This is a genomic window from Rathayibacter sp. Leaf296, from assembly GCF_001423045.1.
Taxonomy (GTDB): Bacteria; Actinomycetota; Actinomycetes; order Actinomycetales; family Microbacteriaceae; genus Rathayibacter; species Rathayibacter caricis.
This window is the reverse complement of sequence record NZ_LMNR01000001.1, coordinates 2,128,360-2,183,887: the sequence shown is the minus strand read 5'-3', so window position 1 is coordinate 2,183,887 and position 55,528 is coordinate 2,128,360. Positions and strand designations below refer to the sequence as shown.

The following is a 55,528-nucleotide window of genomic DNA, read 5'->3' as shown; positions in this document are numbered from 1 at the left end:
CCGGTGACGTGGATCTGGGCGTCGCGTTCGAAATGAACGTCATCCGCGCCGGACCGATCGAGGTCCTCGAAAAGACGCTGTACGGAGCGGTCGACACGTGCGGGCGAAAGCTCGGGGAGCGTGCCTTCGAGCAGGTAGCGCAGCAGACTGGCGCCGACATGGCGGTCGAGTTGGGTGTGCTCGAATCGGTTGCGGAAGCTCCGAAGGCACCTGTAGCAGGATTCTTCGCACTCAGCCGGGCACTCGACTAGTCGCTCAAGTGCGAGCTCGAAGATCTTCCGTCCCAGCTGGCTCACCTGCTGAGTGAAGCCAGCGCCGCCGGACAGGGTGTCGTAGAGGTAGATTTCGGCTTCACGTCCGTGCCCGCCCCATTGGGTGAGTGCCGGCCGGAACTCCGCTTGCAGTTCGCTGGCCTCGATCTGGAGGTGCTTCGCCGCCGCAATGGTGATTGCCTCCGCGGCGGTACGCAGTGCGACTTGAGAGGACAGATATGACGGTCGGAGTGTCACCGGGTCGGAGACCGTCAGTCGGATCAGCAAGACATCCGAGAAGAAGTCCGTGCCGAGCACCAGACCTCGGGAGGCTCGACCGCCTGGACACATCGGATCCTTGTCAGGGAACGGCTTGGCATGCGTTCCCGCGAGCAGTGGTGTTGGCATCGCGGTCGGTTCAATGAGGCCGCACCATGTGCAAAAAGTGTAGCCCTCGTTGTTCGGGCCGGTGTTGGACACCAGAAGCTTCTGGTGATCGAAGTTGAGTTGAATGCGATCGTTCACCTGCTCCCAGAGTTGGGCATTCCCGGGGCCGTCGGCGATGAGTTTGGCGCGGGTCGCGTAGCTCACGGCTGGTGCGTCGTCAGGGCTCGTGCCAGGCGGTTGGCCAATTCGATGCGCGAATCCTGGCGGACGAAGCCAATTCATGCCGGGACCGAAGCGGTCGCCCATGCAGGCAGGGCAGACGTCCGTGCGCCCACGATCCGCCTGCTCCCACGGGGTGTGGATCGCGTAGTGGCAGTCCTGGCACTCGAAGTAGATGCGACGATCGTTCCAGGCCTCTGAGAGCTCCTTGCGCATCGGGGAGTAGAGGGCGCCAGATGTCCACTCGCGCTTATCGACCCAAACGACTTTGCCGGGCGCGTACTGACTCAGGGCGACGGTAAGGCCCTGACTTGGCGCGTACTGGAATGCTGGACGGTATGGGGTAGACCGATCCTCGTCGAATACGTGGAAGCTGACGACGTCGGTCGGGAAGGCGTAGCGCGGGAGCACGCCCTTATAGAGCAGACGATCGAGAAGCTTGTCTCGCGCGCGCTGGGAGCTCAGCTCCTCGCCACTGTCCTCAGCAACATCAGCTTCATCCGCTGAGTCTGCTCCTGCCGCTCCTGTGCCCTCGTCCGAAGTTTTGTCATCGGCTGGGGGAGTCTGGTCGGGTGCCGGCTCGGCGATTGTCGGCGCGGTTCGGATGTCGAGCGCATCATCGATGCCGTGAAGCGTTGTGGTGACCAGGCTGGCCAGTACTTCGTCTCGATGGTCACCGCTGATCTCGCTTGGAAGCCAGTCGTCGACTTCGGCGCGAAGCGTGGCTGCGTTGCTCACGAGCCAACTCTCGAAATCTGTCCGGTTGAGCGTCGCTGAACTCGACAGGAAGTCGCCAACCGAGCCAAGCACTTCGAAGAGGTTGGCGGGCATCGTGGTCGGGTCGATGTGCGGGACTCGGTCTTGATGATATCGCTGCAGCAGAAAGGCGGTGATGTGCCGCTTGGCGATCTCCACGTTGTCGATAGTAAGGACGGGGTCGGCGACTTCTCCGCTCACCATCTCGGCTGGCTCACGGAAGTAGTGGTCGTCGTGCGTGTCGGCGCTACCGAACGCAATCACCGTTGCCACCGCGTTGCCGCGGCGCCCCGCCCGACCGGCACGCTGCTGATAGTTGGCTCGTGATGGAGGCATGTTGCGCAGTGCGACCCCGCTCAGCGACCCGATATCGATGCCGACCTCCATCGTGGTCGTGCAAGACAGGAGGTCGATCGCGACTTCTGGTTGCTCTCCTGGTGCGGGCACCACGATGTTCACGTCCTGGAACAGAAGCTCGTACATCTCTGCCTTCGAGAACACGTCGTCGCTCTGAGAAGAGTTCAGCTGGGCGGTGTGCTCAGCTGCAACGACGCTCATGACCTCGCCAGGTGGCATCGCAAGGGCGCGGCGCGAACTTGCGCGGTAGTAGCCCTTGCGAGCTTGGAAGACTTCGTCCGTCTCTGCATCGAGTGACCTCACCTTGTCGGCGCCGCAGGAGATGCAGGTGATCCGGCCGGGGAAGTGGCGCTGGGTGGAGCGGCACCGCTCGCAGTAGCCCCAGACGGTATCGAGGTCGAGCGCGACCGTGCGGGCGGCGAGCTGATACTTGTCGCCGACCTTTTGACAGAACTTGCTCTGCAGCACGGGCAGCCACTCGGCATCGAAGATGCGCCGAGCCTCACGCGTGCCGAGCCAGGTCGTCAACTTCGTGAACTTACCGCTCACGGCCTGCACCTTGGTGCCCTTCCAATCCGCACTCATCGCGGAGAACCAGATACCGGGGCGAATCCAGAGCGACAGCCACATCCGGACCAGCGCGAGCTTCTCATCCTCGGTCGTCGCGACACCAGGAATGTCGACCAGTTCGGCGAGCACGGAGTTCTTCAGATTGCCCCGCTCGCGGAGGGAGGCAAGGCCGAGCGACGTGAATCCGTAGTAGCGGCTCGTGAGCGCGGGGACCAGGCTTCGCAGAAGCGACTGCGGTGGCGGATCCTTGATGGCGTACAACTGCATGAACTCCGCAGGATCGCTCAGAGCGCCGCGCTCGAGCGACTCCGAGACCTGCGTGAAGGCCTCGAAGTTCTCCGTACCTGTGAGCTCAGGGCGGAGGCGAACCCCCAGCAGCTTCGCCCCCACCATCGCGACCAGGTAGAGATCCTCAAGGCTTATGGTCGGCGCGACAGGGTGCTTCGATAGCTCGCTCCAGCCCTTGAGGATAATCGGCCGCACGGCGTCGCGGAGTGAGTACTCCTGGACATTTGGTGCAAGGCGAGCGGCAACCTGTCGCGAGTCGGAGAAGGCGAGCACCTTGCGGCCTCGGAGCGGAGCGAAGTCGTCGGCTGGCTTCGGCCCGGGAGGCTGCACCTCGATCTGACGACTCACGAGTGCTCGGAAGGGCTCGTCACCCTTGGTTTGATGGTCTTGAACGCTGGTGCGACCAAACAGTGCGTGGTCGCCGCACACGCCACATGGGTTGAACTCTCCGGGTTGCTTCTGCCCGCCCGCAGGGTCGGCATCTGGTTGGTGCCCGTCGTCTTGCTGGAGTCGCACCCAGACCCTGCGCCAGCGATCACCGAGATCGTGCGGGTTGAGGCGACCGGTAACGAGGTCGAGTTCCTTGAGGACGGCGTTGCCGACATCGTCGGACGGCTCTTCAAGAAGCAGATCGATCGGTTCGAGCGCTGCGATAGGCCCCGACGCTGTCTGGAAGGCACTGCCAGGCTCCTGCCACAAGAACGAAGGATTGGCGACGTCGTCCGTGTACGCCCGTGCATACGTAGCGCCGCATTCGCGACAAGTGAATAACGCAAAGACACGCGCACCGCAGTCGCAGGTGCTTCGGGGCTGGCCATACATCGCACCGACGGGCCCCTTCGGGATTCCGCCGCGGTCCACAGAGCAGTCCTCATCGAGGCACACCCAGATGCCAGGAAGGCCCCGGAAGAAGGCGTGCACGCGGCACGGGAGCAGCCCCGCATCGTCAGACTTAAGGCGAGCGGCGCTCGCGAGCGCGATCAAAGTGGAGGCGGCGCGCTCCGCCTGCGTTGGGTCGATTCCCGGGAACGCGTGCGCGCCCAGCGTGTGGACAGGCAGCGCCTGCTTCATCGTCTTGTTGATCAGAAGGCTGAGTGGGGCGTATCCATTCAGTGCGCGGAACAGGAGGGCGCTTGAAGAGGTTTCGGCGTCGTGAGCGACTTCCCGGTACTTCAGCAGCGGAGCCAGCGCCTGCGTTCGCGCCTCGTCCGTCTCCGCGTTGTAGTAGGCGTCCATGGGAACTGAGGCCAGCACTTCAGCATCTTCAAGCGACCCAGGTTCCGCTGAGTTCCGCAGGTCGAGCGTGCCGGTGACCGCGTCAAAGTCGCTCACGTCCTTGCCGGTCAGCTGCGCGGCGAACGCCTGGGCCTTCTCGGCTCCCGAGAAGCTCGCACTGGTGGCGATGACCTGAAGGCGATCGGCGGGGATATCGAGCCTCGCTCGCAGACGTCGCATCAGGAGCGCAACCTCGGCGCCTGCCGCGCCGCGGTAAAGGTGTGCCTCATCGACGATTAGGAGGAACTTCTCCTCCGGGTTGTCCCGTAGCCACTGCCGCGTCGCATCGAAGATGGGACGCTCGAGGGGCCGCATCAGCATGTACTCGAGCATTGAATAGTTGGTAATGAGCACATCGGGCGGCCAGGCCAGCACCTCGTGGCGCGTGAGGAGCTCGGCGTCGCCCGGGAGCATGACCGCGCGCTGGAAGGCACCGGTCTTCGAGTCCACCCAATGTTGTCCACTCGACCCGTACCAAGCCTTCAAGTCCGGCTTCGCCGGCCACTTGCCGCGCGCCTTCAGCTCGCCGACGAGCTGCGCTGCGCGCTTCTGCCTGGGCGAAGCCGGCTTCGCTGCTTCGTCGAGGAGAGCGATGTAGTACTTCTCCAGCGACTTGAGTCTGGTTCTGTCTTTCGCAGCAGTTCGCACACCGGGATACAGGGTTCTACTCGTGTAGCGCGCGAAGCGTGCGGGTCGATCAGCCCACGTTGTGAACTGGCTCGTCACCCGCCCATCGCCGAGAAGCAGTCGAAGGCGGCCAAGCTGGTCGTTTACGAGCGCGTTCATGGGATAGAGCACGAGGGCGCGGACTCCGGGCGCCGCGAACGACTTCGGCCGATTGGCGGCTTCCTTGGCAAGCTTCGCCAGCATCGGGAGCAAGAAGGTCTCTGTCTTGCCGGAGCCGGTACCGGTCGTGACCACGAGACTCCTCCCGGACGCCGCAGCCTCGAGCGCGGACGCCTGGTGTGTGTACGGAGGATCGAAAAGCAGCGGCGCGTGGTTGTGCTCCGTCGACGTCAGTCGAGCTAGTAAATCCAGTACTGCCTTGTCGAGCGTGAGGTCGGCGAACTGCCTGCCCGGGGTGTAGCGGGGGGTGCTCTCAAGGAACGGGGTTTGGAAGGTGTTGCCGTGCTGATCGAGGAGCACCCGCCGCTGACGGATCAATGACGGATGGCCGACGTGATATGTCGCTTCGATGTACTCGCGGAGGGCGTTCCTGATTTCGTCCGCCGTCTGAGCAATCGTGAGTGATCGTCCTGTCATCGTCCCTGCACTTCCTTGATTCTCGTCATCCACAGCGATTTCGAGAGAAGCCCCGTGAGTGAATCCTCAGCATCGAGCGGAACCCGATACGTGAGGAGCGCACCCTTTGATCGGCTCATCGGAATTCCGACAAGCGTGATGTATCGCTCTGCCCATGAGGGTAGCGGAGCGAAGAGGTCGAGCAGTCGACTGCCGTCGGGCAGTCCGGCCGAGCGGATCCTGAAGACCTGTGGTTGGCCTCGATGATGATCGATGGCCGCTTGGAGATGGCGGGCCTCGTCCCACCCCGGCATAACTGAGGAGTCGACCGGGAAGTCGAGAACAGCGCGCGGAATCCCGCCCGCGACATAAAGGACACACCACACCGGTGCGCCATATGCCTGCGGGCGTCGGCCAACGAGCATGCCTTCATCGTGAGAGGTGAGTTCCCGCCAGCGACCGACGTAGTACTGCACCTGTGTCGTTGGATCGATGATCTCAAGCCCCTGTATCTCGCCGGGCATCTGGTGCTGGCCAAGCAGGCGGGCAGTTCGCTCAATGAGCGATGAAGCAGGCTCTTCGCGAGGGACGCGTGCCCATTGCTCGGTGGTCAGACGATGAAGCCCGGCGGCCACCAACGAAGCCGCGGCGTTGTCCGTCTCGAGCATCAGGAACCGCGTGTGGGCTTCGTACTCCACCGGGGCTCCGACGATGGACTCGTCGACAATCGGACTTGCGTTTGGCCTGACGCCGAGCAGCAGGTGCCGGCTTGGTCGAACTGTCACATACGAGGGTGGGGCGAGGTAGAGCTGGCGCACACCTGATTCCACTGATCGCAGTTCGAGAAGATCGCCAACGCTGACGACAAGATCGAGTGCTTCGGCGACTAGGTCGCGCTTCAGGTCCGGTGAGAGCGGACGTAGCACTTCGAGCACCGCGTCGACGAGTTGACGCGGCGTCGCGGGACACAGCAACGACGCTGCACGGCGGATGGACGTGCACAATCCCTCTATCGAGAGCAACCCGATCGCTTCGTGGTCGAGACCGAGCAACTTGACCGCCGTTGCCTCGAGGTCCGTCTGAGTCAGTCGCTGCATGCTCATCCGACGCCTCCTGCGACTTCTTCGACGGTACCGAGCACGGCGAATCGTGCCGCGCGCACGAGCACGGGGTCAGTCATGACCGCGCGGAGGTACTCATTGCGTTCGCCCGTTTCCCACTCGAGAAGCTCGCTCGGGGAACTGGCGAGTTGGAGGAGGAACCGGGCGCCCTTGAGTTTGTTCGGCATGCCCGACGACGAGATGAGCGCCCCCGCTGCCTCGCTGAACCCTTCGATAAGAAGCGCGCGGGTGTCCCACTCCCACAGGTGGTTCGCGATCGCCTGCGCGGCGGCGCGGTGCACAGGCCTCTCGCCAACGAGTGTCTGGGCTCGGTCGAGGTCGACATCCGCCGCCGCCCGCGTCGCAATTTGGCCCTCAAGGCTCACCCATTTGCCAGGCGTGAGCAATCCCACAAGCGCTCCAGTGATCGCGTCGAGGACCCGACGACGCTCGCGTACTCCGAACGGATGGGCAGGGAGCTGCGCGTTCTTCCACAACTGGTGACCCTTCATGAGTCTCGTGCATTCGACCAGAGACTTCTGCGTGGTAGGGATCGATGGCGTTGCGTCACCGGCGGCAATCAGTTGGGTCGCGTCGGGGGGAATGATCTGCAGGGCTCGATCCTGATCGTTGCTGGCAACGAGTAAGCCGCCGCGTGGCGGGCCTGAGAAATCCTGGTCGGCCGGCTGCGGCTGGCCGCTGAGAGGGCGTTCGACTGGATAGAAGACGACGTCGACTGGGTCGCCATCGGTGCGGTCGATGAGACGCGCAATGTAGCCGTTGTCGCGATGCCGCCTTGAGATAACCCATCGCAGCCCCTGAAAGCCGCGCTCACATCGGAGCGTGGCGAACCCCACGCCCGCCTTGCTGACGGCCAGCTCGGCCGTGTCTGCTGCGTCGTAGTGACGAGCAATCTGGGGCTGCTCGCGCAGCCGAACAACGAGACGTTGCCAGTCACTGCCCGTGACCGGGAGCCGGAGATTCTGGCGGTGGATTGCCAACTGGGCGCCGCCGCCACCGCGAAGGGTGAGCGCGAGTTCGGCGCCCGCGTCACTCGGCCCATCGATCTCTAGGAGCGCTCGACCATCCCAGAGTTCAGGAAGACTCGGCTGCGCGGGGAAGCTGCGTAGTCGAATACCTTCGCCTGCGAGGCCGGCTTCGCTGTGCACATCCGGATCACGGATGATCGCAAGCAGGGACCCCTCGGTCTTGGGGTTCTCGCCGTTCGGGTCAACTGACACAACGATCTCGTGTGTCCCCGCGGCCAACTCCCCAAGCGAGAGGAACAGCTCGGACTCGCCCTCCGGCCAGTCGAGTAGGTAGGGATCTCCGTTGATGTGCAGGCCGACCTTTTTGGGCGAGTGTTCGGCATGGATTGCAATCAGCACCGATTCGCCTGACAGCCACTCGGCGATGCCGTCGCCATCCCAGCGGCCCGCCACAACCCCGACTGGGCGCACTCGGATGTCGGAAACTAGCGAGATGCCAGCTTCGACCAGCGCCGCAGCGTCCGCCTCACTGAGCGTGGCGGGCACGCTCAGGACATAGGCACTCATGCCCTCAAGGGCGATGTCCACCTTGACGCACCAATCAAGCGCCGGCGGGGATAGTGCTTGGTCGCCGAGGATACAGTAGGTGGCTCCGGGCCGAACGAACTTGCCCTTTACTTCGCCCGCGGGTGCTCCTGGCTTCTGGCGAAAGACCCACCATGGCCCCTGGGTGATCCGGCATTGCTCAGCGAGCAGGAGGTTGACCTCGTCCGATGCGCGTCGCAGTTGCAGGAATGGCTGGGGCGGTGCAGGCCAACGGGTGAGTTCGATCGGTGACGTGGCGTATAGGAGTCCACTGGTGGGGATCTCCTGACGGGCGCCCGCAACGACCGCACGTGAATTGCGTAGCGCCTCGTACAGGCGAGGCATGGCATGCTGCAGGGGTCTGAGATCCGGCAGGATCGCGAATGCTCGCCAGAGGCCGCCGGCGTCTTCGCGCAATTGAAGCGGCGGGTCAGTTGTAGCCGGACGCCGGGGTCGAAGACGCGTCAGGTCTTCCTGGGCGTCCGGAGGTCTGAAGTTGTGGGTGCGGATGCTGCTGGCGGAGCGCCGAGCTTCTAAGAGCCACCGCCGCGACTGGCGCTCCGAATTGAGGCTCTCGACAATGCGTGCGAGGGCAGTCGACTCAATCAACGGTGAATCTGTGTGTTCGTCAGTGATGAGCAGGGCTACCGCAAGGCGGCCAACGATCTCCGTGTTTTGGCAGAACTTCTCGAGGCGGTCGCCGTAGTACCGAGACCATGCATGCAACCGAGTGCCCAGGGCCGAGGGGTCGTCGAGCAAACTCGGCCAGCTCGCTCGGTAGTCGGACAGCATCCTCGCGAGTTGCACCTGGAGATACCGGGGGAGGACTGCATGGGTGATCGGCCAGGCAATCTTGCTGAAGGTTCGCGCCCAAGCACCCTGCGGGATAGCACCTCCATACTGCTGCGAGAACTTGACGAACCAGTTGCGGACGCGATCTCGCTCGTAGTCGCTGTCGGCCCAGCGGAGAGTCTTCGAGGCGTAGATCGGCCAGTACTCGACTCCGTCGTAGATATAACCAACCTCGGCGGCATGCACCACGAACGGGAGCCAGGAGTTTCGGCTCGCGGCCGGCATCAAGCCCAGTCGATGCGCGTCGCCTACTGCTCTGGTCAAGAGCTTGCGGTCGTTGACGCTCAGGCCGTGTTCGAGTGCGAAGACAGGCGCTGGTAGCTCAAGATTGGCGCGGCGCACAGCCAATGCGGTGAAGTGAGCGTCAAGGTTCGCATGTAGGTACTCGATCAACTCAATCGGGCTTGCGCGGGCAACGTCCTCCAACGCGATCACCTCCTCTGTTGCTCGAGTCGCCATCCCACACGATGGATGTGCCTCAGTCTGCCCGAGCGCACCGACACTCCACGCTGCGAAAGCGTGCGTGTCCGCCAGGACGGGCTTGCCGTATTGCGTCTCTGGCGCACTTGAGTCTTCTTGAAGCCTGCCGGTGTGGCGGATGTCGACACGCGCGATCTGTTTTTCACAGAGTACGAAGGAGCAGGGAGTGGTAGGAATCGAACTGGTCGAAGACGACGACGTGGTTGTGATTGACGATCGCTCAGCCATCGAACGATTCCTAGATCACGTTGGTCTCGTCACAAGGTCGCGTGAGTTCGACCAGGGCCAGTTCCGCACCGTCGGGAAGACGGGTGCCGCTGGCCTTTGGACCGCCTCCAGTGTCGTGGAGCAGTCGGTGATGTACCTCAAGCTGACGCCCGAGTTCGCGAAGCGACTCAAAGATGCGGGCAGTCTGGTGAAGACCAAGACTAGGGGTATTAGCCATGCGATGCTCTGGGAAACGGGCAAGACATCACTCAAGTGGGTACAGGTCGAAAGCGGCCCGGCGTCCTTGCTCACGGACCCCGCGGTGCTCTCCGGCGTGGGGGGCTCATGAGCCAGTTCACCCAAGCGCCGGGACCTGGCCGGGACCTGTTGCATGCAAAACATACATCCCATGAGGTGGAAACAGGCTCCCTACGCGGCAGAGCCGCCCGGGAAATCGGGGAAAACGGCTGAACGGTCTACCTGGGGGTCAAGGGGTCGCAGGTTCAAATCCTGTCAGCCCGACAGCAAGCCCTGGTGAGAAGCCTCTTCCACCAGGGCTTCGTTGTTTCCGGGGGCGTTCCGTGTGCCGCTTCGGGCGATGATCTGCTCGCGGCGGGGTCGGTACGCGCTCAGCGGCCATCCGTCGTTCGAGCGGTGTCGGCCGGGAGCGGTGGCCGCCCGAGCGGGGCGGTCCGCGGCCGCTCCCGGCCGACGTTCTGCTCGCGGTCTACTCGGCGGAGACGCGGATCAGGATCTTGCCGGTGGTGCCGGCCTGGACGGCGTCGTGGGCGGCGGCGGTCTCCTCGAGGGGGAACCAGGTGAGGGGGAGGCCCGCGTCCTCGCCGACGGGGAGCGCTCCGTCGATCAGCGCGGCGGTGATGTCCTCGGCGGCGGCCTTCAGCGGCCCGGCGCCGACGGTGTAGAGGAGCAGGCCCTGCCAGCGGGCGTTCTTGGCGAAGCTCGGGACGATCGGGATCGTGAACTCGTCGCCGTTGTTGTTCGCGTAGTACCCGATGCTGCCGTGGTTGGCGAGCACGTCGACGTCGAGGGCGGCGTTCTGCGCCGGAGCCACCTCGACGATCTGCTGGACGCCGTCGGGAGCGATCTCGCGGATGCGGTCGGCGAGCGCGTCGTCGGGGTACTGCAGGACGTGGTGGGCGCCGGCCGCGGTCGCGAGAGCGGCCTTGGCGTCGCTGCTCACGGTGGCGATGACGGTCGCTCCGGCCCACGCGGCGAGCTGGATCGCGGCGTGGCCGACGGCACCCGCTCCGCCCTGAACGAGGACGGTGCGGCCGGCGAGGGCGCCGGGGGAGAGCCTGGCCGGGCCCTCCTCGTGCACGGTCAGGGCGCGGTGCGCGGTCATCGCCGGGACGCCGAGGCTCGCGGCGACGTCGAAGCCGATGCCCTCGGGGAGGCGGACGACGCGGTCGGCGGGAAGCACCGTGTACTCCTGCGCGCTGCCCGTGGGGCGCTGGTGCGCGGCGAGGAAGAACCAGACGCGGTCGCCCTCGGCGAGGTCGGCGACGCCCGCTCCGACGGCGTCCACCACTCCGGCGCCGTCCTGGTTCGGGACCACCTCGTCGAAGGCGAGATCGCCGTCGGCGCGTGCCTTCCAGTCGGTCGGGTTGACGCCGGAGGCGACGACGCGGACGCGCACCTCGCCGTCGCCCGGAGCGGCGGGCTCGCGGTCGACGAGGGACAGGACGGACGAGGGGCCGATGGAGGTGTAGACGATCGTTCTCATACGGGGTGCAAGACCGGGCGGACGCCGGGCATTCCCCGTCGGCAGCGGGCGTGCGCGCAGGCGACCGCCCGGACTACCCTTCCGCCATGAGCAGGATCTTCCGCACGGCGGTCGCCGACGTCCATCCGCACTACGTGGCGAAGGTGGAGAAGAAGGGGCGGACCGTCGAGGAGCTCCACGAGGTCATCCGGTGGCTGACCGGCTTCGACGAGGCCGAGCTGCAGAGGCACCTCGCCGAGCGGACGACGTTCGAGGACTTCTTCGCGGCGTCGGACCTGAACCCGAACGCCGTGCTCATCACCGGCGTGATCTGCGGGATCCGCGTCGAGGACGTCGAGGACCCGCTGATGCAGCGCATCCGGTACCTCGACAAGCTCGTCGACGAGCTCGCGAGGGGGAAGGCGATGGAGAAGGTGCTGCGGCCGTCGCCGACCGCGGTGTCCTGACTCCCGGCTCCGTGCGCGCCTACTTCCCGATCTTCGCGTGGCGACGGGAGTAGGCGAAGTAGATCGCGAAGCCGATGGCCAGCCAGATCAGGAACCGCAGCCAGGTCTCGATCGAGAGATTGAGCATCAGGTAGGTGCAGATCAGCGCCGACAGCCCGGGCAGCCACGGGTTGAGCGGGACGCGGAAGCCGCGCTTCAGGTCGGGGCGCGTACGCCGGAGGACGATGACACCGACCGAGACGAGCACGAACGCCGACAGCGTGCCGATGTTGACCATCTGCTCCAGGACGCCGATCGGGGTCAGCCCCGCGAGCAGCGCGACGACGACGGTCACGGCGAGGGAGGTGACCCACGGGGTCCGCAGACGCGGGTGCACGGTGGCGAGGCGCTGGGGGAGCAGGCCGTCGCGCGACATCGCGAAGATGATGCGCGTCGCTCCGATCAGCAGCGTGAGCACGACGGTGGTGAGGCCCGCGACGGCGCCGGCCGAGATGACCGTCGCCATCCAGGTCTGGCCGTGGTAGGCGAAGGCGTTGGCCAGGGCCGCGGAGGGGTCGAGCTCGCGGTAGGGGACCATGCCGGTGACGACGAGGGCGACCGCGCAGTAGAGGACGGTGCAGATCGCGAGCGAGGCGATGATGCCGATGGGCATGTCGCGCTGCGGGTTCCGCGTCTCCTCGGCCGTCGTCGCGACGACGTCGAAGCCGATGTAGGCGAAGAAGACGAGGGAGGCGCCGGCGATGATGCCTCCGATGCCGAAGGTGGCGGGCTCGATGCCCGAGAGGAACTGGAGGAGCGGCTGGGCGAGACCGGAGGCCGACTCCGTGGGCGCCGACGGCGGGACGAAGGGCGAGTAGTTCGCCGAGTCGATGAACTGGATGCCGGCGATGATGACGAACAGGACGATGAAGAGCTTGACCGCGACGAGCACGAGGTTGACGCGGAGCGACTCCTTGATCCCGAAGGTCATGAGGCCGCCGAGCACGAGCACCAGGAGGATCGCGGGCAGGTCGACGACTCCGCCGTAGGAGATCGAGGGGGGCAGCACGACACCGAGCTGGCCGAGCAGCGAGCCCAGGTAGGCGCTCCAGCCCTGGGCGACGACGCTCGCGCCGAGGAAGAGCTCGAGGATGAGGTCCCAGCCGATGATCCAGGCGAACAGCTCGCCGAGGGAGGCGTAGGAGAAGGTGTAGGCGGAGCCGGAGACGGGGACCGTGGAGGCGAACTCGGCGTAGCACATGGCCGCGAGGGCGCACGCGAAGGCGGCGACCACGAAGCTCAGGACGATGGCCGGGCCGGCGATGTCGTGCGCGGCGCGTCCGGTGAGAGTGAAGATGCCGGCGCCGATCACGACGCCGACGCCGAAGACCGTGAGGTCGAGGGCGGACAGCGACTTCTTGAGTCGGAACTCGGGCTCGTCGGTGTCGGCGATCGACTGCTCGACGGACTTGGTGCGGAGGAGGCTCACGGTGGTTCTCTCTGGTGGGACGACAGGCGCGGAGGCCACCCTGGAGACTAGTCGGAGTCGGGCGCGGGCGGTGCCCGTCGACGACGGACGGCCAGCACGACCGCGGTGACGACGGCCGCGACGAGCAGCCAGGGGAGCAGGAACCCGATGCCGATCAGGGCGGCGTTCGCGGCCGCGACGAGACCGTTCCAGCCGGTGAGGAGCCCATCGAGGAAGCCGGTCGGGTCGGCGGGCGCGGCGGACTCCTCCGGGAGCACCGTGACGCTCAGGGAGGCGAGGGACACCCGGCTCTCGAGTGCGGTGAGCTGCTGCCGGGTCGACTCGAGCTCGGCCTGGCGCTGCGTGAGAGCGGACTCGGCCGCCAGCAGGTCGGCGAGATCGCCGGCCTGCGCCACGAGCTCGGTGAGGCGATCGACCGAGGCCTGCGCCGCGGCGGCGCGCGCCCGGAGGTCGACGGCCTGCAGCGTGACGTCCTCCCTCTCGACGGTCGACTCGGTGACGGTGCCGAGCTCGGCCAGGGACTCCCGCGCGTCGGAGAGTCGATCGGCGGGGACGCGCAGCGTGACTGAGCCGGCACCCGACGGGAGCGGTGCGGGGAAGGAGGGCTCGAACCCGTCGCCGCCGGAGTCGCTGACGGAGCCGTCGGCCGTCGTCGATCCGCCGGTGTCGGACGTGGTCGAGCTCTCGACGTAGCCGCCGAGCTCCACCGCGCTCGCGGAGAGAGCCTCGATCGCATCGGCGACGGACGGGACGCGAAGGGTGGCGGCGGCGGTCGACGCGATCTCCCGCGTGGTCGACGCCGGGGCGCCCTCGGCGGGGAGGGCGCCGACGATGCCCGCTCCGTCCGGCACGGACCCCTCGGACGACTCCGACCCGCCGGCGTCGGCATCGGCGCCGGAGTCGGCGGCCGAACCCGGTGCGATCGCCGCGGAGTCCGAGGAGCCGACCGACAACCCGTTCACGCTCACGAGAGGACCGACCACGACGGCGAGCACGAGGAGGCCCGCGGCGGCGCCCCCGATCGAGAGCGCCCTCCGACGGCGCGCCGCCCTCGCGGCGCGCGCAGCGGTGAGCGAGCGGAAGACGCGCGCCTCGATCGCGGAGACGCGGTGCTCGTCGAGAGGCGGGAGGAGATCGGGAGTCTCGGTCACGGCTGTTCTGCTCCTCGGAAGTCGTCGACCACCAGGCGCAGGCGCCGGCGGACGCGGGACAGGCGGTTGCGGACGGTGGCGTGGGAGACGCCGAGCTCGCGCGCGGCCTCCTCGTACCCCCGCCCCTCGGTCGCACACAGGCGGAACACGGCGCGGTCGAGCTCGGAGAGGCCCTCGGTCGCCCGGAGGACGGCCTCGGCCAGGGCTGCGGTGACCACCTGCTGCTCGAGGTCGTGGGGGGAGGCGGGCTCCTCCTCCGTCGGCGCGGTGCGCTCGCGCTCGCGTCGCAGCGCGCGCACCCGGTTCGCCGCCTGGAAGCGGCAGATCGTGACGAGCCAGGGGAGGAGGGAGTCGCCGATCAGGTCGAGGCCGTCGAGCTTGCTCCACGCCACGACGAAGGTCTCCTGCGTGACCTCCTCCGCCTCGGCGGGATCGTGGAGGACGCCGTGCGCGAGCCAGTAGACGGGACGGACGTAGGCGCGGTAGAGCGTGCGGAAGGCCGCCTCGCTGCCCGCCGCTGCCCGCCGGACCAGCTCGGCGTCGGTGGTCGTCTCGGTGATCATCGGGCCTCCTCCGCCTGCTCTCACTGTGACAGTGTCGGCAGGGGCGGGATCGTCTCGATCCTGTGACGGATCCGTCGACCCGCCTTGCGCGCCAGCGATGTGCCTCGGGACTACGTGTCCTTCGACTTTGTGCTAGCGGAGGACCCCCGCTAGATTGTCCGCGAACGACGTCGAGTCACGGCTCCAGCCCCTTCTTCGGACACGGATGTCCCGAACGGGAACGAATCCGCCCCGGCGACCGAACGCCGGACGCTGCGGCCCGCCCCGCCCCTCCGCCATTCGAAGGATCCTCCCGCCTATGTCGATCGCCCCTCCCTCGGACCGAGCGACGCCCGGCGGTCGGTCGGCCCCCGCGGTCTCGAAGAAGTCCGACTCCGCGGGCTACCGGCCCGAGATCGAGGGTCTGCGCGCCGTCGCCTCTCTTCTGGTCGCGTCGTTCCACATCTGGCTGGGCCGGGTCTCGGGAGGCGTCGACGTCTTCTTCGTCGTCGCCGGGTTCCTGACCACGGTGACGCTGATGGGGCAGGTCCGCCGCTACGGGCGCGTCCGCCCCGTCGTGTTCGTCTCGAGGCTCGCCTCGCGGCTCTTCCCCGCGGCGGCCGTGGTGCTCGTTGTGGTCGCCGCGGTGAGCCCGTTCCTCCTGCGCCCCTCCCAGTTGAAGCAGACCTTCACCGAGGTGCTCGGGTCGGCGCTCTACGTCGAGAACGTGGTCCTGGACCGAGCAGGAGTGGACTACCTCGCGCAGGACAACTTCCACTCGCCGGTGCAGAACTTCTGGGCGATGTCGGTGCAGGGGCAGTTCTACCTGGTGTGGCTGCTCCTCGCGTTCGCCGCGACGGCGATCGTCGTCGTCCTGCGGCGTCGGGTGGAGCTGCTCCGGGTGCTGCTCGTCGTGGTCGCCGTCGTGAGCATCGTCTCCTTCGCCTACTCCGTGCTGCTGGTGGAGCGGGACCAGCCGTCGGCCTACTACAGCGTGCTCGCGCGCACGTGGGAGTTCGGCCTCGGATCGCTCAGTGCTCTCGTGCTGACCGGGCGGACCCTGCCGACGGCGATCCGGGTGGTCGCGGGGTGGCTGGGCCTCCTCGGCGTGATCTCGTGCGGCATCGTCCTGCAGGTGTCGAGCGCGTTCCCGGGAGTGGCCGCCCTCTGGCCGACCTTCTCGGCGGTCCTCGTGCTGATCGCGGGGACGGGCCCCGCTCCGACCTTCGGCGTCGCGCGGCTGCTCGCCCTGCGACCGCTGGTCTGGCTCGGCGGCGTCAGCTACGGGCTCTACCTGTGGCACTGGCCGCTGCTCGTGTTCTGGGAGGAGATCTCCGGGCAGGAGCCCGGGCTGCTCGCCGGGCTGTCCATCGTGGCGGCGGCGGTGGTGCTGGCCACCCTGTCCAAGCACTTCCTCGAGGATCCGCTGCATCGGCGGGCCCCGACCGGGTCGCGCTGGCGGGCACTCGCTCCGACGGCCATGATGCTGGTCGCTGTGCTCGGCGGCGGAGGGGCGATCGCGGCCACGAACGCAGCGATCAGCGCCGATCTCGCCCGCGCGAGCGCGATCCCCGCCTCCACCGACGGCTGCTTCGGTGCCGCGGCGGTCGAGAACGCGTCGGCCTGCGAGCAGACCCGCTCCTGGACGACGAGCGTCCCCTCCTTCGACGCGTCCGAGGACGGCTCCGAGATCAACACGAGGGAGTGCAGCACCAACAACGCGGGCGTCGAGCTGAAGGAGTGCCGGTTCGGCGATCCCGACGGCCGCCGGGTCCTGCTGATCGGGAACTCGCACGCCGCGTCGTTCTTCCCGGCGCTGCGCGGGGTCGCGGAGGAGCGCGGCTGGGATCTGCACACCTACTACAAGACGGGCTGCGTCTTCACGACCGCGTCGCGCCGCGACGACTCGTCCGTGTCCCGCTCGTCGTGCGCGACGTGGGTCGAGAAGCTGCAGGAGGAGCTGGCGGCGCAGGAGCCCTACGACCTGATGGTCACGGCGTACTCCGCGAAGAAGTCGGTGTTCATCGACTCGTCCGGCGAGCCCGACGAGCAGGCGGGCATCGACGGGTTCCGCCAGTCGTGGGCTCCCCTGATCGCCCGCGGGACGGAGGTCGTCGCGATCCGCGACAACCCGGTCGTCGAGACGGTGCACGATCTGGCGTGCAGCGAGCGCCCGGGCACCGCCGACACCTGCGGGGTCCCGACCGACGAGGCGTTCGCCGAGCGGGAGCTGATGGCTGCCGCTGCCGAGGGCTGGGAGGGGGCGAACGCGGTCGACCTCACCCGGTACTTCTGCGACGCGGAGATCTGCCCGTTCGTGATCGGCGGAGTGAAGGTGTACCGCGACATGGGGCACCTGACCGAGACCTACGCTCGGACGCTGGCGCCGTACCTCGGGCGGGAGCTCGACCGCATCGAGTTCTGAGCCGCGGCCGGGCCCGGTCCCTCAGCCGGGGATGACGATCTGCTGCAGAGCCCAGGTGTTGCCGTCGGGGTCGGCGAAGTGGACGAACTCGCCCCAGGGCTGAGAGTCGATGTCCGAGACCGGCGCTCCCCGGGAGAGGAGTTCCTCGCGCGCCGCGACCGCATCGGCGACGACCATCTGGAGGCCCTTCTGCGACCCGGGGGCCATCTCGGTGATGCCGATGCCCAGGACGATCGAGCAGGCCGACCCGGGCGGCGTGAGCTGGACGAACCTCAGCCCCTCGTGCACCACGACGTCGTGATCGGCGACGAAGCCGATGACGTCCGTGTAGAAGTCCTTGGCGCGGTCGACGTCGGTGACCGGGACCGGGACGAGTTCGAGCTTCATGTCCATGGCGCTGCTCCTCCGCTCTCCGGGCCCGGCGCCGGGCCCGTGGTGCGAGCACCGTACGACGCACCGGCGGTTCGCACCAGTGCCTGGGGCGTCAGGTGTCTCCTCCCCAGGGCGGGCATCGCGGCCGCTGTCCACGGATCCTCCTCGTCGGCCTGTGCGGTGATCCGCAGGGGAGGACGGTGGGGCGCATGGCAGATCACGACCGCACCACCGTCCCCCTCGACCCGTCTCCCGGCCCCGAGCTCATCCGCGCCCCGGGCTTCGCCGACCTCCTGGCGGTGATCCCGTCCCTCGTCGGCGTGCACCCGAGGAACTCGCTCGTCATCGTGCCGTTCCTCGGACGGCGCGCGGTCGGAGGCTTCCGGGTCCCGCTGCCGGAGCGGCTCGGGGAGTCCGAGACCGCCGCCCTCGCCGGGGCCTGCGTCTCGGCGATGACGGCGGTGCCCGAGGCCGATGCGGTGCTCGCCGTCGTCCATTCGGAGCGGAGCTACGCCGAGGAGCGCGGCATCCCGCTCGCGGCCCTGGGACGAGCGGTGGTCCGGCGGCTCGAGCGCACGCGGCACGGCATCGTCGGAGTCGCCTGCATCGCCGCCGACGGCTGGGGCCGCTACACGATCGCGGCCGAGCGGCGCTCGCCGCGTCCGCTCGAGGAGATCCACGGCAGCGAATCGGGCCTGTTCTCGCGCGCGGTCGCGGACGAGCCGCTCGATGTGGCGGAGCAGGCCGTGCTGCCGGTGGTCGAGGAGGACGATCGCGCCGTGGTCTCCGCGGTCCTCGCACTGGGCCCGGCGGGAGGGATCGCCGGTCTCACTCCGATCATCGAGCGCTGGCTGACAGGTCCGTCGGTCGCGCGACGGGAGGGACGCATCGTGCAGATCCTCCAGTCGCCTCCGCTGCGCGACCAGCTGACCTTGCAGATCGCCCTCGGGCCGGTCGAGGCGGAGCCGGCGCTGCTGAGGATGATCCGCCAGCAGAGGGAGCAGGCGCTCACGGGCGAGACGATGGAGGCGCTCGTCGAGCGGCACGACGCCCTGCGACTCCCGGGCGCTGACGAGGTGGCCGAGGCGGAGCTCCTGATGGGCGTGGGTCCGGGGCCGGATCCCGAGCGGCTCGCGCTCGCGACCCGAGCACTCGCGCGGACGGCGGCCCTCGCGCCCGTGGAGGCCCGTGCGCCGGTGCTGACCGTGCTGGCGTGGTGCTGGTGGGCACGCGGAGCGGCCTCGCTCGCCGCGGCCCACCTGGCCGAGGCCAGGAGGCTCGACCCCGGCTACTCGATGGCGCTGCTCTACGAGTCGTTGTTCTCGGCGCGCTCCGTGCCGGACTGGGTCCTCGAGAGCACGTCGCGGAGGCTCGTGTCGGCCGCGGCCCTCCCGTGACCGGTCCGGTGCCGGAGCGGAGGACTCGACCCTTCCCTCGGCGGAACGACTGAGATAATCTACAACCCTATGGTTGTAGATGTGGGAAGCGACAGCGAGGTGGACCGGCTGTTCCGGGCGCTCGCCGACAGTACGCGGCGCGACATCGTCGCGCGAGTGCTGCAGGGCGAGCAGTCCGTCACGGCGCTCGCCTCGCGGTACGAGATGTCGTTCGCCGCCGTTCAGAAGCACGTGGCCGTGCTCGAGCGCGCGTCGCTCGTGAGCAAGCGCCGTCGGGGCAGAGAGCAGCTCGTCCGGGGGGAGGTGGCGGGCCTGCGTACGGCGGCCCGTCTCCTCGACGCCTACGAGGAGCTGTGGCGCGGACGTGCCGACCGCATCGCCGATCTCCTCGCCGAGGAGGATCCGCAACCGTCCGGAGAACCGAGCAGAAGGAGCGCACGATGACCGTGCTGGAGTCCGTGAAGGACGTCGAGAACCTGACCCTGACCCTCACCGCCGAGTTCGACGCCGGCATCGACCGCGTCTGGCGGATCTGGTCCGACCCCCGCCAGCTCGAGCGCTGGTGGGGGCCGCCGACCTGGCCCGCGACGTTCGAGCGGCACGACGCCGTCGTCGGAAGCCGGAGCAGCTACGTGATGACCGGGCCCGATGGCGAGAAGGCACGCGGCTGGTGGCTCGTGACCGCGGTCGACGAGCCGGTGCGCTTCGAGTTCGACGACGGCTTCGCCGACGACGAGGGGAATCCGGACGACTCGTACGGGACGACCCATGCGGTCGTCACCCTCGAGGAGGCGGGCGGACGGACCCGGATGACGGTCCGCTCGTCGTTCGGGTCCCTCGAGCAGCTCGAGCAGATGGTGCAGATGGGGATGGAGGAGGGCATGCGGCAGGCGATGGGCCAGATCGACGCGCTGCTCCAGGAGTGACGGATCAGGGGGAGTGACTGATCAGGAGGAGTGCGGATCAGGAGGAGTGACGGATCAGTCCGTCAGCGCCGCCGCGTACGCGGAGACCGAGCGGCGGTAGCGGGGCAGCGTCGGCACGAGCGCCTCGAGGGCGGTGCGGAGCGCCTCCTCGGGTCGGCCTGCGCTGTGCAGAGCGAGCGCGAGGAACACCTCGCGGGCGGCTCCCACGGACGGGTGCGGCGCGGCCGCGCTCAGCACGGCGACGGCCTCGTCGTGGCGTCCGAGGTTCCGCAGCGTCGAGGCGTACTGGATGCTCAGCTGCGCCTTCTGCTCGTCGTCGAGACCGAGGGTGAGCGCCTCCTCGTACTCGGCGGCGGCCTCCGCCTCGTGGCCGGCGCTGTCGAGGGCGCCGGCCAGCTCGAAGCGGCCTCGGCCGTCCGTCCCGGGATACCGGGCGGCGAGCACGCGCATCCGCTCGACGACGTCGTCGCCGTCGGCGTGCAGACGGTCGGCGGCGCGCTGCCAGGCGTCGACGTCGACCGAGCGGGACGGAGGGGTGGCGGCGGGCGGCAGCGGATCGGTCACGGCTCCGACGCTACCGCCCGTCGCCGGGCGAGGCCGGTTCAGGCGGTGCCGTCGGCCGCCGAGGTCGGCGAGTCGGGAGTGGTGGACGAGTCGCTCGTCGCACCGGGCTCATCCGAGGTGCCGACGGCGCGGCGTCCCGCCTCGATCGCGGCCGTGGAGGCGGCGGCGCCCGCGACGAGCGCGAACAGCGCCCATCCGGCACCCCACTTCTTCTTCCCGACCAGCGCGTCGAAGGACAGCGGGCCCGGACCGTCGGCGACGATCGCCGCCGTCGCCGCGACGAGCAGGCCGTTGAACTCCCACCCGCCGCCCGCGTTCCAGAGCCCGTTGCTCCAGTGCACCTTGCGGACGGCCGTGACCATGGTCGCGACGAGGCCGGCCGCGGCGAGCGGAGTGGCCGCTCCGAGGGCCAGGGCGGCGCCACCGGCCGTCTCGGTGACCGCGGCCGCGAGCGCGTTCCGGCGGGGCGGGTGCATCTCGAGGCTCTCCATCATCTGGGAGGTGCCCTCCAGACCCGGACCGCCGAACGAGCCGCGGAGCTTCTGCAGTCCGTGTCCGACGAACAGACCGCCGACGGCGAGACGGAGAACGAGCGAGCCGACCTTCATGGGGACCTCCAGGTGATGGGGAGCGAGCGTGCTAGTGAGAGTCGCGGGTCGCGGAGTCCCGGTCAAGGGGTCGCGGAGCGGCTCCGGAAGCAGCAGGGCGGGGCGGCGACGTCGTCGCCGGCTCCCGGAGCGTCAGCCGAGGAGGGTGTAGGTCGACGCCTCGAGCATCACCGTGCCGTCGGTGCAGACCTCGATCTCCGCCGGCGCGGCGACCGCGGGGTCCGCATCGTCCACGACCTCAGCGACGATCCGGCTCGACCGGGCGGAGGGGCAGCCGTAGGCGCCCGGCGAGTGCCAGAGCACGCGGACGTCGGCGCGGCCGCCCGGCTGCACTGTGAAGGGCTCGGCCGGATTCGGTCCGAACGACGAGGCGACCGCTCCGATGCGCACACCGTCGGCGTCGGTGGGGTACACGCCCGGGGTACCGGCCAGCGCGCACGGCGCGGCGGAGACGTTGGTGAAGACGAGGTCGAAGGCGCTGCTGCCCGCGCCGGACGCCTCCGGGTCCGGGACGTACTCGAGAGCGAGGTCGCCGCCGTGGCAGCGCTCGACCGCAGCCGGTACCGGCGCAGGGACCGGCTCGGCGGGGACGGCCGTCGCCGGCGCCGAGTCCGAGGGAACCGCCTCGGGGACCGTCTCGGCCGGCGCGGGGCTCGCGCTGGGAGCGGACGTCGCGGTGACCTCAGGAGACGGAGTCGGCGACAGGGTCGGCGAGGCGCTCACCGGCGTCGGGAGCGGGGTCCGCGACGCCGCCACGTCGGCTCGCCCCGCGCATCCGGCGACCAGGAGCACGGAGGCCAGGAGCACGGGGAGCGCGAGCGCCGCGGCGCTCGGACGGCTGAGCAGGGACGACATGCGCCGAGTCTGCCACCGCCGCCGCGCCGCGGCATCCCCGCGACAGCGCGTCCCGGTCGCGGTGTCAGACGCGGACGACCATCTTCCCCGTGTTGCCGCCGCGCATCATCGAGAGGAACGCCTCGACGCTGTTCTCGATCCCGTCCACGACCGTCTCGTCGTAGGCGATCCGTCCCTCCTGGAACCAGCCGGACATCAGCCGGTCGAACTCCGGCGCACGGTCGAGGTATCCCGACAGCGTGAATCCGCGGAGGGTGAGCCCCCGGGTGATGATGTTCGCCATGTTGTCGGGCCCGGCCGGCCTGTCGGTGCTGTTGTAGCCCGCGATCGCTCCGCAGAGCGCGGCGCGACCGCCGTCGCGGAAGGCGTCGAGAGCGGCCTCGAGGTGATCTCCGCCGACGTTGTCGAAGTAGACGTCGATGCCGTCGGGGGCGACCGCAGCGAGCTGCTCCCGCACGGGGCCGGCGTGGTAGTCGAAGGCGGCGTCGTAGCCGTACTTCCCGGTGAGGAGCGCGACCTTCTCGGCGGACCCGGCCGAGCCGACGACCCGGCCCGCTCCGAGGAGGCGGGCGATCTGCCCGGCGGCCGAGCCGACGGCTCCCGCGGCGCCCGAGACGAAGACGGTGTCGCCCTGCTTCATCCCGGCGATCGCGGTCAGTCCGACGAACGCGGTGAGGCCGGTCATGCCGAGGATCCCGAGCCGCAGCGAGAGGGCGGCGCCGGGCACCTCGGCGACGACGCGGAAGGCGGAGGAGGGGGCCTGGACGACGTCGCGCCAGCCGAGCTGGTGGAGCACGACCGCGCCCACCGGGAACGCGGGATCGGAGGAGACGCTGACCCGGCCGATCGCGCCTCCGGTCATGGTCTCGCCGAGGGCGTAGGGCGGCGTGTAGCTCTTCACGTCGTTCATCCGGCCGCGCATGTACGGGTCGACCGAGACGAAGGCGTTCTCGACTCGGATCTCGCCGGCGGCCGGCTCGTCGTACGACACCTGGACGGTGCGGAAGTCGTCGGCGACGGGCCAGCCCTCGGGACGGCGGACGAGCTGGATCTGGGTGCTGGTGGCGGTGGTCATGGAGCCTTCCGGAGGAGGTCGGGCGCGGGCGGCGGGGTCAAGCGGCGAGGCCGATCGCGAGCACGAGGATCGCGAGCAGGCCGGGTGCCATCTGGGTGAGCGCCGAGCGGCGCTTGGCGGGGGAGGAGAGGAGGAGGACGAGCGCCGCGGCGACCATCGAGCCCGTGCCGGTGAAGACGAGAGCGGCGCCGACGGCGGTCGCTCCGGACGCGAGGACGACCAGGCCGACGATCGTCGTGATCGCGAGGAACAGGTTGTAGAAGCCCTGGTTGAAGGCGAGCTCCTTCGTGGCGCGCGCTTCGTCCTCGGAGGTGCCGAAGGTGGAGCGGGCGCGCGGGGTCGTCCAGAGCAGCGACTCCAGCACGAAGATGTAGACGTGCAGCAGAGCGGCGAGGGCCGCGAGCACGAGTCCGATGACGATCACGACGGGACCTCCTGATTGTGTAACGTTCGATCCACTATAGGCCTGCACGGTGCATAATGGAACGACCGATACAGAAAGAGGGCTTCCGTGGGACGCACGCAGGGGTTCGACACCGACGAGGTCGTGCGCGCCGCGCGATCGGTGTTCTGGGAGCGCGGCTTCGAGGAGGCGTCCGTCCCCGAGCTCGAGGCGGCGACCGGGCTGCGCCGCTCCAGCCTCTACCACGCGTTCGGCAGCAAGCGCGGGCTCTTCGATGCGGCCGTGCAGAGCTACCTCGACGAGGTGGTGCGACCACGCCTCGCGCCGTTGCGGGCCGACGTCGTCGCTCCGGACGCGCTGGAGGGATACTTCGCGGGGCTCCGATCCGCCCTGAGCGATGCGCGGACGATCTCCGCTCGCAGCGGCTGCCTCCTGCTCAACGCCGCGGGTGCGCCGATCGCGCGGGACGAGGCGGTGCGCGAGGTGATCGCGGACTACCGGGCGGAGCTGCTGCGGGCGATGCGCGCGGGGGCCGACGCGCGCTGGCCGCACGCCGCCTCCGCTCGGCGCTCGGGCCAGGCCGACGTGCTCGTGTCGCTGCTGGTCGCCGCGCTGGTGCTCGCCCGGATCGACTCCGCTCAATCGGTGGCGACGGTGGACGCGGCGCTCGCTCTGGTGCGCGGCCCCGCCGCCTGAACCCGGGGCGCCTCGCGACAGCCCTGGAACGGAGGAACCCCCCGACGCGCTCCGGAGAGGCGCCAGGGGGTTCCCGCCGTGCGGAGTCGCGTCAGTCGGTGCCGGCGTCGAACGCCGCGCCCTCCGAGGCGAGGTCGGTCGCGCGACCGAGGGCATCGGCCGCGGCCGAGCCGCCGCCCTCGGTGATGGCCTCGCCCTCGCCGATCTCGAGGTGGCCGACGAGCTCGGCGGTCGGGCCTCCCACGAGACCCGCGGCGGCGTACTGCTCGAGGCGCGAGCGCGAGTCGGCGATGTCGAGGTTGCGCATGGTCAGCTGGCCGATGCGGTCCTCGGGACCGAAGGCGGCGTCGCCGACGCGCTCCATCGAGAGCTTGTCGGGGTGGTAGCTCAGCGCGGGTCCGGTGGTGTCGAGGATCGTGTAGTCGTCGCCGCGGCGCAGGCGCACGGTGACCTCGCCGGTGACGGCGGAGCCGACCCAGCGCTGGATCGACTCGCGCAGCATGAGCGACTGCGGGTCGAGCCAGCGTCCCTCGTACATCAGGCGACCCAGGCGGCGGCCCTCGGAGTGGTACTGCGCGATGGTGTCCTCGTTGTGGATCGCGTTGAGCAGGCGCTCGTAGGCGAGGTGGAGGAGGGCCATGCCCGGGGCCTCGTAGATGCCGCGGCTCTTCGCCTCGATGATGCGGTTCTCGATCTGGTCCGAGTTGCCCAGGCCGTGCCGTCCGCCGATGGCGTTGGCCTCGAGCACGAGCGCCACCGGGTCCGAGAACTCGGTGCCGTTGATCGCGACGGGGCGGCCGGCCTCGAAGCGCACCGTGACGACCTCGGAGGCGATCTCGACCTCGTCGCGCCAGGAGGCGACTCCCATGATCGGCTCGACGAGCTCGATGCCCGAGCTCAGCTCCTCGAGGCGCTTGGCCTCGTGGGTGGCGCCCCAGATGTTCGCGTCGGTGCTGTAGGCCTTCTCGGTGGCGTCGCGGTACGGGAAGCCGCGGGCGACGAGCCACTCCGACATCTCGGTGCGGCCGCCGAGCTCGTTGACGAACTGCACGTCGAGCCACGGCTTGTAGATGCGCAGACGGGGGTTCGCGAGCAGGCCGTAGCGGTAGAACCGCTCGATGTCGTTGCCCTTGTAGGTGGAGCCGTCGCCCCAGATGTCGACGCCGTCCTCGCGCATCGCGCGCACCAGCAGGGTGCCGGTGACCGCGCGGCCCAGCGGGGTGGTGTTGAAGTAGGTCTTGCCGCCGGAGCGGATGTGGAACGCGCCGCACTGGAGGGCGACGAGGCCCTCCTCGACGAGGGCGCTCTTCGCGTCGACGAGGCGCGAGATCTCGGCGCCGTACTGCGCGGCGCGCGACGGGACGCTCTCGATGTCGGGCTCGTCGTACTGGCCGATGTCGGCGGTGTAGGTGCAGGGCACCGCGCCCTTCTCGCGCATCCAGGCGACAGCGACGGATGTGTCGAGGCCTCCCGAGAATGCGATTCCGACACGCTCGCCCACGGGCAGACTGCTCAACACTTTCGACATGGCTCCGATTTTAGGAGGGTCGACGGCCCCTCTCGTGCCGCCGGTGCCATACTGAGCCTCATGGCTCACCATGGCGACGTGCTCGACACGGCGTTCCGGGCGCTCGCGGACCCCACGCGGCGGGCGGTCCTGCGCCGCCTCCGCTCGGGCCCCGCGACGGTCGGCGAGCTGGCGGAGCCCTTCCCGATGGCGCTCACCTCGTTCCTCAAGCACCTGCGCGTGCTCGAGCAGGGCGGCTGGATCCGCACCGCGAAGCAGGGGCGCGTGCGCACCTGCCGACTCGATCCGGCGGCCTCCGCCGCGGTGGAGGACTGGCTCGCCGAGCAGCGCTCGGAGTGGGAGCAGCGCACCGACCGCCTCGAGCGGACGGCCTCCGGGCACGCCGACCCCGAGCGCGCCGACCCCGAGCGCGCCGACCCCGGGCACGCCGACCCCGAGCGCGCCGACCCCGAGCACGCCGACCCCGAGCGCCGCCGTCCGACGACGCCGCGACCGTCCGACGAGAGGACAGCACCATGACCGCCTTCGACCCCGATCTCGACCTCGAGATCGCTCGCGTGATCCGCGCCCCGCGCTCGTCGGTCTGGGCGGCGTGGACCACCCCCGAGCTGTTCGCGCAGTGGTGGATCCCGGCCCCGATGCGGTGCCGCGTCGACGCGATGGACGTGCGGCCGGGCGGCGGGCTGGAGACCTCGATGAGCGACGGCGGGGAGTTCGCACCGCACCTCTCCGGCTGCTATCTCGCCGTGGATCCGGAAGAGCGGCTCGTGTTCACGACCGCCCTGGTCGAGGGCTGGCGCCCGTCCGCCACGCCCTTCATCACGGCGGTGGTGACGCTCGAGGACCACCCCGACGGCACGCTGTACCGGGCGCACGTGATGCACAAGGACCCAGCGACGCGCGACGAGCACGAGCGCCTCGGCTTCGCGGAGGGTTGGGGGACGGTCGCGGCCCAGCTCGCCGCCCTGGTCGAGGCCTAGCTCCTCAGCCCCACGGCCGGCAGCACGATCCCGTCGATCAGCGACAGGAGGAACGCGCGGTCGACCGGGATGCGCAGCAGCAGGACGCGGTAGGCGACCATCGAAGGCGTGACGAGCGAGAGGGTCTCGACGTCGACGTCCGAGGGGATCTCGCCGCGATCGATCGCCCGGCGCATCAGGATGCGGTTCGCCTCGGCCCGCGGTTCGATGATCGCGGCGCGGACGGCGTCCGAGAGCTCGGGCGACTTCGAGATCATGGCGACGACGCCGGCCATGATCCGGAGCTTGCGCTCGGCGTCCTCGATGGTCTGCGGCCGGATGAGGGCGACGAGGTCGCCGCGCAGGGTGCCGGTGTCGGGGAGGCGGTCCGGGGCGAGGTCGGCGCCCTTGAGGCAGGCGAGCGCGTCGACGACGAGCTCGGCCTTGGAGTCCCAGCGGCGGTAGAGCGTCGCCTTGCCGGCGCGGGCGCGGGCGGCGACCATGTCGATCGTCATGCCGTCGTACCCGGTCTCGGCGAGCACGTCGAGGGCGGCTGCGAGGATCTCGCCGTCGCGGCTCGGATCGCGGCGGCGACCGGGGCGGGCGGGGGCCTCGGAGTCGAGCGAGGGGGGAGGGGGCGGCGTCATCGCAGCGTCTCCTGTCTGGTGCCGGAGGAGCCGTCCGGGAGGCGGTCCACGGCGTCCAGAGTAGTCGAGCCCTCCTGAGATTCCGAGACCGCGGAGTTTCGAGACTTCTCAGTATCGGAACCGTGCAGTCTCGTATATGTTCTCCCTCATGACGCAGACCTCCTCCCTGCCGGTGCCCGCCGCCTCCGCGGCCGCGGCCCCCTCGAACCGCCGCTGGTGGACCCTCGTGGCCGTCGGCCTCGCCCAGCTGATGGTCGTCCTCGACTCGACCGTCGTGAACATCGCCCTCCCCGCCGCGCAGGCCGACCTCGGCTTCTCGGACGGCGACCGCCAGTGGGTCGTCACCGCCTACTCGCTCGCCTTCGGCAGCCTCCTCCTGCTCGGCGGCCGCCTCTCGGACCTGCTCGGGCGCAAGCGGACGTTCGTGATCGGCCTGATCGGCTTCGCGATCGCCTCCGCTCTCGGCGGGGCCGCCGGCACGTTCGAGCTGCTCATCGCGGCCCGCGCGCTGCAGGGCGTGTTCGGCGCGCTCCTCGCTCCCACCGCTCTCGCGGTGCTCACGACGACCTTCACCGTGCCGAAGGAGCGGGCGCGCGCGTTCGGCGTCTTCGGTGCGATCGCCGGCGCGGGCGGCGCGGTCGGACTCCTCCTGGGCGGAGTGCTCACGGAGAGCTTCGACTGGCGCTGGAACCTCTACATCAACGTCGTCATCGCGGTCGTCGCCGTGATCGGCGCGATCGTCTTCGTGCCGCCGATCGACCGCACCGGTCCGCGGCCCCGCCTCGACGTGCCCGGCACCCTGCTGGTCTCGGGTGCGCTGTTCGGACTGGTCTTCGGCTTCGCGAACGCCGAGACCGACGGCTGGGACTCGCCGATGACGTGGGTGCCCCTCGCCGTGGCGGTGGTGCTGCTGGCCGCCTTCGTGCAGCGCCAGCGCACGACCGAGCACCCGCTCCTGCCGCTGCCGATCGTGCTCGACCGCGACCGCGGCGCCGCCTACCTCTCGGTGCTGATCGCGGGCGCCGGCATGTTCGGCATCTTCCTCTTCGTCACCTACTACCTGCAGGTCTCGCTGGGCTACTCGCCGATCCGCACCGGGCTGTCGTTCCTCCCGATGATCGGCATGCTCGTCCTCGCCGCCCAGCTCTCGACCAACCTGCTGCTGCCGCGCTTCGGCCCGAAGATCATGGTGCCGTTCGGCATGGTGCTCGGAGTGGTCGGCATGCTGCTGCTCACCCGCCTGGACCTCGACAGCGCCTACGCCGCCGACGTGCTGCCGGCGCTGATGGTGCTCGGGTCCGCCATGGGCTCGATCATGCCCGGGTCGATGCAGACGGCGACGCGCGGCGTCGATCCACGCTTCGCCGGCGTCGCCTCGGCGATGGTCAACACGAGCCAGCAGGTCGGCGGATCGATCGGCACCGCGCTGCTGAACACGCTCGCCGCCACCGCGGTCACCGACTACCTGGCCGCGAACTCCCCGGTCACCGCGGCGGTCGCCGCCGAGGCCGCGGTGCAGAGCTACGCCGTGGCGTACGGATGGGGCGCCGGCTTCTTCGCGCTCGGCGCCGTGCTGTCGGTGCTGCTCTTCCAACGTCGCTCCGTCGTGGCGGCGGCCCCGACCGGGGAGCAAGTGCTCGCGCACTGACCGACCCCGCACGCCCTTCTCCGCTCGGTTCCGGCCTCGCGGGGGAGGGCGTCGCCGTGTCGCCGTGTTGCGCTCCGGGTCGCTCCGCGGCGAGCGCCTGTCTAGCCTCGCAGCATGCCGGAGACCCTCGACATCGTCCACCTGCGCACGCTCGTGGCGATCGCCGACTGCGGCGGCTTCGGCCGCGCGGCGGTCGCCCTGCACATCAGCCAGCCGACGGTGTCGCAGCACGTGCGCACGCTCGAGCGGCGCCTCGAGCGGACCTTCATCGAGAAGGCCGGGCGGAAGGCGCGCTTCACCCCGGCCGGCGAGCGACTGCTCGTGCAGGCCCGGCGGATCCTCGCCGTTCACGACGACGCGCTCGAGACGCTCGACGCCGCGACCGAGAACCCGCTCGCGCTGGGGCTCACCGAGCCTGCCGCGGAGCAGCTGCTCCCGAGCCTGCTCGGGACGCTGCGCCGCGCGTTCGACGACCGCCCGGTGAGCTTCACGCTCGACCGCTCGACCCAGCTGGCGGGGGCGGTGGCCCGCGGAGTCGTGGACCTCGCGCTGATCCTCGGAGTCGGCGGCGACCTCCCGGGCCGCCAGGTGGCCACGCTGCCGCTGGACTGGTACGCAGCGCCCGGATGGGAGGCCCCCGAGGGCGTCCCCCTGCCACTCGTCGCCTACTCCGAACCCTGCGGGATGCGCCGGAGGGCCCTCCAGCAGCTCGGAGCGTTCGGGCACGAGGTGCACGTGGTCGCCGAGTCGGCCGGGCTCGAGGGCGTGATCGCCGCGGCCCGCGCCGGCATCGGAGTCGCCGCCCTGCCCACTGCGCACACGGGCGCGGTTGCAGAGGGCCTCGAGGTGCGCCGCGATCTGCCCGCGCTCGGATCGGTCAACCTCCGGCTCGTCTCGCGCCGCGGCCTGGCCCCGGACATCGAGGAGACCGCGCTCGCGGCGCTCGCCGAGGTCTTCGGAGCGGTCCGCTCGAGACCGACGCCGGTGCCCGCCGAGGCCCGCGCGTGAGGGCTCCCACGCCGGGCGCACGCGAACAAGTCGGGAAGTTACCAACGATCGGGAGTGCCGATCGGAACGCATCCGGAATCATCGTTGGACGCCCCGACACGGCTCCCCGTAGCGTCGAGCCCATGACCTCCTCCCGTGCCCTCGCTCCGGCCGCGCCCCTCGGCGCCCGCCGAGCGACGCCCCGCGGAGTCGACGGAGCGATACCCGCGCGAATGCGCCAGGACGGGAACACCTTCGCGCCGGTGCGCGGATGTTCCTGTCCGCCCTCCGTCTGACGCTCCGCTGCTGACGCGCCCGCGGGCGTTCCGCTCCAGCCGCTCCGTCGGACGCGCGGCGCCTCGCGCGCTCGCTCCGTCGCACCCGTCGAGCCGCGACCCCTGGTCCGGCCCGACCTCCTCCGCGCCCCGCTCCCGGGCGCCTCCGGCCTCCGCAGCGAGGTCTCTCCGCCGTGCCCGCAGGCACCCTCCGAAAGGACCCACCGTGGTCGTCGAGTTCATCTCCGCCATCAACGTCAACCGCTCGAACGAGGTCAACGGCCTCACCGAGAGCGCCATCGACATCGCCCACCTCCGCCGTTACTCCCGGATCCTCGAGGACGGCGGCTTCGACTACACCCTCGTCCCGTACGGCTCGGCCGGGCACGACCCGTTCACGATCGCCGCGGCACTGACGCAGTACACCGAGCACCTGAAGCCGATCGTGGCCCTGCGCCCGAACACGGTGTACCCGACCGTCGCGGCGAAGGCGCTCGCCACCCTCGACCAGCTGTCGGGCGGCCGCGCCGTCGTGCACCTCATCGCCGGCGGGAGCGACCACGAGCAGGCCCGCGAGGGCGACCGCCTCGGGAAGGCGGAGCGCTACGCGCGTCAGGAGGAGTACATCCGGATCCTGCGCCGCGTCTGGTCGGCGACCGAGCCGTTCGACCACGACGGCCGCTACTACCGGTTCGACGACTTCGTCTCCCGGGTGCGCCCGGTGCGCGGGGACATCCCGGTCTCGGTCGGCGGATCGAGCGAGGAGGCCTACCGGCAGGGCGGGGCTCTCGCCGACGTCTTCGGCCTGTGGGGCGAGCCCCTGGCCGACACGCAGCAGCAGATCGACCGGATCGCGGACGCGGCCCTCGCGGCCGGTCGCGCGGACGCGCCGCGCACGTGGGTCACGTTCCGACCGATCATCGCGCCGACGGAGGAGCTCGCCTGGGAGAAGGCGCACCGCATCCTCGGGATCCTGCAGGGGCGCTCGGCGACGACCGGGACGCAGCGCACGGGCGAGAAGGGGCTGTGGGTTCAGACTCCCGGCGCCGCGGGCCCGGCGAACGTGGGGTCCCAGCGGCTGCTCGACATCGCGAAGCGCAGGGATCTGCACGACCGCGCGCTCTGGACCCCGACCGCGACGGCCACCGGAGCGCAGGGCGCCTCGACGGCGCTCGTCGGCACGCCCGAGACGGTCGCGGCGGCGATCCTCGACTACGTCGACCTGGGCGCCGACCTGATCTCGATCCGCGGGTACGACAACCTCGACGACGCGATCGACTACGGCCGCTACCTCATCCCGCTCGTCCGGCAGGAGCTCGCGCACCGCGACGCCACCGGGCGCCGCGGCGAGGTCGTCGCGCAGCCGCCGCTCGAGGCAGAGCGCGAGCTCGCGGAGGTGTCCGCATGACCCTCCTGACCGCGCCCCTGCTCGACACGCCGGACCTGTCGGACCGCGCCCTCGCCCGCGTCACCGCGCGCCTCGCCGAGACGGCCGAGCACTACGACCGCACCGCCGAGTTCCCGTGGGAGGGGATCCGGGCCGTCCACGACGCAGGACTGCTGACCCTCGCCGTCGGCACCCGCTACGGCGGCACCCCCGCCTCCACCGTCGACCTGGTACGCGTGTTCGGCGCGCTGGGCGCCGGCGACCCGGCCGTCGCGCTCATCTCGGCGATGACCGCGCTGCAGCACGCGGCGCAGGACCGCTCCGGGATCTGGCCGGAGGAGCTCTACCGCTCGGTCCTCGACGACTCGCGTGAGCGCCCCGTGCTGCTGAACGCGGTGCGGGCCGAGCCGGAGTGGGGCGCGCCGGCCCGCGGCGGACTGCCCGCCACCACGATCCGCCGCGACGGCGACCACTGGGTGCTGGAGGGGCGCAAGGGCTTCGCCACCGGCTCCGAGGGCCTGGCGTACCACCTCGTCTGGGCGGTCGACCCGCAGGGTCCGTCGGGGGAGCCGGAGCTCGGCCACGCGATCGTGCCCGGCGACGCCGTCGGCGTCAGGATCGAGCGGACCTGGGACCACCTCGGCCAGCGCGCCTCCAGCACCCACGACGTCGTCTACGACCGCGTGCGGATCCCGCTCGAGCACTTCCGCGGAACACCGCGCTCGCAGCTGCCTCCCGAGGCGGGGGCTGCCGGCGGCTTCGGCCTCGCGGTCGCCGCGCTCTACGTCGGAGTCGGCCGCGCCGCGCAGAGCTTCTTCGTGCGCTTCGCGAATGAGCGGGTGCCCACGTCGCTCGGGCGGCCCATCGCGACCACCGAGCGGATCCGCTCCGTCGCCGGGGAGATCCAGGCGCAGCTCGTGCAGGCGGAGGAGGTGCTCCTCTCGCTCGCCGCCCGCGTCGACGCGGGGGACCCGCAGGCCGCGGAGCGCGTCCTCGCCGGCAAGCTCCTCGCCACCAGGTCCGCGGTGACGGCGGTCGAGACCGCGGTCGCCGCCCTCGGCAATCCGGGCCTCACCCGGCACCACCCGCTCGAGCGGCACCTGCGCGACGTGCTCGCCTCGCGCGTGCATCCTCCGCAGGACGACGCCGCCCTCGTGATCCTCGGCACCCGCAGCCTCGCGGCCGCCGTGCGCTGACCGCCGCGCACCGACCCTCCCTCCCGCACCACCCTTCTCTGGAGACACCGACATGACCGCACACTTCCGACGATCCCGCGCGGCGTCCGCCGCAGCGCTGGCTCTCGCCTCCGCCCTCGCGCTCACCGCCTGCTCCGGAGCCTCCGACGCGGGCACCGCCGCGAGCGACTCCGCCCCGGTCGACGGGGGCCGCCTCCGGCTCGCGTTCTTCCCCGACAACGCGGCGTTCTCGTGCGTCGACCCCTTCCAGACCTACTGGATCGAGCACCGCACGGTGATCCGCAACGTCGCCGACTCCCTCACGGACCAGGACCCCGAGACCGGCGAGATCCGCCCGTGGCTCGCAACCGGCTGGACGGTGAACGACTCCGGCACTGAGTACACCTTCGACCTGCGGAGCGACGTGACCTTCTCGGACGGCACCGCGTTCACGGCCGACAGCGTCAAGACCGCCTTCGACAGCGCGCAGGCGACGCTCGACGAGCTGCCCTCGGCCTACGGAGGCGTCTACCTCGCGGGGTACGCCGGCACCGACGTCGTCGACGCCGACACCGTGACCGTGCGCTTCGCCGCACCGAACGCCTCGTTCCTGCAGGGCACCTCGACCACGAACCTGGCGATCCTCGCGGCCTCCTCGTACGCCGCGACCCCCGAGGAGCGCTGCCTCGGGGACGTCGTGGGCTCGGGCCCCTTCACGCTCACCGACTACACGCCGGGCACGGGCATCACGCTCGACAAGCGCGACGGGTACGCCTGGGGCTCGGCGCTGCGCGAGAACACGGGGGAGGCGCACCTGGACGGGATCGACGTCACCTACGTCGCCGAGGACAGCGTGCGCGTCGGACAGCTCACCAGCGACGAGATCGACGTGGCCTGGCCGCGCAACCCGATCACCGAGAACGACCAGGCCGTGATCACGGGCGGCGGCGACACGGTCGAGAGCCGCGCACTGCCGGGGCCCGCGAGCAACTACTACCCCAACGTCGCCGAGGGGCGGATCCTCTCGGACGAGCGGGTGCGGCAGGCGGTGCAGAAGGCGATCGACCGCGAGACCTACGCGACGACCGTGTTCGGCGCCGACTACCCGGCGGTGACGAGCGTCTACAACACGACCACGCCCTACTGGGTCGACGAGTCCGACGCTCTGGCGTTCGACGCCGAGGGCGCGGGGGAGCTGCTCGACGAGGCCGGCTGGGACCTCGGCGACGACGGCTACCGCTCGAAGGACGGCCGCAGGCTGACGCTGTCGGTCCCGATCGTCGCGCAGTTCGGCGCGGGCGATCAGCTGATCCAGGACCAGCTGAAGCAGGTCGGCATCGAGCTCGAGCTGAACGTGATCACCAACGCCCAGCGCGCCGACGTGCTCGGCAGCGGGCAGTACGACCTGATCTCGACGTACTTCACTCGGGCCGATCCCGGAGTGATCCAGTGGATCGTCGACTCGCGCGTCGCCGGATCGAAGGCGCAGGCGGTCAACAACTTCGCTCCGGAGCAGGCCGCCGAGGTGCAGGCCCTGCTCGACGAGGGCGTGCAGACGGTCGACCCGACCGCCCGCGCCGCGGTCTACGCCGAGCTGCAGGACTACCTGATCGACGACGCGCTCGTGTTCCCGTTCGCGGAGCGGGTGCAGCTGGCGGGCGTCTCGTCCCGCGTGCACGGCTTCCGCTTCACCTCGGAGTCGTTCGGCGACTTCGCCGACGCCTGGATCCAGCCGTGACGACCCTCGAGGCTCCGCTCGCCGCGGCCGGGGGGAGGCCGGGTTCGCGCTCCGCCTCCTCCGGCCTCGGCCGGTACGTGCTCGGGAGGATCGCTCAGGCGGTCCTCGTGCTCTGGGCCGCGTACACGGTGACCTTCGCCGTGCTGTGGCTGCTGCCGAGCGACCCGCTGGCGCTCCTCCTGTCGGCGAACAACGTCGAGCTCGACTCGCTCTCGCCGAGCGAGCTCGCCGAGGCGCAGGCCCGGTACGGCCTCGACCAGCCGGTCTGGCAGCAGTACGCGGGCATGCTCGGCAGCGCGCTGCGGGGCGACTTCGGCACGTCGATCACCAAGGGGATCCCGGTCACCGACCTGATCGCCGAGAAGCTGCCGGGCACCCTGCAGCTCAGCGCTCTGGCGATCGGCCTCGCTCTGGTCGGCGGGACGGCGCTCGCGTACCTCGCGGCGCTCGTGCAGTGGCGGCCCCTCAAGACCGTGCTGGGGAGGCTCCCCTCGGCGGGAGTGGCGTTCCCCGGCTTCTGGATCGGGCTCCTGCTCATCCAGTTCTTCGCCTTCACGCTGCACCTGCTGCCGTCCACGGGCAGCGCGACGCCGGCGAGCCTGATCCTGCCGGCGGTCACGATGGCGATCCCGACCTCGGCGATGCTCGCCCAGGTGCTGATCCGCAGCTTCGCGGACGTGCAGGCGGAGTCGTACATCACGACCGCGCGGGCGAAGGGGCTCGGTCGGGCCGCGGTGCAGTGGCGGCACGCGTTCCGCAACGCCTCGCTCCCGACGCTGACGATCCTCGGCGTCCTCGCCGGCAACACCGTGACGGGGGCGATCGTCGCCGAGACGATCTTCGCCCGGCAGGGCATCGGCACTCTCGCCCAGGAGTCGGTCCTCACCCAGGACGTGCCGGTGGTCCAGGCGATCGTGGTGCTCGCCGCCGCGGTCTTCGTGGGCATGAACCTCCTGGTCGACCTGCTCTACCCGCTCCTGGATCCGCGCATCACCTACACCCCGAAGGCGGTTCGACCGTGACGCTCGAACTCACCCGTCCCGACACGTCCGCCGAGGCCGCGCCTCCCGTCGTGACTCCCGTCGCGCCCGCGCACGGGCGCGGCGCGCGGCGACGGCGGACACTCCGCCTGCTCCTGCGCCGCCCGGGCTTCCTGATCGCCCTCGCCTTCGCCGTCTTCGTGCTGGTGTCGGCGATCGCTCCCGCGCTGTTCACGTCCTACGATCCGTACGCGACCGCCCCGATCGACAAGCTCCAGGCGCCGAGCGCCGCGCACCTGTTCGGCACCGACGAGCTCGGCCGCGACCTGTTCGCCCGCGTCCTGCACGGCGGAGCGCTCACGATCCAGGCGACCGTGATCGCCCTGGCCATCGCCCTGGTCGGCGGGCTGACGCTCGGCGTCGTCTCCGGCTACTCCGGGGGAGTCGTGGACGCCGTGATCATGCGGATCGTCGACGTCCTGCTCGCCGTCCCGGGTCTGCTGCTCGCGCTGGCGATCGTCACGGCGATCGGATTCGGGACACTGCCCGTCGCCCTCGCGGTCGGGATCGGGATCCTGCCGGGGTTCGCCCGGACGACGCGGGCGGAGGTGCTCCGCGTGAAGACGCTGCCCTACGTCGAGGCGGCGCGCACCGGCGGGGCCACGCGCCTGCGGGTGCTGGTGCGGCACGTGCTGCCCAACTCCTGGGGCCCGGTCGCCGTCCTCGCCGTCCTGGATCTCGGCACGGCGATCATCGCGGTCGCGGCGCTGAGCTTCCTCGGCTTCGGTGCCGCTCCGCCCGCGGCCGAGTGGGGCACGCTCATCTCGACCGGCCGCAACTACCTGGTCACGAGCCCGTGGCTGTCGCTGCTGCCCGGCCTCTTCGTCGGACTGCTGGTGTTCTCGCTGAACCACGTCGCCAAGACGCTCGAGGAGGTGCAGCGATGAGCGCGCTGGTGCGGCTCGAGAGCCTCTCGGTCTCGTACGACGGCCGGCCCGTGGTGCACGACGTCTCGCTCGAGATCGCTCCGGGCGAGATCGTGGCGGTGGTCGGGGAGTCCGGCTCCGGCAAGTCCACGACCGCGAACGCCGTGCTGGGCCTGCTGCCGGCGAACGGCCGCGTCACGGGCGGATCGATCACGATCGACGGCTCCGACGTCACCGCCGCGTCCGAGAAGGAGCTGCGCCGGCTCCGCGGACGCACCGTCGCTCTCGTGCCGCAGGATCCGATGGTCGGACTGAACCCGACGCTCCGGATCGGCGCGCAGGTCGCCGAGTCGGTGCGCCTGCGCGGAGGCGACCGCCGCTCCGTCGACGCGGAGGTGCTGGCGGCGCTCGCGGAGGCCGGCATCGACGACCCGGAGCTGCGCGCCCGGCAGTACCCGCACGAGCTCTCGGGCGGACTGCGCCAGCGGGCGCTCATCGCGATCGCCCTCGCGGGGAAGCCGCGGCTGATCATCGCCGACGAGCCCACCTCGGCGCTCGACGTCACCGTGCAGAAGCGGATCCTCGACCACCTGCAGTCGCTGGTGCGGGAGCAGGGCCTCTCGCTCCTGATCATCACCCACGACCTCGCCGTCGCCGCCGACCGGGCCGACCGGGTGCTCGTGATGCGCTCGGGCCGCGTGGTCGAGGAGGGAGCCCCCGCGCGGATCCTCGTCGCTCCCCGCGAGGAGTACACCCGGGCGCTGATCGCCGCCGCCCCGGGCCTGGGCCACGGCGGCGCGATCGTGCCGCGCTTCACGACGGTGGAGCCCGCTCGGGAGGTGCTCCGGATCGAGAACGTGGTGCACGAGTTCGCTCTGCCGGGCCGCCGGGCCGACCTCCGCGCGCTGGATGACGTGTCGTTCTCGATCCGCGCCGGGCAGACCCTCGCCCTGGTGGGGGAGTCCGGATCGGGGAAGACGACCGCCCTGCGGATTGCGCTCGGACTCGTCGCGCCGACGAGCGGACGCGTGCTCGTCGAGGGCGTCGACGTGACCCGGGCGCGGGAGCGGGAGTGGCGGCCGCTGCGACGCCGGATCCAGCTCGTGCACCAGAACCCGTTCGCCGCGCTCGACCCCCGCTTCACGGTGCTCGAGTCGGTGACCGAACCGCTGGTCTCGTTCCGCGTCGGGGACCGCTCCTCGCGGCTGCAGCGGGCCCGCGAGCTCCTCGAGCGCGTCGGGCTGCCGGAGTCGTCCCTCTCACGACTACCGGTCGAGCTGTCCGGCGGCCAGCGCCAGCGCGTCGCCCTCGCCCGGGCTCTCGCGCTCGGCCCGGACCTCGTGCTCCTCGACGAGCCGGTCTCGGCGCTCGACGTGTCGGTGCAGGCGCAGATCCTCGACCTGCTCGTCGAGCTGCAGCAGGACCTCGGAGTGGCGTACCTGTTCGTCTCGCACGACCTCGCGGTCGTCGCCGAGGTCTCGCACGAGGTCGTGGTGCTGAACCGCGGGCGCGTCGAGGAGGCGGGGACGACGGCGCAGGTCTTCGGCTCGCCACAGGCCGAGTACACCCGGGCGCTCCTGGCCGCCGTGCCGGGCACCGCCGTCGCGGGAGCCGTCGCGTGAGCGGGCGCTTCGTGGTGATCGGAGCGGGCGCCGTGGGCTCCGTCCTCGCGGCGCAGCTCCATCTCTCCGGGCACCCCGTCGTCCTCGTGGCTCGCGGGGAGCAGCTGCGGGTGCTGCGCAGGAGCGGACTCACCGTGCGCCGACCGGCGGGCGACGAGACGGTCGCCGTGCCGGTGGCAGCGGGGCCGGAGGAGGTCGCGCCAGCCCGCGGCGACCTGCTCGTGCTCGCGGTCAAGGCGCAGGACGCCGAGGCGGCGCTCGCCGAGTGGGCCTGGACACCGCTGATCGGAGGGGGAGCGGGCGCCGACCTGACCGTCCTCACCCTGCAGAACGGGCTCACGGCCGAGGACGCGGCGCGCGCCGCTTCCGCGACGTCCTCGGCGTCTCGATCGGCATCGCCGCGAGCTTCCTCGAGCCCGGCGAGGTCGTCTCGCCGTCGTTCCCGACCGTGGGGGTGCTCTGGATCGGCCGGTACCCGGACGCGGAGGACCCGCGCGCCGAGGAGTACGCCGCGATCCTCCGCCGCGCCGGATTCGCCGCCCGCGCCGTCGGCGACATCAGCGGCTGGAAGGCCAGGAAGCTCGTCGTCAACACCGCGAACGGCCTCGACCTCTTCACCGGCACCGACGACGAGAGGGCGCAGGCGCGCACGGCGCTCACCGCGGAGGCGCGGGCCGTGCTGCTCGCCGACGGCCGCGCGATCGCCGAGGACGACGGCACGCGCCTCGTCGTCGATCCGGTCCCCGGGCACGTCCCCGGGCGCCTCTCGACGTGGCAGAGCTTCGCCCGCGGTGCCGGGAGCGAGGTCGACCTGCTGAACGGCGAGATCGTGCTGCTCTCTCGGCGCACCGGCGTGCTGGCGCCCGTGAACGAGCGCCTCCAGTCCCTCCTCGGCCGGCGCGGAGCGGAGGCGGCCCGCGCGCCGCTCGCGCTGGCCGAGCTCCTGCATCCCGACTCCGTCGATCCCGGCACCGTCGATCCCGACACCGTCCTTCCCGGCACCGTCCCCACAGAAAGCGTCCCCGCATGACCGCAGCCACCCTCGCTCCCGCCCCCCTCGCCTTCGACGAGCCCGACGGGATCGCCCCGCGCGGCACGCTCGTCGTGCTCGCCGGCCGGGGCGAGACCCCGGCCGTCTACGAGCGCTTCGCTTCCCGCCTCGCCCGCGACGCCTACCGGGTCCGCGTGCTCGGCGAGGCGACCGCCGACGGCGTCGCCGACGCCGCACGGGCGCTCCTCGCCGATCCGTCGCTCGTCGCCCCCGTCGTGCTCGTCGGCTCCGACGCCGGCGCGGCGGTCGCACTCGAGATCGCGGCCACCACCGCGGTCGACGCCGTCGTGGTCGCGGGCCTCCCGGTCCGCCCCGACGGAGCGGCCGTCGCCGATCGCACCGCCTGCCCGGCCCACGCCGGCGTCCTCGCCCGAGAGACCGGCTCCGTCCCCACCGCCGTCCTGCCGCCCGAGCTGCTCGCGGTGGCGGCGAGCGCCGTCGCGGTGCCGCTGCTCGCCCTGCACGGCGACGCCGACCCGGTCAGCCCCGCGGAGGAGGCGGTCGCCGTGCACCGCACCGCCCCGCACGCCGAGATCCACCTGGTCGCGGGCGGTCGGCACGATGTCCTGAACGACGTCTCGCACCGCTCCGTCGCCGCGACCGTCGTGCTCTTCCTCGAGCGGGTCAGGGCCTCGGCGGGTGCCGCGCCGATCGTCGAGCGGATCGACGCGTGAGCGCCCTCGCGACCGATCTGCGCTCCCTCCGCGCCGACCGCTCGGGCTGGTCCCCGGGCGGAGTCCCGGCGGAGGTCGTCCGGGCCCGCTCGGTCGACGAGGTCCGCGCGACCCTCGCCCGGGCGTCCGCGGAGGGGATCCCCGTCGTCACGCGGGGAGCCGCCTCCGGGCTCGCGGGAGCCGCCAGCGCGGGGGAGGGCTCGCTGATCCTCGACGTCTCGGGCCTGGACCGCATCCTCGCGATCGACCCCGTCGACCAGATCGCGCGCGTCGAGCCCGGCGTGATCACGGCCGATCTCGACCGGGCCGCCGCCGAGCACGGCCTCCTCTACGCCCCGGACCCCGGCAGCGTCGAGATCTCGACCGTCGGCGGCAACATCGCGACGAACGCCGGCGGCCTCCGCGGAGCCAAGTACGGGGTCACCCGCGACGCCGTCCTCGCCCTCGACGTCGTGCTGGCCGACGGGTCGCTCGTGCACCTCGGCCGCGACACCTTGAAGGGCGTCGTCGGCCTCGACCTGACCGCACTCGTCGTGGGCTCGGAGGGGAGTCTCGGCGTCGTCGTCGGCGCCACGCTGCGGCTGCTCCCGCGGCCCCGCGCCACGGCGACCGCCGCGGCCTACTTCGCCGACGTCGCGACGGGAGCCGAGGCCGCCACCGCCCTCGCCCTTGCGGGCCTTCGCCCGAGCGTCCTCGAGCTGGTCGACGACCGCACGCTCGGGGCGATCGACGCCCTCCGCGGCACCGGGCTGGCCCTCCGCGGAGGCGCGTTCCTCCTGGTGCAGACCGACGGCTTCGGCGCGGCCGACGAGATCGAGGCCGTCCGCGCCGTCCTCGCCGAGACCGCGCTCAGCGTCGAGACGACGCTCGACCCCGCGGACGGACTCGCCCTCGCCTCCGCCCGCCGCGACGCCCTCCCCGCGATCGAGGCGCGCGGCCGGGTCCTCATCGAGGACATCGCCGTGCCGCGGTCCCGGCTCGCGGAGGCGATCCGGCGGGTGCACGCGATCGCCGAGGACACCGGCGCCGACGTCTACGTCTTCGCCCACGCGGGCGACGGCAACCTGCACCCGATCATCCGCGTGCGCGACGACTCCGACACCGCCCGTCGCCAGGCCGAGGCCGCCGCGGAGGCGGTCTTCGCCCTCGCCCTCGAGCTCGGCGGCACCGTCAGCGGCGAGCACGGCGTCGGCGCCCTCAAGCGCGAGTGGGCGCGCCGCGAGCTCGGACCCGAGGTCGTCGCCCTGCAGCGCGCGGTGCGGCGGATCTTCGATCCGCAGGGCATCCTGAACCCCGGAACAGCGCTGTGAGCGCCCCCTCGAAAGGACCGTCATGACCGACACCCCCGCCCGGAGCGACGTCCTCGTCTCCCCCGACGAACTCGAGGCGGCCCTCGCCTCGCCCGAGCCGCCCCTCGTCCTGGACGTGCGCTGGCGGCTCGACCGCCCCGACGGGCGCCCGGCGTATCTCGAGGGCCACCTGCCCGGCGCGGTCTACGTCGACCTCGACCACGAGCTCGCGGAGCACGGTGCACCGGAGCAGGGCCGGCACCCGCTGCCCTCCGTCGAGCGGCTGCAGGAGGCGGCGCGCCGCTGGGGCCTGCGGCAGGGGCGGTCCGTCGTCGTCTACGACGACCTCAAGAACCTGTCGTCGGCCCGCGCCTGGTGGCTGCTGCGCTATGCCGGCGTGGCGGACGTGCGCCTGCTCGACGGCTCGCTCCGCGCGTGGACCGGCTCGGGCCGCCCGCTCGAGACCGGGCCGGTCGAGCATCCCGAGGGCGACGTGGAGCTGCGCTACGGCGCGCTGCCCGTGCTCGACATCGACGACGCCGCCGCCCTGCCCGGGCACGGCGTGCTGCTGGACGCCCGCGCACCCGAGCGGTTCCGCGGGGACGTCGAGCCGATCGATCCGCGGGCGGGGCACATCCCCGGCGCCCGCAACGCTCCGGCGACCGCGAACGTCGACGACTCCGGCCGGTTCCTGCCGGCCGACGAGCTCCGCGCCCGCTTCGAGTCTCTGGGCGTCAGCGGCGACGCGCCCGTCGGGGTCTACTGCGGTTCCGGAGTGACGGCCGCGGCCGACGCGGTCGCCCTCACGCTCGCGGGCTTCGCCCCGCTGGTGTTCCCGGGCTCCTGGTCGCAGTGGTCGAGCACGCCGGGGCGCCCTGTCGCCGTCGGCGACGCCTGATCAGCACGGTCGCCGTCGGCGACGCCTGAGCCGCGCTGAACGACGGAGCGGCCGCCCTCGGATACCGAGGACGGCCGCTCCGTCGTTCAGCGGGTCAGCCGAGCCGCGAGTGCTCGCCGAGGTGGTGCCAGGTGCGGTTGTGGTAGACCAGCGGCGCCGTGGCGTCCGAGTCCTCGGGAACGTGCGCCTCGAGGGCGTGCACGGCCACGATCGTGGACGAGCCCGCCTCCATCCGGTTGATGACGGTGCCGCGGATCCACGCCGCGGCGGCCGGGAAGTAGGGCTCGCCCGTGGGCAGCCGCGACCAGAGCGACGTGTCGGCGAAGCGGTCGATCCCGCTCGTCGAGCCCAGACGTGCGAGGTCGAGCTGCTGCGCGCCGAGCAGGTGCACGACGAGCGTCTCGGAGGCGCGGATCGCGGGCGTGCTCGAGGAGGCCGCCGACAGCGAGAAGACGAAGAGCGGAGGCTCGGCGCTGACCGAGAACACCGAGGTCGCGGTCAGGGCGACCGGTCCGGTGCCCGGGTCGGCCGTGATCAGCGCGACGCCCGCGGCGTGGTTGCGGAACGCGAGCTTGAACTCCTCCGGGGACAGGCCGGCGAAGGCCGCGCGGTGGTGCGCGCCGGCGTCGGAGGTGGTGGCGAGGTTCTCACGGCTCATCGGAGACTCCTGATCGTTCGGGGTGCGGCGCGGCGACCGGGACGGCCCGCCTTCGTGCCGCAGCACGGTCCCTCCAGCCTGTCGCACAGACTCCGGAACCTCGGCCGCATTGCGGAGTATGACACCGGCGCCTGCAGGTCCCCTCGGCATCCCGCAACCGGTGGCAGAAGACCGGATGCCCGCGCAGACTCGGAGCATGGCCCACCGTGTCCGCGAGTCCTCCGCCCGCCCCGAGAGCAAGGTCTGCGCCTCCTGCGGCCGCGAGATCCAGTGGCGCGCGAAGTGGGCGCGCGACTGGGAGGACGTGAAGTACTGCTCCGACGCCTGCCGTCGCCGCGGGGTCGGGCCGGAGGAGGCGCGGCTCGAGGACGAGATCCGCACCGTCCTGCTCGCCCGGGCGGCGTCCTCGACCGCCTGCCCGTCCGAGGTCGCGCGCAGGGTCGGCGGCGAGGACTGGCGGCCCCTGATGGAGCCCGTGCGCCGCGCTGCGCGCAGGCTCGTCGACCGCGGCGAGATCGAGATCGTGCAGGGCGGGCAGGTCGTCGATCCGTCGCGCGCGAAGGGCCCGATCCGGCTCCGACGGCGCCCCGGCGGGCCCCTGTCGCCCGGAGGCACCGCGGGCTAGCGTGTGGGCATGCCCCGTGACGCCGTCGTCCTCACCGTTCCCGGACCGCACGGCGATCGCGAGGTGCGGCTCTCGAGTCCCGATCGGGTGCTTTACCCCGAGCCGGGGGTCACGAAGCGCGAGGTCGCCGAGTACCTGATCGCCGTGGGCGACGCGTTCGTCGCGGCGAACGGCGACCGCCCGATCTCGCTGCAGCGCTTCTCCTCCGGGATCGACGGCGAGCAGTTCTTCTCGAAGAACCCGCCCAAGGGCGCACCGGAGTACGTCCGCTCGGTGCCGGTGACCTACCCGAGCGGCCGCGTGCATCCGCAGCTCGTGATCGACGAGCCCGCGGTCGCGGTCTGGGCCGCGCAGATGAACACGCTCGTCTTCCACCCGTGGGCCTCGCGGGCGGAGGACTCCGACCACCCCGACCAGCTGCGGATCGACCTCGACCCCCAGCCCGGAACCGGCGTCGCCGAGGCGGTGCGCGCCGCGCACGTCCTGCGCGAGGTGCTCCACGAGGCGGGGCTGGAGGCGTTCGTGAAGACCTCCGGCAACCGCGGACTCCACGTGTTCGCGCCGATCCTGCCCGAGCACGAGTTCCTCGTGGTGCGCCACGCGGTCATCGCCGCCGGCCGCGAGCTCGAGCGGCGGATGCCCGAGGACGTCACCACGGCGTGGTGGAAGGAGGAGCGCGGCGAGCGCCTCTTCGTCGACTTCAACCAGGCGAACCGCGACCGCACCATCGCCGGCGCCTACAGCCCGCGTCCGCTGCCGCACGCGCCGGTGTCGTGCCCTGTGGAGTGGGACGAGCTCGACGGCGTCGACCCCGCCGCCTTCACGATCCGCACGGTCCCGGACCGGCTCCGCTCCACGGGCGACCCGTGGGCGCGGATGCACGAGACCGCGGGCACGCTCGAGACGTTGCTCGGCTGGTGGGAGCGGGACGTGTCGGAGGGGCTCGGCGAGCTGCCCTTCCCGCCCGACTTCCCGAAGATGCCGGGGGAGCCGCCGCGCGTGCAGCCGAGCCGCGCGAAGAAGCCGGCCGACTGACCGCTCCTCAGCCCAGGACGTCGTGCAGGTCGTAGGCGACCGGCTGCTCCAGCTGCTCGAAGGTGCACGAGCGCGCCTCGCGGTCCGGACGCCAGCGCTCGAACTGCACCGTGTGCCGGAACCGGTCGCCCTCGCGCTGGTCGTAGCGCACCTCGAGCACGCGGATCGGTCGCAACCGGACGAAGGACGTGTCCTTGGCGCCCGAGAAGCGGCTCCGCTCGCCGGCGCCGCGCACGGGGTCGCCCGACTCGTCGCGCTCCACCGCGTCCGCGAGCTCGTCGACGAGCTCGATCCGGCGCGCGTCCGAGAAGGCGGAGGCGCCGCCCACCTGCCGCAGCTCGCCGCCGTCGTCGTAGAGCCCCAGCAGCAGGGAGCCGACACCGGGCTTCGAGGTGTGCTCGCGGTAGCCGATCGCGACGACGTCGGCCGTCCGGTGGTGCTTGATCTTGAGCACGGTGCGCTTGCCGGGGGAGTACGGGGCCGCGAGCGGCTTGGCGATCACTCCGTCCAGTCCCGCCCCCTCGAACCGCTCGAGCCAGTCGCGCGCGAGGGCCTCGTCGTCGGTGCTGCGCCCGAGGTGCAGCGGATGCGGCACGCCCTCGAGCAGGTCGGCGAGCGCCGCGCGGCGGGCCGAGTACGCCTCCTCCAGCAGCGAGCGGCCGTCGACGGCGAGCAGATCGAAGGCGACGAGCATCGCCGGGGTCTCGGCGGCGAGCGTGGCGACGCGGCTCGCGGCCGGATGGATGCGCTGCGAGAGGAGGTCCCAGTCGAGCCGCTGCGCGCCGTCGGGCCCGGTCGCCAGCACGATCTCGCCGTCGACGACGCAGCCGTCGGGGAGGAGGCGTCCGAGCGCTTCGACGAGCTCGGGGAAGTAGCGGGTGAGCGGCTTGGAGCCGCGGCTGCCTATCTCGACGACTCCGTCGGAGACCGAGACGATCGCGCGGAAGCCGTCCCACTTGGGCTCGTAGGAGAAGCCGCCCGCGACGCTGTCCTGCGCGGGGACGCCGGCCACCGCCTTGGCGAGCATGGGGGCGATCGGGAGGGGGAACGGGAGGTCCATCCTGCGATCATCGCGGGCGTTCCGGCTCGGCGCACCCCCTCGGGCGGGTCCGACACCGCCGCCCGCGCGCCACTCGGCTTTCGTTCTGCGCCACCGCACCGCGAGACTGGGCGCATGCACACGTGGGCGCGCGCTTCCCGACCGCACGACGGACCGATCCGATCGGGCCGAGGGCTCCGAAGAGGAGTCATGACCATCAGACGCGCGAGCATGCCCGGACGGAGCGTGCGCTGATGGCGCGCCCGACGTCCGCGGCCCGGCGACTGCTCTCGAAGGTCCAGTCCCTGACCGGAGGCCGCGAGGAGGCGGCGCCGCCGATCACCATGGTGCCGTCGCGGAAGGTGATCCCCGCCGATCCGGAGCCGATCTTCGCGTCGGAGGAGCCCGCCGAGACGGAGGAGGTCGCCGAGGAGGCGGCCGCGTCGCCGCTCTCCGACGACACCCTGCCCAGGAGTGCCGTTCCGGTGCTGAGCCGCGCCCGCGAGCTCGACCTCGCCGCACTCGCCGCCACGCGGTCGGCCGGAGCCGGGACCGAGGCCCCGCTCCGCGAGGCGACCGCCGACGCCGCACCCGAGGAGCCCGACCTCGACCGCACCCTCGCTCGACGTCCCGGTGCGGAGTCGTTCGCGCCGCCCGTGGTTCCCACGGCCGAGCCTGCTGTCGCCGCCGAGGAGCCGGACGCGGATCCGGTGGTTCCGCCGGTCGTCGAGCCGGAGCGCGCGCCGGCCGTCGAGCCGGAGACGTCGCCCGTCGTCGAGCCGGAGACGTCCCCTGTCGTCGAGCCGGTCGAGGAGCCCACCCCGCCCACGGAGCCTGAGCCCGTTGCTCCGATCGAGCCGGAGCCGACCGCGCCCGTCGAGCCTCAGCCCGGCCCCCTCATCGCGCCTGAGCCCGAGCTGGAGCCGCCCGTCACGGCTGTCCCGGTTCCGACGTTCGGGGCGTTGACGCACCGGCCGGAGTCGCGCTTCGCCCCGAAGCCGCCCGCCGCCACTCCGCCCGCGGTCGCGTCCGATCCCGAGGACGCGCCCGTGCGCGAGCCCGTGGTGGAGGAGCCCTCCGACGCGCAGCCGATGTCTCCTGACCCGATCGAGGCCGACCCGATCGAGGCCGAGCCGATCGAGGCCGAGCCGATCGAGGCGGAGCCGGTTGAAGACGAGCTGGTTGAAGATGAGCCGGTCGAGGCAGAGCTGTTGGAAGACGAGCCGGTCGACGCCGAGCTGGTCGACGATGAGCTGGTCGAGGCAGAGCTGGTCGACGATGAGCTGGTCGAGGCAGAGCTGGTCGACGATGAGCTGGTCGAGGCCGAGCTGGTCGACGACGAGCTGGTCGAGGCCGAGCCGGTCGACGCCGAGCCGATCGACGCCGAGCTGGTCGACGAGGAGCCGATCGGGGCGGAGCCGATCGAGATCGAGCCGGTCGAGACGTCTCCGAGTGACGACACGACGATCGGTATCGAGATCTTCGAGCCCGAGCCCGAGCCCGAGCCAGCGACCCCCGTCGCACCCCCGCGAGCAGCACCTCCCGTCCTGCCGATCGCGCCCCCGCCCGCGGCGCCACCCGCTCCGCGCCCCGCGGCGCCTCCCGTCGATCGCGGCGATCGCTCCGCGCTCCCCGCTCCCGTCCCCGCCTCCGAGCACCGCTGGCACGGCAGAGAGCAGGACTCCGACGACGAGGGGACCGTCGTCCCCGTCCGTCCCCGTCACCGCCGCCTCCTGATCGGCGCCGGGATCGCGGCCGGCGTCCTCGTGATCGGCGGTGCCCTCGTCGCCGTCCCGCTCCTCCTCCCCGACAACGGCGACGCCGGGGGCACAGCCGGAACGGCCGCCGACCCCGCCGCGACCGACGAGGCGATCGCCTGGATCGCCTCCACGGTCGACCCCGACTCCGTGCTGCTCGTCGAGGACGATCTCGTGCCCGACGTCACCGCGGCCGGGTTCCCCGCCGACACGATCGTGGCGGAGTCGACACTCGCCGCGGCGGCGCCCGACTCCGCGTGGCGAGTGGTCGAGTACGTCCTCGCCACCCCCGCGCTGCTCGCGGACGCGTCCGGCGAGACCGCGACCGCGCTCGAGAACTCCGAGGCGGTCGTGAGCTTCGGCAGCGGCGACTCCGCGGTCGAGGTGCGCCAGGTGCTCGCCGACGGCACGGATCAAGCCACCGCTGACGACGCCGTCCTCACGGCGGCGCGCGCGTCGGCCGGCGGCCAGCTGGCGACGAACCCCGCCCTCACCACCACTCCGGCCGCCCGCGAGCTCCTCGAGGCGGGACGGGTGGACTCCCGTCTGCTCCTCCTGCTCGGCCAGCAGCTCGCCGCCTCGCCGCTGTCGGTCGCCGACTTCCCGGCCGGAGCGGGCGAGCCCGACGGGGTGCGCCACCAGATGCTGCTCTCGGGTTTCAACGGCGCCGGCATCCCCGGAGACGCCGCCGCCACCGCGTCCGCCACGGCGTGGCTCGACAGCCAGACGGGCGACTTCGTCCCCACCTCCGTCGAGTCCACCGACGCCGGCCTGCTCGTCACCCTCGACCTCGACGAGCCGTCCGGGCTGCTCCCGGGCGCCCCCTGAACGCCCCCCACCCGAAGGACCCGCCATGCTCCCGACCACCCGCTCCTGCCGTCGCCGCCGCGTCTCACGCGCCGCAGTCGTCCTCGCCGCCGCGTCCGCGCTGGCCGCACTCGGCGCCGCGCCCGCCTCGGCGGCCGAGCAGGAGACGGGCTGGGTGCGGGTCGCGCACCTCTCGCCCGACACGAAGGCGGTCGACGTGACCCTGACGTCGCTCTCGGGAGGCGGGGCGGCCTTCGAACTCGACGACGTCGCCTACGGGGCGGTCTCCCCCTACTGGACTCTGGACACCGGGACGTACGTCGTCTCGATGGTCCCCTCGGACGCTCCGGAGGGGACCGCGCCCGTGATCGAGCAGGCCGTCGACGTCACGGGCGGCACGCCGCTCACGGTCGCGGCCCTCGGACGCAACGCCGTCCTGAGCACGACCGTGTTCACCGACGACCTCACCCCGCCTGCCGACGGGCAGGCCCGCGTCCGCGTGATCCAGGCCTCGACCACCGCATCGCGCGTCGACGTCTCCACCGCGGCCGGCATCCCGCTCGCGACCGGCGCGGCGCAGGGCACGGCCTCGCCGTACACGAGCGTGCCGGCGGGCCCCTCCGGCCTCGACGTCTCGGCCGGTTCCGTCTCCGCCACCTCCGATCTCGACCTCGCTCCCGGATCCGTCGCCTCGCTCTTCGTCCTCGACGACGCGAACGCCGGCCTCGTGCTCTCGCCCGTGCTCGACTCCGCTGCCGTGGGCGATCTGCCCACCGGAGGCATCCAGACCGGCGGAGGAGCGACCGCCGTGCACGTCGCGTCGACCAGTGCGAGTCCGATCGTCTCCGGGGCGCTCGGAGTGGTCTCCGTCCTCGCGGTCTACGGCCTCATCGCCGGAGCGGTCGCCCTGATCGCCCGGCGCTCGAGCGTCGGCGGACGCGCGAGCTGATGCGGCGCGGTCCCCGCGCGGCGATCGTCGTCGCGGCACTGCTCGCGCTGGCCGGCTGCTCGGCGGCGGAGCCCGTCGCCGACGGTGCTCCGGCCGCCTCCGCTCCGGCGAGCGAGCCCACGACCGCGCCGTCGATCCCCGGCCCGGGCGCCGCGGCAGCCCTGCAGGACCCGGTCGCCGCCTCGGCTCCGGCCCGCTCGGCGGTCGTGCCCGAGCGCGTGGTCATCCCCGCCATCGGCGTCGACTCGTCGCTGGAATCCCTGACGCGCGACGGGACCGGCTGGATCCAGCCGCCCGTCGCCGTCGACCGGGCGGGCTGGTACCGGGACGGAGTCGTCCCCGGCGATATCGGCCCCGCGGTCATCGCCGGCCACGTCGATTCGCGGATCGGCCCCGGAGTCTTCCTCGACCTCTCCGCGCTGGTCCCCGGCGACACGGTCGACGTCGTGCTCTCGGACGGCAGCACCCGCACCTTCGAGGTGACCGGCTCGGTGAGCGTGCCCAAGGAGGACTTCCCGACCGAGGACGTCTACGGCCCGACCCCCACCGCGCAGCTGCGGCTGATCACCTGCGGAGGGGTGTTCGACGACTCCTACGGGCACTACGTCGACAACGTCGTCGTCTCGGCTCAGCGTGTCTCCTGACCCCTCGGACGTCGCGCGACTCGCAGCCGGCTCGGTGGTTCGCCGCGTACCCTCCCGGGGTATGAGCACCACATGGAAGCGCTGGGCGCCCGCTGCGGCTGTCCCCCTGGTCGTCGTCGCAGCGGCCGTCGCCCTGCCCCTCTCCGCGAGCGCCGCAGGAGACCTGCCCGAGAAGACCGCCTCCGAGCTCCTGACCTTCGCCGCCGAGAACGACGTCACCGCGTTCTCTGGCGAGATCGAGCAGACCTCCGACCTCGGTCTGCCGGACCTCTCCGCCCTCGGCGGCTCCGCGGCGGGCGCTCCGGGCTCCGACGCCTCCCCGGCGGATGCCCTGATGGAGCTCGCCACCGGCTCGCACGAGGCCCGCGTCTTCGTCGACGCCGAGCAGGGTGCCCGCCTCCAGGTCCTCGACCGGCTCGCCGAGCGCGACGTGGTCGCGACGAAGGGCGAGGGCGTCTGGGTCTACGACTCCGCCGAGAACACCGCCACCCACTTCCTGCCTCCGGAGTCCGCAGCGACCGCGCCCGACACCGTGCCGTCGGGCGAGGTCTCCACTCCCTCGAGCATCGCCGAGGACCTGCTCGCGAGCATCGATCCGACCACCGCGGTGGCGGTCGGCTCCGACGTCGAGGTCGCCGGCCGTGATGCATACGAGCTCGTCCTCACTCCGCGCGAGGGGTCGACGCTCGTCGGCTCGGTCACCGTCTCGATCGACGGAGAGACGGGCCTGCCGCTCGGAGTCGCCGTGACGGCGCGCGGCGGCACCGCACCCGCGTTCAGCGTCGCCTACTCCAGCATCGACTTCGACGCCCCGGACGCCGCCATGTTCGCCTTCACCGCACCCGAGGGAGCCGAGGTCGTCGAGAAGCCGGCCCCGGAGCGCGACTCCTCGATCCAGCCCGGCGCGGAGCCGTCCGGCCCCGAGTCCTTCGACTCCGAGTCCGATGTCCAGACCACCGGCACCGGCTGGGCCACGGTCGTCGAGCTGCCCGCGGGCGACTCCGAGGCCCTCGCCGCCCTCGACGCCGTCACCACCCGCGTCGACGGCGGTCGCGCCCTCGAGTCCGCGCTGGTGTCGGTGCTCCTCACCGACGACGGCCGCATCCTCGCCGGCTCCGTGCCGGTCAACGTCCTGGTCGACGCGGCCGGTCGGTGACCGCGACCGCCCTCGCGGTCGAGACACGCGGCCTCACCAAGCGCTTCGGTCGCCAGGAGGCCGTCTCGGGGCTCGACCTCGCCGTCCCGCGCGGGGCGGTCTTCGGGTTCCTCGGCCCCAACGGTTCGGGCAAGACGACGACCATCCGGATGCTGCTCGCCCTCGCCGCGCCCACGGAGGGCAGCATCACGGTGCTCGGTGAGAGCATGCCCCGCCGCTCGGCCGCGGTCCTCCCGCGCGTGGGCGCCCTCGTCGAGGGACCGGGCTTCTACCCGTTCCTCTCGGGTGCCGCGAATCTCCGCCGGTTCGACGCCGCCGAGGCGGGCACGTCCTCCCGCACCCGGCGGGTCCGGGTCGACGAGGCGCTCGCCCGGGTCGGCCTCAGCGCCGCCGCCCGCAAGAAGGTCGGCTCGTACTCCCTCGGGATGAAGCAGCGACTGGGCATCGCCGTCGCCCTGCTCTCGCCGCGCGACCTGATCGTCCTCGACGAGCCCACGAACGGGCTCGATCCCCAGGGCACCCGCGAGGTCCGCTCCCTCGTGCGGAGCCTCAACGCCGACGGCACGACCGTGCTCGTCTCCAGCCACCTCCTCGCCGAGATCGAGCAGCTCTGCACCCACGCCGCCGTCATGCGCACGGGGCGCCTGGTCGCGCAGGGCGGGCTGGACGAGCTCCGTGGCGACGCGGCCACCCTCGAGCTCGTCACCCCCGATCCCGAGCGCGCCCAGCGCAGTCTCGTCGAGCAGGGGCTGGCCCCGCGGGTCGCCCCCGCTGACCACCCGAGCGATGCGCCGCTCGTCGTCGCCGCGATGCCTCCGGGACTCTCCGCGGAGTCGGTCGTCGCCGGGCTGGTCGGAGCCGAGGTCCGCGTGCGCGGGTTCGTCGTGCGCCGGCCGTCGCTCGAGGAGCGCTTCGTCGAGCTGACGGGTGAGGGCTTCGATGTCGAGCGCTGAGCCGATCGCCGCGGGTGCCTCCCGTGCCCGCGGGGGAGTGGGAGCCCTCCTGCTCTCGGAGCTCGCCTTGCTCTTCCGCCGTCGCCGCACCTGGGCGCTGCTGGCCGCACTCGCCGCGATCCCCGTCCTCCTGGCCGTGGCCGTCCGCCTCTCGGGCGAGGGCGGCGGTCCGTCCTTCGTGGGCGCGATCGGCGGCAACGGCCTGTTCACCGGCTTCGCCGCGATCACGGTGGCGGTGCCGCTGTTCCTCCCTTTGACCATCGGAGTGGTCGCCGGAGACGCGATCGCGGGCGAGGCGTCGCTCGGCACCCTCCGCTACCTGCTCGTCACTCCCGTCGGCCGACTGCGGCTCCTCGCCGTGAAGTTCGCGGCGGCGCTCGCGTTCTGCCTCGCCGCGGCTCTCACGGTGATGGTGGTGGGCATCCTGATCGGCTTCGCGCTCTTCCCGGTCGGACCGGTCACCCTGCTGTCGGGCAGCACCGTGCCGCTGGTCGATGCGATCGGCCGTGCCCTGGCGATCGCGGTCTACGTGGCACTCTCGCTCGTCGGGCTGGCCGCGATCGGGCTGTTCATCTCGACACTGACCGACGTCCCCGTCGGAGCGATGGCGGCGACCGTGGTCGTCTCGATCGCGGCGCAGATCGTCGGGTCGCTCTCGCAGCTCGACGCGCTGCATCCGTTCCTGTTCACGGACCGCTGGTTCGACTTCGCTGATCTGCTGCGCGACCCCATCGCGTGGGGCTCCTTCGGTGAGAACGCGCTGCTGCAGCTCGCCTACGTCGCGGTCTTCGGGGCGCTGGCCGCCGGCCGGTTCACGACCCGCGACATCCTGTCCTGACTCCGGCTGCTCGACCGAGCGGCGGATCGACGAGAGGCCGCCTCCGCGAACGGGGAGGCGGCCTCTCGGACGTCCTGGCGTGACCGCCGGTGGACCAGGTCAGCCCTGGGCGGCGAGCCCGAAGCTGACGGTGCCGCTCTCGTCGACCTGCGCGTCGAGCACCTTATCGCCGAGGGCGACGGAGGCGGCGACGTCCAGGAACACGCGCGCCCCGTCCTGCTCCACGACGGCATCGGTCGTCTCGGGCGCCGGCGCGACGGCGACGGCGAAGTTCTGGGCGTCGAGGTCGGTCCCGCTGATGCGCAGGCCACCCTCGACGGGGGTCTCGGTCTGTCCCGTGATGGTCTTGACGACAGTGCTGGCGTTGTCCGTGAGCGTGAGCATCGGTCGTTCCTTTCCGTCCGTGGTCGATGAGACGGCCACGATTCCGAGATCCGCAGCCGGTCTCAAGTCGCGCGGGCGGACGTGGAGGGAATGCACACCTCCCGGCTCGGGCTCGGCACCGGCGACACGTCCCGTGCGACGCCGCACCTGCGACACTGTCCGGATGCACCCCGCCGACGCCTGCCCGTGCGGAAGCCGCCGCCACTACGCCGACTGCTGCCGCCCCGCCCACCTCGGCGAGACCCCGTCGCCCACCGCCGAGCGGTTGATGCGCAGCCGCTACAGCGCCAACGTGCTCGGGAGCGCCCCGTACCTGCTCGCGAGCTGGCACCCCTCGACGCGCCCGTCGCGCGTCGACCTCGACGACGACGTCCGCTGGCGCCGTCTCCAGATCGTCGACACGGCCCGCGGAGGGGAGGACGACGTCGACGGACTCGTCGAGTTCCGCGCGTCGTACCGATCCTCGGAGGGCGTCGGCCTCGTGCACGAGCGGAGCCGTTTCGTCCGGGAGGACGGCCGCTGGTTCTACGTCGACGGCGATCTGCTCGGTGACGAGTCCTGACGAGCGGGTTCTCCGCATCCGTCCCGCGGCGCGCACGGCCGTCCTACGCTGAGGGGATGGCACAGGACTTCCGGCGCGTGGACGACGCGTCCCGCTACGAGCTGCATCAGGACGGCGCGCTGGTCGGCGTCCTCGACTACCGCGAGAACGACGAGGCGGTGTCGCTCGTGCGCTCCTTCACCTCGCCGCCGTTCCGCGGCCGCGGCCTCGCCGGCGAGCTGGTGGCGTTCGCGGTCGACGACATCGAGACCTCCAGCGCTCGGCGCATCGTGCCGCTCTGCTGGTACGTCGGCCAGTGGTTCGAGGAGCACCCCGAGAAGTCGCACCTCCTCACGCGCTGACGGAGCCGGAACCCGCTGCTCGCGCCCGCGTCACTCCCGGACGAGCGGCTCGACCCCGGCCAAGTCCGGCCCGAGACCGATGTCGACGAGCCGGATCCGCCCCACGTACGCGTCACCGGGCGGCAGGAGCAGCCCGGCCTTGATCGCCCCGAACGTGACGGTCACGTCCGCGTGCAGCACGGTCGGATCGGGGACGCTGCCGTCGTCCGGCCCGATGCCGCTGGGCAGGTCGACCGCGACGACCACCGGACGCTCCTCGCGATCGGCCAGGGCGTCGATCACCGTCTCGACGATCGAGCGGGGCCGTCCTGAGAGGGCGGGGTGCCGCGTGCCGATCCCGAGGATCCCGTCGACCACGACGTCCGCGCGCGCGATCGCGGCGAGCAGCGCCCGCACGTCGTCCGCCGGGACGCGATCGCAGCCCTCGTCGAGCGCCACGGCCAGCCCCCGCTGGTGCCAGCGGTCGGCGGTCAGCACGAGCAGCACGTCGACACCGGAGGAGGCGACCTCGGCCGCCGCGTACAGGGCGTCGCCGCCGTTGTTCCCCGGCCCGACCAGCACCAGCACGGTCCCCGGACCGCGGCGGTCGCGCCGCCCGGCCAGCAGCGCGCGGATCTCGCGGGCGAGTCCGTCCGCCGCCCTCTGCATGAGCGGTTCGCGCCGTGCCAGGTGCGGCGCTTCCGCGGCCCGCACCTGCGCGGAGGAGTAGCCCTCGACCATGCCTCCACTGTGCGCTCCGCCGTCCGCGACGGCAACCCCGGAGCCGGCATGCGGTACCAGCGCCGCCCGTCGGGAGCTCTCGTCGCCGGCACCTCCGTCACGCCGCGCACGTCGCCTCGACCGGCGGAGCCGGCCGGCGTCGCGGCGGGTCCGGGAGGAGGTCACCCGGTCGTGTGGTGACACGGCGCCCGGTGGGACTCGTCCAGTGGGCGGTGCCGTCCGGATGGAGGACGTAGGTCCAGCGGTCGCCATGACGGACGTGGTGATGGGCGGTGCAGAGGGAGGCGAGGTTGTCCAGGCTCGTCTGTCCGCCGTGCCGCCATTCGACGGTGTGGTCCGCTTCGGCGCGGGCGGCGGAGCGGCTGCAGCCGGGGAAGCGGCACGTCCGGTCGCGCAGCTGGAGCGCGAGCCGCATCCGCGGTGGGGGAAGGCGGTGGGTGCGGCCGACGGAGAGGACGGTTCCGGTGTCGGGGTCGGTGAGGACGCGGGTGATCGTCGAGGCTGCTCCGGCGAGCTGGCGAGCGGCGTCGGCGGGGATCAGCCCGTAGCCGTCGAGGTCGGCGGGGGCGTCGTCACGGCCCAGGGCCGTGCTCGCGGCGAGGGTCAGCCGGACTTCCGCGCGCACTCCGGGCACGAACGTCGCGGCGGCGGTCTCGCCGTCGCCGGACGGGATGTCCCGGGAGACGTCGCCGTCGCAGAGCAGGTCGGCGAGCGCATCGGCGCGCAGCTGCGCGAGGGTCCGCTTCTCCCCGCAGGTCCCGGTCGCTGCGCTCGCCTCGTCCTCCGGGCCGTCGTTCCTGCCGCCGTCGGTTCCGTCGCGCAGGCAGCGTGCGATGCGGTCCAGCCGCCCGTACGCGCCGACGGCGACCGGGGCGGGCAGCAGGGCGCACAGCAGCGCCATGCCGTCCGCGTCCGGGACCAGCCAGACCGCGCGATCCTCTCGAGCCCGCGCATGCCGCTCGGCGAGCGGCTCGACGTGCAGCTCGTCGCGCAGTCGCGCGACCCGGCGCCGCAGCTGCGTGGGCGTCAGCACGAGCGCCAGCTCA

The 55,528-nt window shown here is 71.7% G+C and carries 51 protein-coding genes and 1 pseudogene (1 of these 52 cut by a window edge); 32 read left to right on the top strand and 20 right to left on the bottom strand.

The annotated features are described in order from the left end of the window. The 3 genes in view from ASF46_RS10155 to ASF46_RS10145 are tightly spaced (each overlapping or abutting the next) and all read right to left on the bottom strand, a layout consistent with a single transcriptional unit that may run on beyond the window. Window positions 1-5,366, bottom strand: partial view of a DEAD/DEAH box helicase gene (locus ASF46_RS10155; protein ID WP_056867352.1) — the 5' portion only. Its footprint begins 217 nt before the window's first position; the window shows 5,366 of its 5,583 coding nt (coding positions 1-5,366); its start codon is at window positions 5,364-5,366; its stop codon lies beyond the left edge, outside the window. Then, a complete protein-coding gene (locus ASF46_RS10150; protein WP_056867351.1) occupies window positions 5,363-6,448 on the bottom strand; it encodes a hypothetical protein in 1,086 nt (361 codons plus the stop codon). The genes ASF46_RS10155 and ASF46_RS10150 overlap by 4 nt, the downstream gene beginning before the upstream one ends. Further along, entirely contained in the window at window positions 6,445-9,306 is a 2,862-nt protein-coding gene (locus ASF46_RS10145; protein WP_056867350.1) for a hypothetical protein, read from the bottom strand. Before ASF46_RS10145 ends, ASF46_RS10150 begins: the two co-directional genes overlap by 4 nt. Window positions 9,307-9,517: 211 nt before the next feature. Here ASF46_RS10145 and ASF46_RS10140 point away from each other — a divergent pair, with 211 nt between their 5' ends. Then, window positions 9,518-9,907 (top strand): hypothetical protein, encoded by a 390-nt coding sequence (locus ASF46_RS10140; RefSeq protein WP_056867349.1) that lies wholly within the window; start codon window positions 9,518-9,520, stop codon window positions 9,905-9,907. A gap of 378 nt (window positions 9,908-10,285) precedes the next feature. Here ASF46_RS10140 and ASF46_RS10135 read toward each other — a convergent pair whose 3' ends face one another. After that, window positions 10,286-11,302, bottom strand: coding sequence for an NADPH:quinone reductase (locus tag ASF46_RS10135; protein ID WP_056867348.1), 1,017 nt, complete (start codon window positions 11,300-11,302; stop codon window positions 10,286-10,288). Between the two features lie 86 nt (window positions 11,303-11,388). On the opposite strand from ASF46_RS10135, the gene ASF46_RS10130 reads away from it, so the two are divergent. Beyond that, window positions 11,389-11,748: a DUF2200 domain-containing protein gene (locus tag ASF46_RS10130; protein WP_056867347.1), complete on the top strand. Its 360-nt coding sequence runs from the start codon at window positions 11,389-11,391 to the stop codon at window positions 11,746-11,748. 19 nt (window positions 11,749-11,767) lie between these two features. Here the strand turns inward: ASF46_RS10130 and ASF46_RS10125 are convergent, their stop codons facing one another. Genes ASF46_RS10125 through ASF46_RS10115 form a run of 3 tightly spaced genes read right to left on the bottom strand, consistent with a single transcriptional unit; the run spans window position 11,768 to window position 14,930 of the window. After that, complete coding sequence (locus ASF46_RS10125) at window positions 11,768-13,216, bottom strand: amino acid permease (protein ID WP_056867346.1); 1,449 nt, start codon at window positions 13,214-13,216, stop codon at window positions 11,768-11,770. A gap of 47 nt (window positions 13,217-13,263) precedes the next feature. After that, the gene (locus ASF46_RS10120) at window positions 13,264-14,367 is read right to left on the bottom strand and encodes a DUF4349 domain-containing protein (protein WP_056867345.1); all 1,104 of its coding nucleotides are present in this window, start codon (window positions 14,365-14,367) and stop codon (window positions 13,264-13,266) included. Next, window positions 14,364-14,930 carry an RNA polymerase sigma factor gene (locus ASF46_RS10115; protein ID WP_056867344.1) on the bottom strand — a complete coding sequence of 189 codons (567 nt, stop codon included), beginning with the start codon at window positions 14,928-14,930 and terminating at the stop codon, window positions 14,364-14,366. The genes ASF46_RS10120 and ASF46_RS10115 overlap by 4 nt, the downstream gene beginning before the upstream one ends. Window positions 14,931-15,228: 298 nt before the next feature. Here ASF46_RS10115 and ASF46_RS10110 point away from each other — a divergent pair, with 298 nt between their 5' ends. Beyond that, window positions 15,229-17,334, top strand: a complete 2,106-nt coding sequence (locus ASF46_RS10110; RefSeq protein WP_056867343.1) for an acyltransferase family protein — start codon at window positions 15,229-15,231, stop codon at window positions 17,332-17,334. A 21-nt stretch (window positions 17,335-17,355) separates the two neighbouring features. Here ASF46_RS10110 and ASF46_RS10105 read toward each other — a convergent pair whose 3' ends face one another. Beyond that, entirely contained in the window at window positions 17,356-17,727 is a 372-nt protein-coding gene (locus ASF46_RS10105; RefSeq protein ID WP_056867342.1) for a VOC family protein, read from the bottom strand. Window positions 17,728-17,915: 188 nt separating this feature from the next. Between ASF46_RS10105 and ASF46_RS10100 the strand changes: the two genes are divergently transcribed. The 3 genes from ASF46_RS10100 (at window position 17,916) to ASF46_RS10090 (ending at window position 20,029) form a co-directional block, all read left to right on the top strand. Further along, complete coding sequence (locus ASF46_RS10100) at window positions 17,916-19,103, top strand: DUF4192 family protein (protein WP_056867341.1); 1,188 nt, start codon at window positions 17,916-17,918, stop codon at window positions 19,101-19,103. Window positions 19,104-19,172: 69 nt separating this feature from the next. Next, window positions 19,173-19,547, top strand: a complete 375-nt coding sequence (locus ASF46_RS10095; RefSeq protein ID WP_056867340.1) for an ArsR/SmtB family transcription factor — start codon at window positions 19,173-19,175, stop codon at window positions 19,545-19,547. After that, the gene (locus tag ASF46_RS10090) at window positions 19,544-20,029 is read left to right on the top strand and encodes an SRPBCC family protein (RefSeq protein ID WP_056867339.1); all 486 of its coding nucleotides are present in this window, start codon (window positions 19,544-19,546) and stop codon (window positions 20,027-20,029) included. The genes ASF46_RS10095 and ASF46_RS10090 overlap by 4 nt, the downstream gene beginning before the upstream one ends. A 54-nt stretch (window positions 20,030-20,083) precedes the next feature. On the opposite strand, the gene ASF46_RS10085 is transcribed toward ASF46_RS10090, so the two are convergent. From ASF46_RS10085 to ASF46_RS10065, 5 genes are all read right to left on the bottom strand, one after another. Beyond that, window positions 20,084-20,593 carry a tetratricopeptide repeat protein gene (locus ASF46_RS10085; RefSeq protein WP_235576895.1) on the bottom strand — a complete coding sequence of 170 codons (510 nt, stop codon included), beginning with the start codon at window positions 20,591-20,593 and terminating at the stop codon, window positions 20,084-20,086. A gap of 38 nt (window positions 20,594-20,631) precedes the next feature. Next, window positions 20,632-21,201, bottom strand: a complete 570-nt coding sequence (locus ASF46_RS10080) for a DoxX family protein (RefSeq protein WP_082485344.1) — start codon at window positions 21,199-21,201, stop codon at window positions 20,632-20,634. A gap of 132 nt (window positions 21,202-21,333) precedes the next feature. Continuing rightward, on the bottom strand, window positions 21,334-22,056 hold the full coding sequence (locus ASF46_RS10075; RefSeq protein WP_056867338.1) for a DUF4232 domain-containing protein: 723 nt from the start codon (window positions 22,054-22,056) through the stop codon (window positions 21,334-21,336). Between the two features lie 64 nt (window positions 22,057-22,120). Continuing rightward, window positions 22,121-23,131, bottom strand: coding sequence for an NADP-dependent oxidoreductase (locus tag ASF46_RS10070; protein ID WP_056867337.1), 1,011 nt, complete (start codon window positions 23,129-23,131; stop codon window positions 22,121-22,123). A 37-nt stretch (window positions 23,132-23,168) separates the two neighbouring features. Further along, on the bottom strand, window positions 23,169-23,555 hold the full coding sequence (locus ASF46_RS10065; protein WP_056867336.1) for a DUF1304 domain-containing protein: 387 nt from the start codon (window positions 23,553-23,555) through the stop codon (window positions 23,169-23,171). Window positions 23,556-23,642: 87 nt separating this feature from the next. On the opposite strand from ASF46_RS10065, the gene ASF46_RS10060 reads away from it, so the two are divergent. After that, window positions 23,643-24,230, top strand: a complete 588-nt coding sequence (locus ASF46_RS10060; protein ID WP_056867335.1) for a TetR/AcrR family transcriptional regulator — start codon at window positions 23,643-23,645, stop codon at window positions 24,228-24,230. Between the two features lie 91 nt (window positions 24,231-24,321). On the opposite strand, the gene argG is transcribed toward ASF46_RS10060, so the two are convergent. Further along, a complete protein-coding gene (gene argG, locus ASF46_RS10055) occupies window positions 24,322-25,758 on the bottom strand; it encodes an argininosuccinate synthase (protein ID WP_056867334.1) in 1,437 nt (478 codons plus the stop codon). Between the two features lie 60 nt (window positions 25,759-25,818). Between argG and ASF46_RS10050 the strand changes: the two genes are divergently transcribed. Next, window positions 25,819-26,277, top strand: coding sequence for an ArsR/SmtB family transcription factor (locus tag ASF46_RS10050; protein ID WP_082485343.1), 459 nt, complete (start codon window positions 25,819-25,821; stop codon window positions 26,275-26,277). Further along, on the top strand, window positions 26,274-26,738 hold the full coding sequence (locus tag ASF46_RS10045; RefSeq protein ID WP_056867333.1) for an SRPBCC family protein: 465 nt from the start codon (window positions 26,274-26,276) through the stop codon (window positions 26,736-26,738). Before ASF46_RS10050 ends, ASF46_RS10045 begins: the two co-directional genes overlap by 4 nt. On the opposite strand, the gene ASF46_RS10040 is transcribed toward ASF46_RS10045, so the two are convergent. Further along, entirely contained in the window at window positions 26,735-27,364 is a 630-nt protein-coding gene (locus ASF46_RS10040) for a TetR/AcrR family transcriptional regulator (RefSeq protein ID WP_056867332.1), read from the bottom strand. The two genes, ASF46_RS10045 and ASF46_RS10040, sit on opposite strands and share 4 nt — an antisense overlap. Before the next feature lie 148 nt (window positions 27,365-27,512). Here ASF46_RS10040 and ASF46_RS10035 point away from each other — a divergent pair, with 148 nt between their 5' ends. The 13 genes and pseudogenes from ASF46_RS10035 to ASF46_RS09980 all read left to right on the top strand — a co-directional run bounded on the left by ASF46_RS10035 (window position 27,513) and on the right by ASF46_RS09980 (window position 42,014). Then, a complete protein-coding gene (locus ASF46_RS10035) occupies window positions 27,513-29,012 on the top strand; it encodes an MFS transporter (RefSeq protein WP_056867548.1) in 1,500 nt (499 codons plus the stop codon). A 114-nt stretch (window positions 29,013-29,126) separates the two neighbouring features. After that, window positions 29,127-30,020, top strand: a complete 894-nt coding sequence (locus ASF46_RS10030) for a LysR family transcriptional regulator (protein WP_056867331.1) — start codon at window positions 29,127-29,129, stop codon at window positions 30,018-30,020. Between the two features lie 480 nt (window positions 30,021-30,500). Beyond that, window positions 30,501-31,682 carry an LLM class flavin-dependent oxidoreductase gene (locus ASF46_RS10025; protein WP_056867330.1) on the top strand — a complete coding sequence of 394 codons (1,182 nt, stop codon included), beginning with the start codon at window positions 30,501-30,503 and terminating at the stop codon, window positions 31,680-31,682. Continuing rightward, window positions 31,679-32,857, top strand: coding sequence for an acyl-CoA dehydrogenase family protein (locus ASF46_RS10020; protein WP_056867329.1), 1,179 nt, complete (start codon window positions 31,679-31,681; stop codon window positions 32,855-32,857). The genes ASF46_RS10025 and ASF46_RS10020 overlap by 4 nt, the downstream gene beginning before the upstream one ends. Before the next feature lie 52 nt (window positions 32,858-32,909). Continuing rightward, window positions 32,910-34,574 (top strand): ABC transporter substrate-binding protein, encoded by a 1,665-nt coding sequence (locus tag ASF46_RS10015; RefSeq protein WP_056867328.1) that lies wholly within the window; start codon window positions 32,910-32,912, stop codon window positions 34,572-34,574. Further along, complete coding sequence (locus tag ASF46_RS10010) at window positions 34,571-35,596, top strand: ABC transporter permease (protein ID WP_082485342.1); 1,026 nt, start codon at window positions 34,571-34,573, stop codon at window positions 35,594-35,596. Before ASF46_RS10015 ends, ASF46_RS10010 begins: the two co-directional genes overlap by 4 nt. Beyond that, window positions 35,593-36,501: an ABC transporter permease gene (locus ASF46_RS10005; protein ID WP_056867327.1), complete on the top strand. Its 909-nt coding sequence runs from the start codon at window positions 35,593-35,595 to the stop codon at window positions 36,499-36,501. The genes ASF46_RS10010 and ASF46_RS10005 overlap by 4 nt, the downstream gene beginning before the upstream one ends. After that, window positions 36,498-38,102 carry a dipeptide ABC transporter ATP-binding protein gene (locus ASF46_RS10000; protein ID WP_056867326.1) on the top strand — a complete coding sequence of 535 codons (1,605 nt, stop codon included), beginning with the start codon at window positions 36,498-36,500 and terminating at the stop codon, window positions 38,100-38,102. The genes ASF46_RS10005 and ASF46_RS10000 overlap by 4 nt, the downstream gene beginning before the upstream one ends. After that, a pseudogene (locus ASF46_RS19920) lies at window positions 38,099-38,407 on the top strand (ketopantoate reductase family protein); the annotation flags it as partial. The gene ASF46_RS10000 and the pseudogene ASF46_RS19920, both read left to right, overlap by 4 nt. Further along, complete coding sequence (locus ASF46_RS09995) at window positions 38,368-39,132, top strand: ketopantoate reductase family protein (protein WP_056867325.1); 765 nt, start codon at window positions 38,368-38,370, stop codon at window positions 39,130-39,132. The pseudogene ASF46_RS19920 and the gene ASF46_RS09995, both read left to right, overlap by 40 nt. Continuing rightward, window positions 39,129-39,827 carry an alpha/beta hydrolase gene (locus ASF46_RS09990; RefSeq protein ID WP_056867324.1) on the top strand — a complete coding sequence of 233 codons (699 nt, stop codon included), beginning with the start codon at window positions 39,129-39,131 and terminating at the stop codon, window positions 39,825-39,827. The genes ASF46_RS09995 and ASF46_RS09990 overlap by 4 nt, the downstream gene beginning before the upstream one ends. Next, window positions 39,824-41,137 carry an FAD-binding oxidoreductase gene (locus ASF46_RS09985; RefSeq protein WP_056867323.1) on the top strand — a complete coding sequence of 438 codons (1,314 nt, stop codon included), beginning with the start codon at window positions 39,824-39,826 and terminating at the stop codon, window positions 41,135-41,137. The genes ASF46_RS09990 and ASF46_RS09985 overlap by 4 nt, the downstream gene beginning before the upstream one ends. Before the next feature lie 22 nt (window positions 41,138-41,159). Then, a complete protein-coding gene (locus ASF46_RS09980; RefSeq protein ID WP_056867322.1) occupies window positions 41,160-42,014 on the top strand; it encodes a sulfurtransferase in 855 nt (284 codons plus the stop codon). A 94-nt stretch (window positions 42,015-42,108) separates the two neighbouring features. Here ASF46_RS09980 and ASF46_RS09975 read toward each other — a convergent pair whose 3' ends face one another. Then, entirely contained in the window at window positions 42,109-42,672 is a 564-nt protein-coding gene (locus ASF46_RS09975; RefSeq protein ID WP_056867321.1) for a flavin reductase family protein, read from the bottom strand. 196 nt (window positions 42,673-42,868) lie between these two features. Here ASF46_RS09975 and ASF46_RS09970 point away from each other — a divergent pair, with 196 nt between their 5' ends. Both ASF46_RS09970 and ligD read left to right on the top strand, forming a co-directional pair. Further along, entirely contained in the window at window positions 42,869-43,297 is a 429-nt protein-coding gene (locus tag ASF46_RS09970; protein ID WP_056867320.1) for a DUF2256 and DUF3253 domain-containing protein, read from the top strand. 9 nt (window positions 43,298-43,306) lie between these two features. Continuing rightward, window positions 43,307-44,332: a non-homologous end-joining DNA ligase gene (gene ligD, locus ASF46_RS09965; protein WP_200919675.1), complete on the top strand. Its 1,026-nt coding sequence runs from the start codon at window positions 43,307-43,309 to the stop codon at window positions 44,330-44,332. Window positions 44,333-44,339: 7 nt separating this feature from the next. Here the strand turns inward: ligD and ASF46_RS09960 are convergent, their stop codons facing one another. After that, on the bottom strand, window positions 44,340-45,392 hold the full coding sequence (locus tag ASF46_RS09960; protein WP_056867319.1) for an ATP-dependent DNA ligase: 1,053 nt from the start codon (window positions 45,390-45,392) through the stop codon (window positions 44,340-44,342). Window positions 45,393-45,625: 233 nt separating this feature from the next. On the opposite strand from ASF46_RS09960, the gene ASF46_RS09955 reads away from it, so the two are divergent. The 6 genes from ASF46_RS09955 (at window position 45,626) to ASF46_RS09930 (ending at window position 52,475) form a co-directional block, all read left to right on the top strand. Beyond that, window positions 45,626-47,956, top strand: a complete 2,331-nt coding sequence (locus ASF46_RS09955; RefSeq protein WP_056867318.1) for a hypothetical protein — start codon at window positions 45,626-45,628, stop codon at window positions 47,954-47,956. A 25-nt stretch (window positions 47,957-47,981) separates the two neighbouring features. Beyond that, the gene (locus ASF46_RS09950; RefSeq protein ID WP_056867317.1) at window positions 47,982-48,884 is read left to right on the top strand and encodes a DUF4397 domain-containing protein; all 903 of its coding nucleotides are present in this window, start codon (window positions 47,982-47,984) and stop codon (window positions 48,882-48,884) included. Further along, on the top strand, window positions 48,884-49,528 hold the full coding sequence (locus ASF46_RS09945) for a class F sortase (RefSeq protein ID WP_056867316.1): 645 nt from the start codon (window positions 48,884-48,886) through the stop codon (window positions 49,526-49,528). Before ASF46_RS09950 ends, ASF46_RS09945 begins: the two co-directional genes overlap by 1 nt. Before the next feature lie 61 nt (window positions 49,529-49,589). After that, window positions 49,590-50,684, top strand: a complete 1,095-nt coding sequence (locus ASF46_RS19135; RefSeq protein WP_056867315.1) for a LolA family protein — start codon at window positions 49,590-49,592, stop codon at window positions 50,682-50,684. Continuing rightward, window positions 50,681-51,637, top strand: a complete 957-nt coding sequence (locus ASF46_RS09935; RefSeq protein WP_056867314.1) for an ABC transporter ATP-binding protein — start codon at window positions 50,681-50,683, stop codon at window positions 51,635-51,637. The genes ASF46_RS19135 and ASF46_RS09935 overlap by 4 nt, the downstream gene beginning before the upstream one ends. Continuing rightward, on the top strand, window positions 51,624-52,475 hold the full coding sequence (locus tag ASF46_RS09930) for an ABC transporter permease (RefSeq protein WP_056867313.1): 852 nt from the start codon (window positions 51,624-51,626) through the stop codon (window positions 52,473-52,475). The genes ASF46_RS09935 and ASF46_RS09930 overlap by 14 nt, the downstream gene beginning before the upstream one ends. A gap of 99 nt (window positions 52,476-52,574) precedes the next feature. On the opposite strand, the gene ASF46_RS09925 is transcribed toward ASF46_RS09930, so the two are convergent. Further along, a complete protein-coding gene (locus tag ASF46_RS09925; protein WP_055794838.1) occupies window positions 52,575-52,859 on the bottom strand; it encodes a hypothetical protein in 285 nt (94 codons plus the stop codon). Between the two features lie 163 nt (window positions 52,860-53,022). Between ASF46_RS09925 and ASF46_RS09920 the strand changes: the two genes are divergently transcribed. Both ASF46_RS09920 and ASF46_RS09915 read left to right on the top strand, forming a co-directional pair. Continuing rightward, window positions 53,023-53,421, top strand: coding sequence for a YchJ family protein (locus ASF46_RS09920; protein ID WP_056867312.1), 399 nt, complete (start codon window positions 53,023-53,025; stop codon window positions 53,419-53,421). Between the two features lie 56 nt (window positions 53,422-53,477). Next, a complete protein-coding gene (locus ASF46_RS09915) occupies window positions 53,478-53,762 on the top strand; it encodes a GNAT family N-acetyltransferase (RefSeq protein ID WP_056867311.1) in 285 nt (94 codons plus the stop codon). A gap of 30 nt (window positions 53,763-53,792) precedes the next feature. Here the strand turns inward: ASF46_RS09915 and ASF46_RS09910 are convergent, their stop codons facing one another. Next, window positions 53,793-54,482 carry an NAD(P)H-hydrate epimerase gene (locus tag ASF46_RS09910; RefSeq protein WP_055794842.1) on the bottom strand — a complete coding sequence of 230 codons (690 nt, stop codon included), beginning with the start codon at window positions 54,480-54,482 and terminating at the stop codon, window positions 53,793-53,795. Window positions 54,483-54,579: 97 nt separating this feature from the next. Next, window positions 54,580-55,528, bottom strand: a 949-nt coding sequence (locus ASF46_RS09905) for an HNH endonuclease signature motif containing protein (RefSeq protein ID WP_157602330.1), incomplete at its 5' end; no start/stop codon positions are given.

What these genes read in the sequence shown, in the direction of transcription:
- ASF46_RS10030 (WP_056867331.1), top strand. Translation starts at nt 29,127, where the DNA reads ATGCCGGAGACCCTCGACATCGTCCACCTGCGCACGCTCGTGGCGATC.
- ASF46_RS09955 (WP_056867318.1), top strand. Translation starts at nt 45,626, where the DNA reads ATGGCGCGCCCGACGTCCGCGGCCCGGCGACTGCTCTCGAAGGTCCAG.
- ASF46_RS10115 (WP_056867344.1), bottom strand. Translation starts at nt 14,930, where the DNA reads ATGATCACCGAGACGACCACCGACGCCGAGCTGGTCCGGCGGGCAGCG.
- ASF46_RS10000 (WP_056867326.1), top strand. Translation starts at nt 36,498, where the DNA reads ATGAGCGCGCTGGTGCGGCTCGAGAGCCTCTCGGTCTCGTACGACGGC.
- ASF46_RS10015 (WP_056867328.1), top strand. Translation starts at nt 32,910, where the DNA reads ATGACCGCACACTTCCGACGATCCCGCGCGGCGTCCGCCGCAGCGCTG.
- ASF46_RS09910 (WP_055794842.1), bottom strand. Translation starts at nt 54,482, where the DNA reads ATGGTCGAGGGCTACTCCTCCGCGCAGGTGCGGGCCGCGGAAGCGCCG.
- ASF46_RS09990 (WP_056867324.1), top strand. Translation starts at nt 39,129, where the DNA reads ATGACCGCAGCCACCCTCGCTCCCGCCCCCCTCGCCTTCGACGAGCCC.
- ASF46_RS10130 (WP_056867347.1), top strand. Translation starts at nt 11,389, where the DNA reads ATGAGCAGGATCTTCCGCACGGCGGTCGCCGACGTCCATCCGCACTAC.
- ASF46_RS10050 (WP_082485343.1), top strand. Translation starts at nt 25,819, where the DNA reads ATGGCTCACCATGGCGACGTGCTCGACACGGCGTTCCGGGCGCTCGCG.
- ASF46_RS10075 (WP_056867338.1), bottom strand. Translation starts at nt 22,056, where the DNA reads ATGTCGTCCCTGCTCAGCCGTCCGAGCGCCGCGGCGCTCGCGCTCCCC.
- ASF46_RS09960 (WP_056867319.1), bottom strand. Translation starts at nt 45,392, where the DNA reads ATGGACCTCCCGTTCCCCCTCCCGATCGCCCCCATGCTCGCCAAGGCG.
- ASF46_RS09945 (WP_056867316.1), top strand. Translation starts at nt 48,884, where the DNA reads ATGCGGCGCGGTCCCCGCGCGGCGATCGTCGTCGCGGCACTGCTCGCG.
- ASF46_RS10110 (WP_056867343.1), top strand. Translation starts at nt 15,229, where the DNA reads ATGTCGATCGCCCCTCCCTCGGACCGAGCGACGCCCGGCGGTCGGTCG.
- ASF46_RS09980 (WP_056867322.1), top strand. Translation starts at nt 41,160, where the DNA reads ATGACCGACACCCCCGCCCGGAGCGACGTCCTCGTCTCCCCCGACGAA.
- ASF46_RS09975 (WP_056867321.1), bottom strand. Translation starts at nt 42,672, where the DNA reads ATGAGCCGTGAGAACCTCGCCACCACCTCCGACGCCGGCGCGCACCAC.
- ASF46_RS10080 (WP_082485344.1), bottom strand. Translation starts at nt 21,201, where the DNA reads ATGAAGGTCGGCTCGCTCGTTCTCCGTCTCGCCGTCGGCGGTCTGTTC.
- ASF46_RS10070 (WP_056867337.1), bottom strand. Translation starts at nt 23,131, where the DNA reads ATGACCACCGCCACCAGCACCCAGATCCAGCTCGTCCGCCGTCCCGAG.
- ASF46_RS10105 (WP_056867342.1), bottom strand. Translation starts at nt 17,727, where the DNA reads ATGGACATGAAGCTCGAACTCGTCCCGGTCCCGGTCACCGACGTCGAC.
- argG (WP_056867334.1), bottom strand. Translation starts at nt 25,758, where the DNA reads ATGTCGAAAGTGTTGAGCAGTCTGCCCGTGGGCGAGCGTGTCGGAATC.
- ligD (WP_200919675.1), top strand. Translation starts at nt 43,307, where the DNA reads ATGCCCCGTGACGCCGTCGTCCTCACCGTTCCCGGACCGCACGGCGAT.
- ASF46_RS19135 (WP_056867315.1), top strand. Translation starts at nt 49,590, where the DNA reads ATGAGCACCACATGGAAGCGCTGGGCGCCCGCTGCGGCTGTCCCCCTG.
- ASF46_RS09930 (WP_056867313.1), top strand. Translation starts at nt 51,624, where the DNA reads ATGTCGAGCGCTGAGCCGATCGCCGCGGGTGCCTCCCGTGCCCGCGGG.
- ASF46_RS09950 (WP_056867317.1), top strand. Translation starts at nt 47,982, where the DNA reads ATGCTCCCGACCACCCGCTCCTGCCGTCGCCGCCGCGTCTCACGCGCC.
- ASF46_RS10150 (WP_056867351.1), bottom strand. Translation starts at nt 6,448, where the DNA reads ATGAGCATGCAGCGACTGACTCAGACGGACCTCGAGGCAACGGCGGTC.
- ASF46_RS09915 (WP_056867311.1), top strand. Translation starts at nt 53,478, where the DNA reads ATGGCACAGGACTTCCGGCGCGTGGACGACGCGTCCCGCTACGAGCTG.
- ASF46_RS09925 (WP_055794838.1), bottom strand. Translation starts at nt 52,859, where the DNA reads ATGCTCACGCTCACGGACAACGCCAGCACTGTCGTCAAGACCATCACG.
- ASF46_RS10135 (WP_056867348.1), bottom strand. Translation starts at nt 11,302, where the DNA reads ATGAGAACGATCGTCTACACCTCCATCGGCCCCTCGTCCGTCCTGTCC.
- ASF46_RS10100 (WP_056867341.1), top strand. Translation starts at nt 17,916, where the DNA reads ATGGCAGATCACGACCGCACCACCGTCCCCCTCGACCCGTCTCCCGGC.
- ASF46_RS09970 (WP_056867320.1), top strand. Translation starts at nt 42,869, where the DNA reads ATGGCCCACCGTGTCCGCGAGTCCTCCGCCCGCCCCGAGAGCAAGGTC.
- ASF46_RS10035 (WP_056867548.1), top strand. Translation starts at nt 27,513, where the DNA reads ATGACGCAGACCTCCTCCCTGCCGGTGCCCGCCGCCTCCGCGGCCGCG.
- ASF46_RS10040 (WP_056867332.1), bottom strand. Translation starts at nt 27,364, where the DNA reads ATGACGCCGCCCCCTCCCCCCTCGCTCGACTCCGAGGCCCCCGCCCGC.
- ASF46_RS10095 (WP_056867340.1), top strand. Translation starts at nt 19,173, where the DNA reads ATGGTTGTAGATGTGGGAAGCGACAGCGAGGTGGACCGGCTGTTCCGG.
- ASF46_RS10020 (WP_056867329.1), top strand. Translation starts at nt 31,679, where the DNA reads ATGACCCTCCTGACCGCGCCCCTGCTCGACACGCCGGACCTGTCGGAC.
- ASF46_RS10090 (WP_056867339.1), top strand. Translation starts at nt 19,544, where the DNA reads ATGACCGTGCTGGAGTCCGTGAAGGACGTCGAGAACCTGACCCTGACC.
- ASF46_RS10045 (WP_056867333.1), top strand. Translation starts at nt 26,274, where the DNA reads ATGACCGCCTTCGACCCCGATCTCGACCTCGAGATCGCTCGCGTGATC.
- ASF46_RS09920 (WP_056867312.1), top strand. Translation starts at nt 53,023, where the DNA reads ATGCACCCCGCCGACGCCTGCCCGTGCGGAAGCCGCCGCCACTACGCC.